Annotated in this window: 52 protein-coding genes and 1 pseudogene (1 of these 53 cut by a window edge); 25 read left to right on the top strand and 28 right to left on the bottom strand. The window is 59.1% G+C overall.

Going from position 1 to position 57,151, the window contains the following annotated elements; all coding sequences use genetic code 11:
• The 6 genes from BKX96_RS26760 to cysG all read left to right on the top strand — a co-directional run.
• A protein-coding gene (locus tag BKX96_RS26760) for a DNA translocase FtsK (RefSeq protein WP_046817201.1) crosses the window boundary here: on the top strand, positions 1-44 show its end. 2,365 nt of this gene lie to the left of the window's left edge; only the last 44 of its 2,409 coding nucleotides appear in the window; the start codon falls outside the window, past its left edge; the stop codon is at positions 42-44.
• A gap of 68 nt (positions 45-112) precedes the next feature.
• Entirely contained in the window at positions 113-736 is a 624-nt protein-coding gene (gene lolA / locus BKX96_RS26755) for an outer membrane lipoprotein periplasmic chaperone LolA (RefSeq protein ID WP_077185916.1), read from the top strand.
• Between the two features lie 142 nt (positions 737-878).
• Entirely contained in the window at positions 879-2,201 is a 1,323-nt protein-coding gene (locus BKX96_RS26745) for a replication-associated recombination protein A (protein WP_046817177.1), read from the top strand.
• The gene (gene crcB / locus BKX96_RS26740; protein ID WP_046817178.1) at positions 2,201-2,575 is read left to right on the top strand and encodes a fluoride efflux transporter CrcB; all 375 of its coding nucleotides are present in this window, start codon (positions 2,201-2,203) and stop codon (positions 2,573-2,575) included. Before BKX96_RS26745 ends, crcB begins: the two co-directional genes overlap by 1 nt.
• A gap of 15 nt (positions 2,576-2,590) precedes the next feature.
• Complete coding sequence (gene serS, locus BKX96_RS26735) at positions 2,591-3,871, top strand: serine--tRNA ligase (RefSeq protein ID WP_046817179.1); 1,281 nt, start codon at positions 2,591-2,593, stop codon at positions 3,869-3,871.
• A complete protein-coding gene (gene cysG, locus BKX96_RS26730; protein ID WP_077185915.1) occupies positions 3,872-5,266 on the top strand; it encodes a siroheme synthase CysG in 1,395 nt (464 codons plus the stop codon). It begins immediately after the preceding gene.
• 123 nt (positions 5,267-5,389) lie between these two features.
• Here the strand turns inward: cysG and BKX96_RS26725 are convergent, their stop codons facing one another.
• From BKX96_RS26725 to BKX96_RS26715, 3 genes are all read right to left on the bottom strand, one after another.
• Positions 5,390-6,391 carry a glutathione S-transferase family protein gene (locus tag BKX96_RS26725; RefSeq protein WP_077185914.1) on the bottom strand — a complete coding sequence of 334 codons (1,002 nt, stop codon included), beginning with the start codon at positions 6,389-6,391 and terminating at the stop codon, positions 5,390-5,392.
• 90 nt (positions 6,392-6,481) lie between these two features.
• Complete coding sequence (locus BKX96_RS26720; RefSeq protein ID WP_077185913.1) at positions 6,482-7,483, bottom strand: glycosyl transferase family protein; 1,002 nt, start codon at positions 7,481-7,483, stop codon at positions 6,482-6,484.
• A 769-nt stretch (positions 7,484-8,252) separates the two neighbouring features.
• Positions 8,253-8,459, bottom strand: coding sequence for a helix-turn-helix domain-containing protein (locus BKX96_RS26715; RefSeq protein WP_077185912.1), 207 nt, complete (start codon positions 8,457-8,459; stop codon positions 8,253-8,255).
• 102 nt (positions 8,460-8,561) lie between these two features.
• Between BKX96_RS26715 and BKX96_RS26710 the strand changes: the two genes are divergently transcribed.
• Positions 8,562-9,149 carry a VspR family transcription factor gene (locus BKX96_RS26710; RefSeq protein WP_077185911.1) on the top strand — a complete coding sequence of 196 codons (588 nt, stop codon included), beginning with the start codon at positions 8,562-8,564 and terminating at the stop codon, positions 9,147-9,149.
• Positions 9,146-10,546 (top strand): DEAD/DEAH box helicase, encoded by a 1,401-nt coding sequence (locus BKX96_RS26705; protein ID WP_077185910.1) that lies wholly within the window; start codon positions 9,146-9,148, stop codon positions 10,544-10,546. The genes BKX96_RS26710 and BKX96_RS26705 overlap by 4 nt, the downstream gene beginning before the upstream one ends.
• Positions 10,547-10,893: 347 nt before the next feature.
• Here BKX96_RS26705 and BKX96_RS26700 read toward each other — a convergent pair whose 3' ends face one another.
• The 4 genes from BKX96_RS26700 to BKX96_RS26685 form a co-directional block, all read right to left on the bottom strand.
• Positions 10,894-11,904: a YeiH family protein gene (locus tag BKX96_RS26700; protein WP_077185909.1), complete on the bottom strand. Its 1,011-nt coding sequence runs from the start codon at positions 11,902-11,904 to the stop codon at positions 10,894-10,896.
• A 58-nt stretch (positions 11,905-11,962) separates the two neighbouring features.
• On the bottom strand, positions 11,963-13,279 hold the full coding sequence (locus BKX96_RS26695) for an MFS transporter (protein ID WP_077185908.1): 1,317 nt from the start codon (positions 13,277-13,279) through the stop codon (positions 11,963-11,965).
• A gap of 141 nt (positions 13,280-13,420) precedes the next feature.
• Positions 13,421-15,076: a 3-(methylthio)propionyl-CoA ligase gene (locus tag BKX96_RS26690; RefSeq protein ID WP_316252132.1), complete on the bottom strand. Its 1,656-nt coding sequence runs from the start codon at positions 15,074-15,076 to the stop codon at positions 13,421-13,423.
• Positions 15,069-16,136, bottom strand: a complete 1,068-nt coding sequence (locus BKX96_RS26685; RefSeq protein ID WP_256721657.1) for an alpha/beta fold hydrolase — start codon at positions 16,134-16,136, stop codon at positions 15,069-15,071. Before BKX96_RS26685 ends, BKX96_RS26690 begins: the two co-directional genes overlap by 8 nt.
• A gap of 108 nt (positions 16,137-16,244) precedes the next feature.
• On the opposite strand from BKX96_RS26685, the gene BKX96_RS26680 reads away from it, so the two are divergent.
• The 12 genes from BKX96_RS26680 (at position 16,245) to BKX96_RS26620 (ending at position 34,731) form a co-directional block, all read left to right on the top strand.
• Complete coding sequence (locus BKX96_RS26680; protein ID WP_077185907.1) at positions 16,245-17,294, top strand: AraC family transcriptional regulator; 1,050 nt, start codon at positions 16,245-16,247, stop codon at positions 17,292-17,294.
• A gap of 270 nt (positions 17,295-17,564) precedes the next feature.
• Positions 17,565-18,434, top strand: coding sequence for a TauD/TfdA dioxygenase family protein (locus tag BKX96_RS26675; protein WP_218639289.1), 870 nt, complete (start codon positions 17,565-17,567; stop codon positions 18,432-18,434).
• Positions 18,435-18,549: 115 nt separating this feature from the next.
• On the top strand, positions 18,550-19,026 hold the full coding sequence (locus BKX96_RS26670; protein ID WP_077185905.1) for a 2,4'-dihydroxyacetophenone dioxygenase family protein: 477 nt from the start codon (positions 18,550-18,552) through the stop codon (positions 19,024-19,026).
• A 243-nt stretch (positions 19,027-19,269) separates the two neighbouring features.
• Entirely contained in the window at positions 19,270-21,273 is a 2,004-nt protein-coding gene (locus tag BKX96_RS26665; protein WP_077185904.1) for a DUF1302 domain-containing protein, read from the top strand.
• 39 nt (positions 21,274-21,312) lie between these two features.
• The gene (locus tag BKX96_RS26660; protein WP_077185903.1) at positions 21,313-22,671 is read left to right on the top strand and encodes a DUF1329 domain-containing protein; all 1,359 of its coding nucleotides are present in this window, start codon (positions 21,313-21,315) and stop codon (positions 22,669-22,671) included.
• Between the two features lie 153 nt (positions 22,672-22,824).
• Positions 22,825-23,898 (top strand): WD40/YVTN/BNR-like repeat-containing protein, encoded by a 1,074-nt coding sequence (locus BKX96_RS26655; RefSeq protein WP_077185902.1) that lies wholly within the window; start codon positions 22,825-22,827, stop codon positions 23,896-23,898.
• 31 nt (positions 23,899-23,929) lie between these two features.
• On the top strand, positions 23,930-26,422 hold the full coding sequence (locus BKX96_RS26650; RefSeq protein ID WP_077185901.1) for an efflux RND transporter permease subunit: 2,493 nt from the start codon (positions 23,930-23,932) through the stop codon (positions 26,420-26,422).
• A 7-nt stretch (positions 26,423-26,429) separates the two neighbouring features.
• Complete coding sequence (locus tag BKX96_RS26645; protein WP_077185900.1) at positions 26,430-28,208, top strand: acyl-CoA dehydrogenase C-terminal domain-containing protein; 1,779 nt, start codon at positions 26,430-26,432, stop codon at positions 28,206-28,208.
• A 72-nt stretch (positions 28,209-28,280) separates the two neighbouring features.
• Complete coding sequence (locus BKX96_RS26640; RefSeq protein ID WP_077185899.1) at positions 28,281-30,401, top strand: 3-hydroxyacyl-CoA dehydrogenase NAD-binding domain-containing protein; 2,121 nt, start codon at positions 28,281-28,283, stop codon at positions 30,399-30,401.
• Positions 30,402-31,385: 984 nt separating this feature from the next.
• Positions 31,386-32,654 carry an LssY C-terminal domain-containing protein gene (locus BKX96_RS26635; RefSeq protein WP_218639287.1) on the top strand — a complete coding sequence of 423 codons (1,269 nt, stop codon included), beginning with the start codon at positions 31,386-31,388 and terminating at the stop codon, positions 32,652-32,654.
• A 68-nt stretch (positions 32,655-32,722) separates the two neighbouring features.
• The gene (locus BKX96_RS26630) at positions 32,723-33,919 is read left to right on the top strand and encodes an LssY C-terminal domain-containing protein (protein ID WP_218639286.1); all 1,197 of its coding nucleotides are present in this window, start codon (positions 32,723-32,725) and stop codon (positions 33,917-33,919) included.
• 452 nt (positions 33,920-34,371) lie between these two features.
• Positions 34,372-34,731, top strand: coding sequence for a transcriptional regulator (locus BKX96_RS26620; RefSeq protein ID WP_077185895.1), 360 nt, complete (start codon positions 34,372-34,374; stop codon positions 34,729-34,731).
• 37 nt (positions 34,732-34,768) lie between these two features.
• Here BKX96_RS26620 and BKX96_RS26615 read toward each other — a convergent pair whose 3' ends face one another.
• The 14 genes from BKX96_RS26615 to BKX96_RS26550 all read right to left on the bottom strand — a co-directional run bounded on the left by BKX96_RS26615 (position 34,769) and on the right by BKX96_RS26550 (position 46,802).
• A complete protein-coding gene (locus tag BKX96_RS26615) occupies positions 34,769-35,218 on the bottom strand; it encodes an antitoxin Xre/MbcA/ParS toxin-binding domain-containing protein (protein WP_077185894.1) in 450 nt (149 codons plus the stop codon).
• A gap of 21 nt (positions 35,219-35,239) precedes the next feature.
• Positions 35,240-37,501, bottom strand: a complete 2,262-nt coding sequence (locus BKX96_RS26610; protein WP_077185893.1) for a KAP family P-loop NTPase fold protein — start codon at positions 37,499-37,501, stop codon at positions 35,240-35,242.
• A gap of 76 nt (positions 37,502-37,577) precedes the next feature.
• Positions 37,578-38,330 (bottom strand): DUF2971 domain-containing protein, encoded by a 753-nt coding sequence (locus BKX96_RS26605; RefSeq protein WP_077185892.1) that lies wholly within the window; start codon positions 38,328-38,330, stop codon positions 37,578-37,580.
• 318 nt (positions 38,331-38,648) lie between these two features.
• Positions 38,649-39,077 carry a TetR family transcriptional regulator gene (locus tag BKX96_RS26600; RefSeq protein WP_077185891.1) on the bottom strand — a complete coding sequence of 143 codons (429 nt, stop codon included), beginning with the start codon at positions 39,075-39,077 and terminating at the stop codon, positions 38,649-38,651.
• Complete coding sequence (locus BKX96_RS26595; protein ID WP_077185890.1) at positions 39,074-40,951, bottom strand: site-specific integrase; 1,878 nt, start codon at positions 40,949-40,951, stop codon at positions 39,074-39,076. The genes BKX96_RS26600 and BKX96_RS26595 overlap by 4 nt, the downstream gene beginning before the upstream one ends.
• A complete protein-coding gene (locus BKX96_RS26590) occupies positions 40,948-42,627 on the bottom strand; it encodes a hypothetical protein (RefSeq protein ID WP_077185889.1) in 1,680 nt (559 codons plus the stop codon). The genes BKX96_RS26595 and BKX96_RS26590 overlap by 4 nt, the downstream gene beginning before the upstream one ends.
• Positions 42,627-43,772 (bottom strand): tyrosine-type recombinase/integrase, encoded by a 1,146-nt coding sequence (locus tag BKX96_RS26585; RefSeq protein WP_077185888.1) that lies wholly within the window; start codon positions 43,770-43,772, stop codon positions 42,627-42,629. The genes BKX96_RS26590 and BKX96_RS26585 overlap by 1 nt, the downstream gene beginning before the upstream one ends.
• Positions 43,773-43,913: 141 nt before the next feature.
• Positions 43,914-44,249 (bottom strand): TusE/DsrC/DsvC family sulfur relay protein, encoded by a 336-nt coding sequence (locus BKX96_RS26580; protein WP_077185887.1) that lies wholly within the window; start codon positions 44,247-44,249, stop codon positions 43,914-43,916.
• On the bottom strand, positions 44,246-44,539 hold the full coding sequence (gene tusB / locus BKX96_RS26575) for a sulfurtransferase complex subunit TusB (protein WP_077185886.1): 294 nt from the start codon (positions 44,537-44,539) through the stop codon (positions 44,246-44,248). Before tusB ends, BKX96_RS26580 begins: the two co-directional genes overlap by 4 nt.
• Entirely contained in the window at positions 44,539-44,901 is a 363-nt protein-coding gene (gene tusC / locus BKX96_RS26570) for a sulfurtransferase complex subunit TusC (RefSeq protein ID WP_077185885.1), read from the bottom strand. Before tusC ends, tusB begins: the two co-directional genes overlap by 1 nt.
• Before the next feature lies 1 nt (position 44,902).
• Entirely contained in the window at positions 44,903-45,295 is a 393-nt protein-coding gene (gene tusD / locus BKX96_RS26565; protein WP_046817202.1) for a sulfurtransferase complex subunit TusD, read from the bottom strand.
• 181 nt (positions 45,296-45,476) lie between these two features.
• Complete coding sequence (locus tag BKX96_RS26560) at positions 45,477-46,181, bottom strand: YoaK family protein (RefSeq protein ID WP_046817186.1); 705 nt, start codon at positions 46,179-46,181, stop codon at positions 45,477-45,479.
• A gap of 22 nt (positions 46,182-46,203) precedes the next feature.
• Positions 46,204-46,533 carry a DUF6388 family protein gene (locus BKX96_RS26555; RefSeq protein WP_077185884.1) on the bottom strand — a complete coding sequence of 110 codons (330 nt, stop codon included), beginning with the start codon at positions 46,531-46,533 and terminating at the stop codon, positions 46,204-46,206.
• Between the two features lie 20 nt (positions 46,534-46,553).
• Positions 46,554-46,802 carry a hypothetical protein gene (locus BKX96_RS26550; RefSeq protein ID WP_046817188.1) on the bottom strand — a complete coding sequence of 83 codons (249 nt, stop codon included), beginning with the start codon at positions 46,800-46,802 and terminating at the stop codon, positions 46,554-46,556.
• A gap of 148 nt (positions 46,803-46,950) precedes the next feature.
• Between BKX96_RS26550 and BKX96_RS26540 the strand changes: the two genes are divergently transcribed.
• Positions 46,951-47,301, top strand: coding sequence for a hypothetical protein (locus tag BKX96_RS26540; protein ID WP_046817189.1), 351 nt, complete (start codon positions 46,951-46,953; stop codon positions 47,299-47,301).
• A gap of 141 nt (positions 47,302-47,442) precedes the next feature.
• Here BKX96_RS26540 and BKX96_RS26535 read toward each other — a convergent pair whose 3' ends face one another.
• Positions 47,443-47,868 carry a GNAT family N-acetyltransferase gene (locus BKX96_RS26535; RefSeq protein ID WP_077185883.1) on the bottom strand — a complete coding sequence of 142 codons (426 nt, stop codon included), beginning with the start codon at positions 47,866-47,868 and terminating at the stop codon, positions 47,443-47,445.
• A 145-nt stretch (positions 47,869-48,013) separates the two neighbouring features.
• Here BKX96_RS26535 and BKX96_RS26530 point away from each other — a divergent pair, with 145 nt between their 5' ends.
• Positions 48,014-48,451: a hemerythrin domain-containing protein gene (locus BKX96_RS26530; RefSeq protein WP_046817191.1), complete on the top strand. Its 438-nt coding sequence runs from the start codon at positions 48,014-48,016 to the stop codon at positions 48,449-48,451.
• 15 nt (positions 48,452-48,466) lie between these two features.
• Here the strand turns inward: BKX96_RS26530 and BKX96_RS26525 are convergent, their stop codons facing one another.
• On the bottom strand, positions 48,467-48,967 hold the full coding sequence (locus tag BKX96_RS26525; protein WP_046817192.1) for a methylated-DNA--[protein]-cysteine S-methyltransferase: 501 nt from the start codon (positions 48,965-48,967) through the stop codon (positions 48,467-48,469).
• Positions 48,968-49,105: 138 nt separating this feature from the next.
• Here BKX96_RS26525 and ggt point away from each other — a divergent pair, with 138 nt between their 5' ends.
• From ggt to BKX96_RS26510, 3 genes are all read left to right on the top strand, one after another.
• The gene (ggt, locus tag BKX96_RS26520) at positions 49,106-50,833 is read left to right on the top strand and encodes a gamma-glutamyltransferase (protein WP_077185882.1); all 1,728 of its coding nucleotides are present in this window, start codon (positions 49,106-49,108) and stop codon (positions 50,831-50,833) included.
• 68 nt (positions 50,834-50,901) lie between these two features.
• The gene (locus BKX96_RS26515) at positions 50,902-51,435 is read left to right on the top strand and encodes a cysteine hydrolase family protein (protein ID WP_077185881.1); all 534 of its coding nucleotides are present in this window, start codon (positions 50,902-50,904) and stop codon (positions 51,433-51,435) included.
• 178 nt (positions 51,436-51,613) lie between these two features.
• A complete protein-coding gene (locus BKX96_RS26510) occupies positions 51,614-52,717 on the top strand; it encodes a sterol desaturase family protein (RefSeq protein ID WP_077185880.1) in 1,104 nt (367 codons plus the stop codon).
• Here the strand turns inward: BKX96_RS26510 and BKX96_RS26505 are convergent.
• From BKX96_RS26505 to BKX96_RS26485, 5 genes and pseudogenes are all read right to left on the bottom strand, one after another.
• Positions 52,620-53,339, bottom strand: a complete 720-nt coding sequence (locus tag BKX96_RS26505) for a L,D-transpeptidase family protein (RefSeq protein ID WP_077185879.1) — start codon at positions 53,337-53,339, stop codon at positions 52,620-52,622. The genes BKX96_RS26510 and BKX96_RS26505 overlap by 98 nt on opposite strands.
• Complete coding sequence (locus BKX96_RS26500; protein ID WP_077185878.1) at positions 53,336-54,097, bottom strand: M15 family metallopeptidase; 762 nt, start codon at positions 54,095-54,097, stop codon at positions 53,336-53,338. The genes BKX96_RS26505 and BKX96_RS26500 overlap by 4 nt, the downstream gene beginning before the upstream one ends.
• A 38-nt stretch (positions 54,098-54,135) precedes the next feature.
• A complete protein-coding gene (lipA, locus tag BKX96_RS26495; protein ID WP_077185877.1) occupies positions 54,136-55,092 on the bottom strand; it encodes a lipoyl synthase in 957 nt (318 codons plus the stop codon).
• 139 nt (positions 55,093-55,231) lie between these two features.
• Positions 55,232-56,488 (bottom strand): serine hydroxymethyltransferase, encoded by a 1,257-nt coding sequence (gene glyA / locus BKX96_RS26490; RefSeq protein WP_046817199.1) that lies wholly within the window; start codon positions 56,486-56,488, stop codon positions 55,232-55,234.
• A gap of 132 nt (positions 56,489-56,620) precedes the next feature.
• Positions 56,621-57,151, bottom strand: a pseudogene (locus BKX96_RS26485) (glycine dehydrogenase (aminomethyl-transferring)); the annotation flags it as partial.

The following is a 57,151-nucleotide window of genomic DNA, read 5'->3' as shown; positions in this document are numbered from 1 at the left end:
ACGGTTCGCGTGAAGTCCTGGCCCCTGGCCCGGTGCGCGACTGACCCGATACTGAAAAGGGGCGGCGTCCTTTGGCGTCGCTCGCACTCCCACGAATATCAAGAGGACTCCCATGCGTCTGATCCGCATGCTGTTGCTGCCGGTACTGGCTTTGAGCACGCTCACCGCCCACGCCGATGACAAGGACGTGGCACGCCTGACCCAATTGCTGGAAAAATCCCAGACCCTGACAGCGCGCTTCTCCCAGCTGACCCTCGATGGCACGGGTACGCAGTTGCAGGAAACCGCCGGCGAGATGTCGCTGCAGCGCCCGGGCCTGTTCTATTGGCACACCAATGCGCCTGCCGAGCAGACCATGGTCTCCGATGGTAAAAAGGTCACACTGTGGGACCCGGACCTGGAACAGGCTACCATCAAGAATCTCGATCAGCGCCTGACCCAGACGCCAGCACTGCTGCTGTCCGGTGACGTGTCGAAGATCAGCCAGAGCTTCGATATCAGCGCCAAGGAAGCCGGGGGCGTGATCGACTTCACCTTGAAGCCGAAAACCAAGGACACCCTGTTCGACAGCCTGCGCCTGTCGTTCCGCAATGGCCTGGTCAACGACATGCAGCTGATCGACAGTGTCGGCCAGCGCACCAATATCCTGTTCACCGGGGTGAAGGCCAACGAGCCGATCCCGGCATCCAAGTTCAAGTTCGACATCCCCAAGGGTGCCGATGTAATCCAGGAATAAAACGCAACTCCTGTGGGAGCGAGCCTGCTCGCGAAGAGGGCGTGTCAGTCGCCATCCATGTTGACTGGCATACCGCATTCGCGAGCAGGCTCGCTCCCACAGGGGGTAAAGTGTTAAGCCCAGTGAGGTTTCACAAGTAGTCATGGACCTGTTTCGCAGCGCCCCCATCGCCCAGCCCCTGGCCGCCCGCCTGCGCGCGACCAACCTGGACGAGTATGTCGGTCAGGAACACGTGCTCGCTCGCGGCAAGCCCTTGCGCGAAGCCCTGGAGCAGGGTGCCCTGCATTCGATGATTTTCTGGGGACCGCCGGGGGTGGGCAAAACCACCCTGGCGCGGTTGCTGGCGGAAGTGTCCGAGGCGCATTTCGAAACGGTGTCGGCGGTATTGGCTGGCGTGAAGGAAATTCGCCAGGCGGTGGAAATTGCCAAGCAGCAGGCCGCGCAGTATGGCCGGCGCACGATTCTGTTCGTCGATGAAGTGCACCGCTTCAACAAGTCCCAGCAGGATGCGTTCCTGCCGTATGTCGAAGACGGCACGCTGATTTTTATCGGCGCGACCACGGAGAACCCTTCGTTCGAGCTCAACAACGCCTTGCTCTCCCGCGCGCGGGTCTATGTGCTCAAGAGCCTCGACGAAGCGGCACTGCGTAAACTGGTGCACCGCGCGCTGACCGAAGAGCGTGGCCTGGGCAAGCGCAACCTGACCCTCAGCGATGAAGGCTTCCAGATGTTGCTGTCGGCCGCTGATGGCGATGGCCGGCGCTTGCTCAACCTGCTGGAAAACGCCTCGGACCTGGCCGAAGACAACAGCGAGATCGGCACCGACCTGCTGCAAAGCCTGCTCGGCGATACCCGCCGGCGCTTCGACAAGGGTGGCGAAGCCTTCTACGACCAGATTTCCGCGCTGCACAAATCGGTTCGCGGCTCCAACCCTGACGGCGCGTTGTACTGGTTCGCGCGCATGATCGATGGCGGCTGCGATCCGCTGTACCTGGCCCGGCGCGTGGTGCGCATGGCCAGTGAAGACATCGGCAATGCCGACCCGCGGGCGCTGAGCCTGTGCCTGGCGGCGTGGGAAGTGCAGGAGCGCCTCGGCAGCCCCGAAGGCGAACTGGCGGTGGCCCAGGCCATCACCTATCTGGCCTGCGCGCCGAAAAGCAACGCGGTGTACATGGGCTTCAAGACTGCGCTGCGTGCTGCCGCCGAACACGGCTCGCTGGAAGTGCCGCTGCATTTGCGCAACGCGCCGACCAAGCTGATGAAGCAGCTCGGTTATGGCGACGAATACCGTTATGCCCACGACGAACCGGATGCCTACGCCGCCGGAGAAGACTACTTTCCGGAAGAACTCGAGCCCATCGCGTTCTACCAGCCGGTGCCCCGTGGCCTGGAGTTGAAGATTGGCGAGAAGCTCAATCACCTGGCCAAACTCGACCGTCTAAGCCCCCGGCAGCGGAGAAAATAGTGCTTGGCTTGATCGCTGCAGTATCTGCCGGCGGAGTGGCCGGCACCTTGCTACGCTTTGCCACGGCTAACTGGATCAATGCTAATTGGCCGCGGCACTTCTATACCGCGACGCTGGCCGTTAATATCGTCGGCTGTTTGCTGATCGGCGTTTTATACGGTCTGTTTTTGCTACGCCCGGAGGTGCCGATCGAGGTGCGCGCCGGGTTGATCGTCGGCTTCCTCGGAGGGCTGACGACTTTTTCATCCTTTTCACTGGATACGGTGCGCCTGCTGGAAAGCGGGCAAGTGCCGCTGGCCCTGGGCTATGCTGCCATCAGCGTATTCGGCGGGCTGCTCGCCACCTGGGCTGGCCTGTCCTTGACCAAACTTTGATAACGAGAGACCGACATGCTCGATTCCAAACTGTTACGTAGCAACCTTCAGGACGTAGCGGACCGCCTGGCATCCCGTGGCTTCGCCTTGGATGTCGCGCGCATCGAAGCGCTGGAAGAACAGCGCAAGACCGTCCAGACCCGCACCGAAGCACTGCAGGCTGAACGTAACGCGCGCTCCAAATCCATCGGTCAGGCCAAGCAGCGCGGCGAAGACATCGCGCCGTTGATGGCGGATGTCGAGCGCATGGCGGGCGAGTTGAGTGCCGGTAAAGTCGAGCTGGACGCGATCCAGACCGAGCTGGACTCGATCGTCCTCGGCATTCCCAACTTGCCGCATGAGTCGGTGCCGATCGGCGAAGACGAAGACGGCAACGTCGAAGTGCGCCGCTGGGGTACACCGACCGCATTCGATTTCCCGGTTCAGGACCACGTCGCCCTGGGCGAAAAATTCGGCTGGCTCGACTTCGAGACCGCCGCCAAGCTGTCCGGCGCGCGCTTTGCGTTGCTGCGCGGCCCGATCGCCCGTCTGCACCGGGCCCTGGCGCAGTTCATGATCAACCTGCACGTCACCGAGCACGGCTACGAAGAGGCCTACACGCCTTATCTGGTCCAGGCCCCGGCGCTGCAAGGCACCGGCCAGCTGCCGAAATTCGAAGAAGACCTGTTCAAGATCGCGCGCGAAGGCGAAGCCGATCTGTACCTGATCCCGACCGCCGAAGTGTCGCTGACCAACATCGTCGCCGGCGAAATCGTCGATTCGAAACTGCTGCCGATCAAGTTCGTCGCGCACACGCCGTGCTTCCGCAGTGAAGCCGGTGCGTCGGGTCGCGACACCCGCGGCATGATCCGCCAGCACCAGTTCGACAAGGTCGAGATGGTGCAGATCGTCGAGCCGTCGACTTCGATGGAAGCGCTGGAAGGCCTGACCGCCAACGCCGAGAAAGTCCTGCAGTTGCTGGAATTGCCTTATCGCACGATTGCCCTGTGCACCGGCGACATGGGCTTCAGCGCGGTCAAGACCTACGACCTGGAAGTGTGGATTCCAAGCCAGGACAAATACCGCGAAATCTCGTCGTGCTCCAACTGCGGCGACTTCCAGGCCCGCCGCATGCAAGCGCGTTTCCGCAACCCGGAAACCGGCAAGCCGGAACTGGTACATACGCTGAACGGTTCCGGCCTGGCGGTCGGTCGTACCCTGGTGGCAGTGCTGGAGAACTACCAGCAGGCCGACGGTTCGATCCGTGTGCCGGAAGTACTCAAGCCGTACATGGGTGGCCTTGAGGTCATCGGCTAAATGAACTATCTGCCGCTGTTCCATAACCTTCGCGGCAGTCGTGTGTTGGTCGTCGGTGGGGGGGAAATTGCCTTGCGCAAGTCCCGCCTGCTGGCCGATGCCGGTGCGCTGCTGCGGGTGGTCGCACCTGAAATCGAATCGCAGCTGCGTGAGCTGGTCAGCGCCCACGCTGGCGAGTGCCTGACGCGCGGTTACGTCGAGACGGACCTGGACGGTTGCGCGCTGATCATTGCCGCCACCGACGACGAAGCGTTGAACGCACAAGTCTCCAAGGATGCCCATCGGCGGTGCGTGCCGGTTAACGTGGTGGACGCGCCGGCCCTGTGCAGCGTGATCTTCCCGGCGATCGTCGACCGTTCGCCGCTGATCATTGCCGTGTCCAGCGGTGGCGATGCGCCGGTGCTGGCGCGGTTGATCCGCGCCAAGATCGAGACCTGGATTCCTTCCACCTACGGGCAGCTGGCTGGCCTGGCGGCGCGTTTCCGTCATCAGGTGAAAAAGCTGTTCCCGGATGTGCAGCAGCGCCGGGCGTTCTGGGAAGACGTCTTCCAGGGCGCGATTGCCGACCGGCAACTGGCCGGGCAGGGCGGTGAAGCCGAGCGTTTGCTGCAGGCAAAAATCGAGGGCGAAGCGCCGGTGGCGACCGGTGAGGTGTATCTGGTCGGTGCCGGGCCGGGTGATCCGGACCTGCTGACCTTCCGCGCCTTGCGCCTGATGCAGCAAGCCGACGTGGTGCTGTACGACCGCCTGGTGGCACCGGCGATTCTCGAGTTGTGCCGTCGCGATGCAGAGCGCGTCTACGTCGGCAAGCGCCGCGCCGATCACGCCGTGCCCCAGGACCAGATCAACCAGCAATTGGTCGACCTGGCCAAACAGGGCAAGCGTGTGGTGCGGTTGAAGGGCGGCGATCCGTTCATCTTCGGCCGTGGCGGTGAAGAGATCGAAGAACTGGCGGCCCATGGCATCCCGTTCCAGGTCGTACCGGGCATCACGGCGGCCAGCGGTTGCGCGGCCTATGCCGGGATACCGCTGACCCACCGTGATTACGCGCAATCGGTGCGGTTCATTACCGGTCACCTGAAGGACGGTTCCACTGATCTGCCTTGGGCCGACCTGGTCGCGCCCGCGCAAACCCTGGTGTTCTACATGGGCTTGGTGGGCTTGCCGAGCATTTGCGAGCAGTTGATCAAGCACGGACGCGGAGCGGATACCCCGGCGGCGTTGATCCAGCAGGGCACCACGGTCAATCAGCGCGTCTTCACGGGCACCCTGGCGGACCTGCCGCGGCTGGTGGCGGAGCATGAAGTGCATGCGCCGACCTTGGTGATCGTGGGGGAAGTGGTGCAACTGCGCGAAAAACTGGCTTGGTTTGAAGGGGCTCAGTCACAAGTCTGAGCACCGAGTCGCCTCCATTCGCGAGCAAGCCCGCTCCCACATTCAATCGCATTCTTCAGTTAGAACTCGGTTAAATGTGGGAGCGGGCTTGCTCGCGAAGAGGCCCTCAAACCTTTATCAAACTCAAGCCTTGCGCCAAACCCCTTTCCCGCTCAACCGCTCCCGGTCATGTCCCGCGGTGAAATCCTGTTGCGGTCCTTTCGGCACAATCCCCGTCGGATTGATGGTCTTGTGGCTGCCGTAGTAGTGGTTCTTGATGTGCTCAAAACTCACCGTCTCGGCAATCCCGGGCCACTGGTAAATCTCCCTTAGCCAGTTCGACAGGTTCGGATAATCGGCAATGCGCCGCAGGTTGCACTTGAAGTGCCCGTAATACACGGCGTCGAAACGAATCAGCGTGGTGAACAGGCGGATGTCCGCTTCGGTCAGGTACTCACCGGCCAGATAACGATTGGCATCCAGCAATTGTTCCAGTCGCTCCAGTTCTGCAAACAATTCGTCGAAGGCTTGTTCATAAGCGTTCTGCGAAGTGGCAAACCCGGCGCGATACACGCCGTTGTTCACCGCCGGATAGATCCGCTCGTTCAGCGCGTCGATCTCGCTGCGCAGCGCCGGCGGATAGAAATCCAGGTCATTGCCGGTCAATTCATCGAAGGCGCCGTTGAACATGCGGATGATTTCCGCCGATTCATTGTTGACGATGCGTTTCTGCTGGTTGTCCCACAGCACCGGCACGGTGACGCGGCCGGTGTAGTCGGCGGTGTCGGCGGTGTAGCGCTGGTGCATGAAGTCGAAATGATCGAGCTTGTCGCCAGTGGAGCCGTGAGACTTGTCGAAGGTCCAGCCGTTCTCCAGCATCAAGTAGCTGACCACCGACACCTCGATGAGGTTTTCCAGGCCCTTGAGTTTACGCAGGATCAGCGTGCGGTGGGCCCAGGGACAGGCCAGTGAGACGTAGAGGTGATAGCGACCGGCCTCGGCAGCAAAACCACCGACACCATTGGGGCCGGGTTGACCGTCAGCGGTGACCCAGTTGCGACGTTGCGCCTGTTCACGCTGGAACGCGCCGTCCTTGCTGCTTTCGTACCATTTGTCCTGCCAGCGACCTTCAACTAACAAACCCATGTCCGAGACTCCTCAACCGATAAGCGTTGGAGAGGAGTCTAGGCTGATAGGTTCGATAAAAAAGCGCAAAGCTTGACGCGTTATGATCGATTAAATCGATCTATCCCGCGCATCCCAATACTGTTGGGCTGTTTCGAACGCCTGCTCGCGGCTCTGGCCGAGGCCACGCAACGCCAGGGCCATGGTCGAGACCAGGGCCATTTGCGGGTAGCTGTCCACCACGTCGCCGCGCCATACGGCTTTCAGATGCTCGGGTTCCAGGCTGGCGGGTTTGACGTGACGCTGGCTCGACAGTTGCGGCCATTCCTCATCCCAACTCTCGCCGCCGCTGGTGCCGTACAGGTGGCTGTCGGCGTCGGGGTTTATCTCGATCTCGCCGCCATCGCCCTTGACCACGATCGCGCTGTCGCCGAGCAAGCCGCTGGCATCGCGGTGCACCGCCTGGTAGCCGGGGTGGAAGATGCTTTGCAGGCCGCAACGGGCGCCCAGCGGGTTGAGAATGCGTGCCAGCGAATGGATCGGCGAGCGCAGGCCCAGGGTGTTGCGCAGGTTGATCATGCGTTGCAGCTGCGGTGCCCAGTCCACCAGCGGCATGAAGGCCAGGCCGCCGTTGTCCAGCGCCGTGCCCACCTGCTGCCAGTCGCGGCACAGCGGGATGTTCAGCTCATCCAGCAATTGTTCGCTGTAGAGCCGTCCCGCGGTGTGCGCACCGCCGCCATGCATGAAGATCCGCACGCCGTTCTGCGCCAGGCACTTGGCCGCCAGCAGGTACCACGGCAGGTGACGCTTCTTGCCGGCATAGGTCGGCCAGTCCAGATCCACCGCCAGGGCAGGCGCCTGCAAGCGTTCGCGCAGGGCCTCGGTGAAGCCGGCCATTTCCTGCGCGCTTTCTTCCTTGTGGCGCAACAGCATCAGGAAGGCGCCGAGCTGGGTGTCCTCGACCTTGTCGTCGAGCACCATGCCCATGGCGGCGCGGGCTTCTTCGCGCGTCAGGTCGCGGGCGCCACGCTTGCCTTTGCCGAGGATCCGCACGAATTGGGCGAACGGGTGCTCGGCAGGCGTTTCGAGGGTCAGCGCTGGGTAGTCGGTCATATGTTCCGGAGCCTTGCTAACAGTTACATGTGTTTTATCTTCCATAAATCAGTCACTTACCTAAATTAACTCTTTTCAATTATTTTCCAACGCGTGGAACAAATGAGCGATCCATCTGATGAGTACGTTTCAACTTCTTATGAAGTAGCGGCAACCGGTGTGGCGTAGGCCATTGCGGTTCACGCTATAGGGGCGTGGACACCCTGTCCAGTGAGAAGACAAGCAGCGACGTCGGCCTTGTGGAGGCAGAGTAGGTGGGTCCCCCTTCAGCACACGCAGCTGGCATAGACAAATAGTCCTGAGCTTGGGTCTTGGGCTTTTCAGCAGTGCCAGCGATCGCATCGCAGCATCAATGAAGATGCTCTTCGGAATCTCGTTGGGCTACGCCGATCATGGCCGTATGGGCATGGTATTCACATGGGCAAATGCCCCATCGATGCCCATATCCTGTCCGGGGGTGCGAGCGAAGTGCTGCCTTCAAATGGTCGCCAGACCTAACGCAACCTTCCTCCAGGTTGACGCTCGGTACGCCAGCTGTATTTTAAGTTCGTTCTTGCTAAGCGAATTTGTAACTTGGGGTATCAATCTCCAAAGACCAGTCGTCTTTTTCGAGATCTGGTGAGGCACCGTAAGCGTAACTCGTACTTAGCTGTCAGCGGTTTAAAGCGTTGCTTAGCAAATTGGGAAAGTGTCTAGAGAGTCCGTGCCGATTCAGTTGCCAGGCAGTTACGTGCAGATTGTTTAAACGGTTATTAATTTAAGTATTTTTCTACGGTAACAACTCCGCAGGGTCACAGCCCAGGTTTTCGGCAATTTGGTACAGCTTTTCGACCGTAATATTGACTTCGCCCCGTTCAATTCGGCCCATGTAGCTTCGGTCTACTTGGCAAATCAGAGCGAAGACGTCCTGCGATAGACCTTTTGCTTTCCTCGCTTGCCTGATCTTTTTCCCCAATCCTTTCGCCAGATTCCCCATAGCCGCCTCGACATATATGAGGAAGGACTATCGAGTGTTTGCGGACGATTCGGCCACGGACTATAATCCGCATTTTTGTTTAAAGATCATTGAGGCGCCTGCATGAAACAGGATTTATTCGAATTTGACAGGCAGCTCCATTCTCTGCTGTGCGAGCACTTTTCTAGGGAATTCACGACCCGTCAGTTGAGAGACGCGTATGCGGCACTCCTTCCTCCCTCAAGCTTTCGGCTCGCGGATGTGCGCGTTTATGTTTATGAACAGATCCGAAGATTAATTCGCGTTGGCTGGGCGGAGATGTCGGTGCAGCGCCAGAAGCGGGGCCAGGTGTTTCGTATGTTGGAGATGCCGCAACGGCTGCAGCTTGTACTGGTCGATGGAAACTTCTCCATGACCGTCGACCCTCTGGACGCTTCAGCAGATGGGGGAAGAGAAACACCCTGCTCTGTGCCTAGCTCAAAGGAAGGGCAAGAAGACCAGGCCCGCCTTCAAATGATGCTTAAGGAGACCCGGCTTGATCTGCTCTCATCCTTGGGGGAGACCGAGCGGTACAAGCAGTTATTTGAGGAAATTCCTCATCTGAAGGGACGTTTTGAAGGGGTATATCTGGAAGCCCGCGACAGGAGCTCAAAGCTCCTTGGTCACGTTCGTGCAATCGAGAATACACTTAAGGCGATTTCTGCCGCATGAACTCTACTCTTAGGGCATGGCAACACGACTGCATCACGATGGCTCTGCAGCACTACACCCAGCAACCTCATTTTTTTTGCCAAGCAACTCCCGGTGCGGGGAAGACGAAAATGGCAGCAGAGCTGGCCAAGCAATTGCTGCTGCAAGACAAGATAGATCTGATTCTTTGCTTTGCTCCGTCAAGGCAGACCATGGATGGTTTTCAAAAAACGTTCTCCGCCGTTATCGGGAGGCGCCTGGATGGCTTGATCGGTGCCGTCGGCGTTGCTTGCACGTATCAAGGAATGGAATATCGAGACGCAGCGTTCTGGAGGCTGTTCGACGATTACAGGGTGTTCGCAGTTTTCGATGAAATCCATCACTGCGCAGGCCATGACTTGCTGTTAAGCAATGCATGGGGGCAGCAGATTGTTCAAAGGATACAAGATCGAGCCACCTTTACTCTTGCCCTCTCGGGGACACCCTGGAGGTCTGACCAGAAAGCCATCGCGCTTGCTCGATATTCTCAGCCAGATGGGGTGTTGATCTGTGATTACCGATATGGCTTGCAGGAGGCAATCGCTGACGGCGTATGTCGGTCGCCGCGCATCGTCGTATTGGATAACAACATGGTGAGGGTAACTGAAACGCTCTCCACAGAAGGTACCGTCACGACGTTTCCGAGTATCGCCAGGCTACTTTCCGAGTCACCCGTATCCTATGAAGATTTGCTGTTTCACAACGATATCTTGCGGCGGATTCTGTTATTAGGGTGTGCAAAGCTTCGGGATATCCGTGAGCGACACCCGGAAGCCGGGGGCCTGGTAGTTGCGACAAACATTGAGCACGCTCATCGCATAGCTGACCTTATGCGTGCCCAAGGGGAGGTTTGTCAGGTCGTGACCAATAAGACGCCAAACGCGCAGCAGGTCATCAATGATTTTCGACATGGTGGCTGCACCTGGATTATTGCGGTTGGCATGATCAGCGAGGGGACGGACATACCAAGGCTGCAGGTTTGTTGTCATCTAAGTCGTATACGTACCGAACTGCACTATCGCCAGGTGTTGGGCAGAATCCTCAGGCGCTCAAGTGATGCGGATGAAAAAGCTTGGTTATATGTTCTCGCGGAACCAGCTCTTCAGCAATACTCGGAGCGCTTGGCCGATGATCTGCCCGGTGATCATGCCGTATTGAGTGTCATGCGAGCTTCGGAGTTTGAGTGCGACGACAAGAACGACGACAGTCCTGAAGATCCTAGCGGCATTGCAATCGCCATCTTAGGAGGTTCAATGGGCGGCGCCTTTTCTCGAATGGGCAGCGATCACGCAGTTTCGAATTTCGGCTCATCTGAGCCCGCATTGTATGAACTCAACTTTTCACAGCACTACCGGACGCAGCTTCTGAGCGTGTATTGAACGCATGGGTGTACCAACGTAGTTGTGTTTGGAAAAGCTCATTTTCGGCTTGGCTGATCACTGACCTAGCGGGCGCAAACGTCGGTTTCCAAAAGCACGATTGATGAGCAGCAAAACATCGCCTAGCTACCAATCCGGGAAGCCTGTCCGTGCGAAAACAGAAAAACAAGCGTAAAAGCGCTAACCGAGCCGACTCAAGTGTTCATAACAATTTCTCAGGGCAGGAAAGTCGGAGCAAGCAAATTTCGATTAAAAAAATGCCGCGTAACGGAGCAGCTGGTACACAACTCCGACGCGGCAAAAAGCTCTGTTTGACGAGAGCGTCGATAACCCCGCAGGGGTTCGGTCTACATGGCCCAGTGCAGCATCGCCAGCACCAGTGCACCAAGGAATACGGTCTCTCCTACCATCAACAGAATGGGTTTGATCCCCACCGAGGCCAGCTCCTTGAGCTGTGTCTTCATGCCCAGTGCGCTGATGGCGATCACCAGGCACCAACGTGACAGGCTATTGCCGGCATCCTGAACCACCTGTGGAATGAACCCGGTGCTGTTAACTGCGGCAAGGATTACGAACCCCACCGCGAACCACGGCAGTAGCGGTGGCCGCTTGCTTCCAGGTTCGGCACCTCGGGCGCGGGTGATCATGGCCGCGCACAGAATCACCGGTAGCAGCATCGCCACGCGCATCAGTTTCACAACCGTGGCGCTGTCGCCAGTCTCGTGTGACATGCCGTAGCCGGCGCCAACCACCTGGGCCACATCGTGAATGGTTCCACCAAGGAAAAAACCGGCATGCAAGGGCGTTAGATTAAAAAACTGGGCAATCATCGGGTATAGGATCATTGCCAAGGTGGATAGCGCTGAAACGCCGATGACCGTGAACAGTGTCGCCCGTTCCTTCTTCTCATGGCTTGGCAGTGCTGCCGCCAGGGCAAGGGCCGCCGAAGCGCCACAAATGGCGGTGGCGCCGCCCGTGAGCAGGCCGAACAAGGTGCTGAAGCCCATGGCGCGGGCCGCGACGATGGACACCAAGATAGTCACCACCACCAGCGTCACCACCATCACAACCGGCTGCCAGCCAAGGGCAACGATCTGCTCCAGGGTGATGCGGATGCCGAGCAGCGCAACACCGACCCGGAGGATCTCGCGGGCCGTGAACTCGATGCCTGGCTTGCACACCCCGTCACCGGAAAGAAAATTCATTGCCATGCCCAGTAGCAGGGCGAATAGCATCACCGGCGCGCCGTAGTGCTCGGAGAGGAACGTGGCCGCAGCTGCGACCATGGCGCTGACGATAAAGCCGGGCATCAGCATTTGGCTGCGTACCCCCAGCGAGGCAATGGTTGCGGAGCTCATGCAAGTCTCTCCTGGATGCAAGGCAGTGGTTGTGCCACCGGCGACTTGGTGTGGGTGCTCATGAAGTTCTTCCGGGTGACGTGGTAAGAGCGACTGTCGGAACCAGTTTCTGGATATCGCGTTGGTAGTGGCGCTTGCCGTAGCAGAACACGAGGGCCGCAGCGATGCCGATCAGCGGGATCAACTGGAAGGCGCGATCGAGGCCAAAGGCGTCAGCCAGCAGGCCCGTGACATAGGGGCCGGGTGCCTGGCCAAGCAGGTTATTGGCCAGCGCCAGAATGGCAAAGGCCGTGCCGTGCACCGAGGGGTGGGTCAAGTTGGCAATCACGGCGCCGGCGGGGCCAAACGTGCCAGTGACCACCAGCATGGCCAGAGCGATGAAGACCAGTTGCGCCACTCCGGGGGGCAACAGCATGGCCACTGAAAGCAATAGGCTGGTGATCAGGCAATAGGCGATGGACAGGGTAATCTTGCGCTCGGGCGCTTTGCGGCACAGGCGATCGCTGAGGATGCCGCAGAGGATCATGCCGGCGCCACCCGCCAGGATCAGGATGGCGGAGATCATGCCAGCCCGATCGGTGCCCATGTGGTAGTAACGGTTCAGGTAGCTGGGCAACCAGGCGATCAACGAGCCGCCGATGAACATCTGCAGGCCGCTGCCGATATAGGCACTGATGACCGAACGACTGGCAAACAGCGAACGTAGCGGACTCTTGCCGTTTGCTTCGGCGTGTTGGCTTGCGGTCTGATTGCAGTTGCCAAGGCGCCGCTCTTTTACTACCAGTGGATAGATGATGGCGAGCGTCAGGCCGAATGCCGCCATGACGATGAAAGCAGAGCGCCAGCCCAGGTGCTCGGCGATGATGCCACCCAGCGCCATGCCCAGTACGGAGCCAAACATGGCGCCAGCCATGAAGGTGCTGATGAGGGTCGCACGCATCTGCTTGGGAAAGACGGAAAGCACCACAGCGACGCCGACGCTGGCATAGGCTGCCTCGCCGATGCCGACCAACGACCTGGCGAGGAGCATGTGTTCGTAATTTTGTGCAAAGCCGGAGCCAAGTGTAGCCAGGCTCCAGATCGCGGCCATCAGCACCAGGCTGCGAACCCTTCCCCAGCGGTCGGCCATTATTGACATGGGTACGGTCAACAGGCCAACCATCAGACCGACGATGCCGCTCAGCAAGCCCAGTTGGGCGTCGCTCAGTGCCCACTCGGATTTGAGCAGCGGAAAGATTGCATTGAGCACTTGTCGCGACATGTAGTCTGAAATCAGCAAACCGAAACTGAGTGCAAATACGCACCAGGCATACAGTCGGGGCGTGCTGGCGGTTGAAGTTTCGATAGTGTCAGCAAGGGCGTGGTGAACATTCATGGCGATTCCTTGTATCTGCGCTTCTTGTTGTTATTGGACGGTCTTGATCGAACTCGTGAACCGAGCCTTGAGTACCGCGCGGCTCGGGCAAGCATGGGAACATGTTATTACCCGCCCGAGTGCGTTGAGGGAGTCCGGTCCTCAGGCGGTGGGCAGTCGGTATTCCCGGAACATCTCGCGAAGCTTGTTCTTCAACATCTTGCCGGTCGCGCCGAGTGGGATGCTGTCGACGAATACCACATCATCCGGGGTCCACCATCTGGCGATCTTGCCTTCATAGAAGCCAAGCAATTCGTCGCGCGAAAGTTCGCTGCCGGGTTTGCGGGTCACGACCAGGAGCGGGCGCTCATCCCATTTCGGGTGGTGGGCCGCAATACAGGCAGCCATCGCAACCGCCGGGTGGGCCATGGCGATGTTTTCTAGGTCAATGGAACCGATCCACTCACCTCCGGACTTGATGACATCCTTGCTGCGGTCGGTGATCTGCATGAAACCCTCGGCATCGATGGTCGAGACATCGCCTGTCGGGAACCAGCCATCCACCAGCGCATCGCCAGCGTCGCTCTTGTAGTAAGAGGAGATGATCCAGGGGCCGCGCACCATCAACTCGCCTGAAGCTTTGCCGTCGCGGGGGAGTTCCTTGCCATCATCGCCGACGATCTTCATGTCGACGCCGTATACGACCCGACCCTGTTTGCCCTGCAGGACGCGACGTTGGGCGCTGTCCATGGCGAGGTGGCTGGCCTTTGGGGTGCAAACAGTCCCGAGCGGACTTAGCTCGGTCATGCCCCAGACGTGCAACACCTGTACGTCATAGCGGTCCTCGAAGGCCGCCATCATGGCCGAAGGGCAGGCCGAACCACCGATTATCGTCCGGCGCATGGTGGAGAATATCTTGCCCTTCGCCTCGACATGGGCGAGCAGACCTTGCCAGACGGTGGGTACACCGGCGGACAGGGTGACTTTCTCCGCCTCGAACAACTCGTAGAGCGATTCGCCGTCGAGCATTGGCCCGGGAAAAACCAGCTTGGCGCCGACCATGCAGGCCAAGTACGGCAAACCCCAGGCATTGACATGGAACATCGGCACCACCGGCAGGATGGTGTCACGCGCCGAGCAGTTCAAGGCATCGGGGAGAGCTGCGGCGTAGGTGTGCAGAACCGTCGAGCGGTGGCTGTAGAGCACGCCTTTGGGATTGCCAGTGGTACCTGAGGTGTAGCACAGCGACGATGCGCTGTTCTCATCGAAGGTGGGCCATACGAAGTCATCAGCATGGGTTTCGATCAAATCTTCATAGCACAGCAGATCCGGGATCGAGGTGACCGCCGGCATATGCGCCCGATCGGTCATGAGCACGAAACGGGTGATGGTCGAGACCTTGTCGGCGATGGATTCGACCAGCGGCAGGAAGGTCAGGTCGAAGAAGAGGACGCGGTCCTCGGCATGGTCGGCAATCCACTTCACCTGGTCGGCATGCAAGCGAGGGTTCAACGTGTGCAGCACGGCACCCGAGCCGGATACGGCGTAGTACAGCTCCATGTGGCGATAGCCGTTCCAGGCGAGCGTGCCGACGCGGTCACCAAAGCTGACGCCGAGCGTGGCGAGCGCATTGGCCAGGCAACGTGCGCGCTGCCCAAGGGCACGGTAGGTTTGCCGATGGATATCGCCTTCGACGCGGCGGGAGACGACCTCCTGGTCACCATGGTGGCGCTCGGCATGGGTGAGGAGCGTCGAGATCAGCAGCGGCTGATGCTGCATCAATCCATTCATGTTGGACACCGTCTTATTGTTATTCATGTGAAATACCTTGGCGCATAGCCGACGAGGGAGCGACCTGGTTGTCCTCCAGTTGTTCGAGGAATCCGAGAAGCAGCGCGTTGATCTGCTCTGGCGCTTCTTCTGCCGCGGCGTGGCCAACACCGGGCAGCAGTACCTTCTTGCGCAGCCCGACCAGGTAGGTTTCGAGCTGGTCATACAGCCCGCGAATCTGTGGCGGCTCGATGGATGGGTCGTTGGCACCGCCGATGAACATACTGGGCTGCTTTATCACTGCGCCATCGAGAAACGCGGAGATCTCCCAGTTGCGGTCGCGGCAACGGTAGTAGTTCAGGGGGCCGGTGAAGCCGGCACGGGTGTACTCATCCACGTAGTAGTCAATCGCTTGCGGGCTCAACCAGGCGGGGAACACTACCGGATCGGTGAAAGCATTGAGGATGGGCTCGTCCGGCTCGATGAACAGGCGCCAGCGCTCGGCACCGACCGCATCGCCCGAGACCGAGTAGAAGATACTGCGCAAGGTCTTGCGCGTGTCGGCGGCCAGTTCACGATCGGGCTTTTCCAGCTGCTGGAAGTACAGGTGGTGGTAGCCCTTGCCCTTGGCCATCGCCCGTAGCCCATCCGTGGGCCTGATCCGGCCGCGCGCAGGTACTGGTGTGTTAAGCATGACCAATGCGCGAAACAGCTCGGGGCGCAGCATGGCGCAGGCTTGGGCTACCCAGGCACCGAGGTCGTGGCCGACGACGATCGCAGAAGTCTCACCCAGGGCCTCCATCAGGCAGACGATGTCACCCACCGCTTGGCTCATGTCGTAGGCCTCGACCGCCGCTGGGCTGTCGGACATGCCGAAACCTCGCAGGTCTGGAGCGACCACCCGATAACCGGCAGATGCCAGGGCTGGGATCTGGCGTCGCCACATGTACCAGAGGTAGGGGAATCCATGCAGGAGGATGATCAGGGGGCCCTGGCCTTCCTCGACGTAGTGCATCCGGATGCCGTTGATAACAACGAAGTTGTGGGCGAACGCGTCTGGAGCGTCAACGTCCCGCAGGGGCTGGTCCTGGAAATGTTCCAAATTCATCGCAGTACTCGTCATCTTGTTTTTGTATGAGAAGAGCTTGACGAGATAGGGGTGGTTGAGTTTGGCTATTCAGGACACCAACTTATCAAAACGGGACGGGGTGACCGCATGTCCAGCCTGATTCGCAGTGCCTGTTTGACCGGCTATGCGTCCATCGCCCACTCAGTCGGGCTGGACCCGTTCCGGATGTTGCGGCTGGCTAAATTGCCACCCCGCGTGCTTGACGATCCGAATCTTCTGATCAACGGCTATTCGGTCTGCTGGCTGTTGGAAGAGTCGGCACAGCTTTCCGGCCAGGAAGCCTTCGGCCTGCTGATGGCGGAGCGCCGAGACTTGGCCGACTTTGGCATGCTTGCCCTTATGATGCGCGAGGAACCCACCCTGCGCGCTGCGATGGAGTCGTCGGCGCGCTATATGCGGCTGCATAACGCCGGTGTGCAATTGCGCCTTGAAGACGCCGGAGACCTGGTGCTTCTACATGTGGATATACAGCAGAAGTACCCGGGGCTTTTGCGCCAGGTGGTCGAAATCTCGACAGGTATTATTTTTCGGTCCTATCGGGCGCTGGCGCACGATGCTTTCAAACCGGTGAACATCTGTTTCAGCCACGAGCGTCCAGCCAGGTTGGACGTTCATCGCCGCGTGCTCGGAACGGCAATCGACTTTGGGCAGGAGTTCAACGGCATTGTCTGCCGGGCTCGCGATGTGGACTTGCCCATTGTCGCAGCCACACCCAAGCTCAATCGAGAAGTGAAGCGCTGGCTGGACATGCAGTTGACGGACCTGGGCGATGAGCCTCTGGATCAGGCGCGCCAGGTCATAAGGGTGTTGCTGCCGACCGGAACCTGTTCGATTGATCGTGTCGCCGAGCACTTGGGGTTGCATCGCCGCACACTCAATCGGCGCTTGGCGGAAGTCGGCGAGACTGGGCTTTCTGTGGTCAATGCGGTGCGCGTCGAACTCGCCGAAGAGTACCTGTTGTCCAGCAAGCGCAAACTCTACGAAATCGCGGGCTTAGTAGGTTTCTCATCAGGCGCTGACTTCTCTCGCTGGTTCCGTCACCAGTTCGGCATGTCCCCTTCGGAGTGGGCCATACAGCATCGTTCGAGCGCAGTAGTTGGGGCATCCCAACTGACGCTTCCTCTCGGGAAGCATTGAGGAAGCCGGATACCCAGCCGCCCCTCGTTGTCCGAAATTGCCAATATGTTGTCCTGTCTTGCAAAAGCTGTGGCGACGGCAATCCCTAGCATTTCTCCAAGGGTTCGAAGTGGTCATTGGCTCGCTTTGATCCCGTCTGATTAGCCGGGTATGCGATTGCATGCCGGCGTACACCAGAGACTGGAGATTTCAATGATAAAAACAACAGCTTCTCAAAACAGTTCATCGCAATCACCGGCGATCATCCGTCCTTCGGCTCTTCAACATTCGATCAAGGTTGAGCTTTGCACGCCGAACATCGGCGCCGAGATCAGCAACATCAGCCTGGCCGACGCTGCCCAGGACCCTGAAATGATCGCGCAGATCCGGGCTCTGTGGCTCAAGCACAAAGTGCTGTTCTTCCGTGACCAGGACATCACTCCGATGGATCAGCAGAACTTCGCCGCGCAATTCGCCGAGTTGGAACCCCATCCCGTTGCGCCTAGCCATCCGGAGGCGGACAAGTTGCTGATGCTGTACCGCAATCTCGACCCAAACAAGCAGAACATGGTCGAAAAGATCAGCCGCGAAAACCTTTGGCATGCCGATGTCACCTTCAAGAAGGCACCGCCCCGCGGCGCAGTGTTGCGCTGCGAACTGGGTCCTGAGTCCGGCGGCGACACCATTTGGTCCAACATGGTGATGGCGTATGAAAGCTTGCCCGACACCATCAAGCAACGAATCGATGGCTTGTACGCCAAGCACGATGCCGAGCACGCCTTTTTCGCCCAGATGCCGATCGCCGATCGTCACGCGATGGCCGCGAAGAACCCCGTCGCCGAACATCCGGTTGTACTTATCCATCCTGAGACGGGCGAAAAGGTGTTGTTCGTCAACTCGGCTTTCACCACCCATTTCTCGAACTTCTACACCTTCAAGGACGTCCGTTGCGGCCAGGACTTCAAGCCGGAAGCCAATAATCTGTTGAATTATTTGATTTCCCAGGCTGCGATTCCGGAATACCAAGTGCGCCTGAAGTGGCGACCCAACACCGTCGCGATGTGGGACAACCTGTTGTGCCAGCACTACGCAGTGGCCGATTACGGCAATGCGCCGCGCAAGATGCTTCGCGCGACATTGACCGGTACCCCTCTTAACTGATCCACCCCAATTCCCAGAGGTCTTCGCCTCGTGCTGGATCAGGCGAGCGCGTACATCGTCGTCGGTCAAACCGAGCGGCCAGCTTCTGGCAAAAACAAAAGAAACGGAGATAGTCATGCTTTTTCAACAAGTTGAAACTGCCGTCATGCACGGCGAGTCGTTGCCTTGGGTTCCCTTCACCCCTTTTGCAGACAACGTCCTGCTCAAGTACTTCAAGCTGGACCCGATTCGCGGCGAGATCATCGTCATGATGAAGGCGCCCATCGACATGGTACTGCCCAAGCACCATCACTCCGGCACTGTCATCGTCTACACCATGGAAGGCCACTGGAAATACAAGGAGCACGACTGGGTCGCCGGGCCGGGCAGCATTGTCTACGAGACCGCGGCATCCACTCACCAGCCGGAAGTCGTCAGCACTGAAGGTGGTGAATACATGGTGACACTGGTGATCGTGAGCGGAGACCTCATCTTCGTCGACGAAAACGACAAGGTCATGGCCATCGAGAACTGGAAAACCTCGCTTCAGCGCTACCTCGACTACTGCGAGGCAAACGATATCGAGCCACAGGATCTCACAGCCTTCCACTAAGGGTGAACGGGCCCTCGACACCGATAGCTATCCACGAAGCGGGTGTCGGGGCGCCAATCTTGACCGAGCGGTTCAACCAACCGTTCAGGTTATTACGTCCTTTCCCTCGCTTGCCGGTAACAGTTGTCAAGGCCGACGACAGCGATCGCTGGTGTCGCCCCGTCAGTTCCTGTTTGTCAGGCCGAGGGCGGGATTCTGTCGATCCAGGCATCCCCAACAATAATAAGAAATGGAGCTAGCCATATGAAACACAGTCAGCCCTTCACCCTGCGTCGCAGTCCGCTGGCCATCGCTATTCTCGCTGCATTCGTGCCGGTTGCCCATGCGGCCGAGATCGAAACGGGTAATCCGGACTGGACAGTGCGTCTGGATAACACCGTCAAGTACAACTACGGTGTGCGCACCGAAAGTGCCGACAAGCGCATGTTGGCTTCACCGAACAACAACGACGGCGATTACGACTTTCGCAAGTCCGGCACAAACATCACCAACCGTGTCGACCTGCTGACCGAGATGGACGTGGTCTACCAGAACCACATGGGCTTTCGCGTCAGCGCCGCCAGCTGGTACGACAAGGCCTACGAAAACACCGGCTCGAACTCCAACCCGTTCGTCAACGGCAACGGTTCGACCTCGGGCCTGATCGCCAACGACCCGCGCCTGGCCGGGGTCACCAATGACAACGTCGGCAATGGCAGTCCGCACCTGAGCAACTATGCCCAGCGCTACTACACCGGCCCGTCCGGCGAAATTCTCGATGCCTTCGTGTTCTACAGCACCGAAGTGGGCGAGGAGTCGATGCTCAGCGTCAAGGCCGGCCAGCACAACGTATTTTGGGGCGAGACCATTCTTAACCCGGTGCACTCGGTAAGCTACGGTCAGTCCGGCCTGGATTTGGCCAAGCTCGCCGCGTCGCCGGGTACTGAAGCCAAGGAGCTGTTCGTCCCGCGTAACCAGCTGTCGATGTCGTTCACCGTCAATCCTGAATTGACCGTGGGTGCCCAGTACTTCCTGGATTGGAACGAAGCGCGTCTGCCAGAGGCCGGTACCTACTATGGCGGTTCCGATCTGGTAGGCTTTGGCGCCCAGTCGTTCCTGCTGGGCAACACCAACTCGATCACGCCAGGCAGCCCGCTTGGCTGCGGTGTCGCCCCCTGCAACGCACTGACCAACGTGCGTCGTGGCGATGACCTGACCCCAAGCAATCATGGCGACTGGGGCATCATGGCCAAGTGGTCACCGGAGTGGCTGGACGGCACCCTCGGCGTTTACTACCGCAAGACCTCGGACATCCTGCCGCAGGCTTGGCTCGACACTCGCGGAGTTACCTCGGCCAACCCCAATGGCACGCGTCCAGCGGGCCAGGTGCCGGCTGTTGTCAACACGCTGAATTCGTTGAGCACCGCCACCTATCAACTGGCGTACTCCGACGACGTCGATATCTACGGTTTGAGCCTGTCCAAGGATTTCGGCGGCATCAGTGTCGGCAGCGACCTGAACATTCGCGAAAACATGCCGCTGGCCAGTATCCCGGCCGTCGTCAGCAGCACCAGCCCACTGGGCTTCGGGCAAGGTCTTGGCCTGTTGCCGGCACGCACCGCGGCCACCGGCGTCATCTACGACGTCCCGCACAACGGCGACAGCATGAGCGCCACCGGCGAAACGCTGCACTGGACGCTCAACGGCCTGATGACCCTGCCCAAGACGCCGGTGTTCGACCAGGCCGTACTGCTCGCGGAACTGTATTACAGCAACCTGCTCAAGCTCGATGACAAGAACTCGGCACTCTACAAGGGCAAGAGCACTTACCGTGGTATCGATGCGCCGACCCGCGACAACTGGGGTATCGCCGTTAACTTCACACCGACCTGGTACCAGGTGTTTCCGGGCGTGGACTTGAACGCGCCGATGTCCGTCAACGTCGGCCTCGATGGTGTTTCCCCTGTGGTCGCCGGTGGCGCCAAGGACACCGGCAACTATTCCGCTGGCATCGGCGCCATCGTTTACAACAAATACTTTGTCGATCTCAAGTACGTGGATTCCTTTGGCAAGACTGACAAGTGCAACGTCAGCGGCAACAGCACCGGTGCAGCCAACGCCGGAAGTGGCGATGGATCGACTCCGAACGCCTTCAGTGGCAACGAAAACTATGCCTGCTACGCCGGTGGTTATTCGGCCTTCTCGGGCGGCGGCGCAACTACAGAAGACCGTGGTGCCGTGTACCTGACGCTGAAAACCACCTTTTGATACACCCATTGCTTAGATACTAGGCAGGAGAACACCAAAATGAAATTCGTCAAAACCCTGTTGGCCGCTTCCATGGCCATGACATTGGGCGCACATGCGCAGGCGGCCGTAACCGCGGCAGAAGCTGCCAAGCTCGGCAGCAGCCTGACCCTGGTGGGCGCTGAAAAGGCCGCCAATGCCGATGGATCGATTCCTGCCTATGCCGGTGGCCTGACCACCGCGCCGGCCAGCTTCAAATCGGGCGACACCATGCGTCCGGACCCCTTTGCCGGCGAAAAACCGCTGCTGGTGATCGATGGCAAGAACGTCGACAAATACAAGGGCATGCTCACCGCCACCACGGCTGAGCTGGCCAAGCGTTTTCCCACGTTTCGCGTTGATGTCTACCCGACTCACCGCACCGTTGCGTTGCCTCAGGCTGTGCTGGACAACAGCGTGAAGAACGCCAGCGGCGCCAAGTCCCTGCAAGGTGGCCTGGCGATCGACAACGTTCTGCCTGGTGTGCCATTCCCGGTCCCGCACAACGGTGCCGAGGCGATGTGGAACTTCCTGCTGCGTTACCAGGGCGTCAACATCAGCACCAAATATGATTCCTGGAACGTTGATTCGGCGGGCGTGCCAAGCCTGGCCACTGCCGGACAGACATTCATCAGCTACCCAATCTACGAGAACATGTCGCAGCCGATCAGCAGCGCCGACGTGTACTACCAGATCAAGGTGGCTTACACCGGCCCTGCACGCCGTGCCGGCGAGGCGCTGATGATCAAGGACGCCGCCGACCCGTTGCAACAACCACGCCGCGCCTGGCAGTACCTGCCGGGTCAGCGCCGAGTCAAGTTGGCTCCCAGCCTGGCCTATGACACGCCTAACCCGGGTACCGCCGGCGCCGGGACCTTCGACGACGGGTTTGTGTTCAACGGCGCGCTGGACCGCTACGACTGGACGCTGGTGGGCAAGCAGGAAATGATCCTCCCTTACAACACCTACAAGCTGACCTACGTTGCGGACCCCAAGTCGCTGACCACCCCTAACCACCTGTCACCCGACTTCGTGCGGTGGGAGAAACACCGTGTGTGGGTCGTTGAAGGCAACCTCAAATCAGGTGCTCGTCACATCTACCAGAAGCGTCGCTTCTACCTGGATGAAGACAGCTGGACAGCTTTGGCTTCCGATCAGTACGACGCACATGGTCAGCTCTATCGTGGCTCCTTCGCCTTCCTCAGCCAGAGCTATGACAAACAGGTGCCGGATTCTACGCCGTTCATGATCTACGACCTGGTGGGCGGCTCCTACAACATCAATGGTGTGGTAGGCCCGTACGGCGGTATCAAGTACATCGAGCCGCTCTCAAAGGCGCAGTGGTCAGCCGAGTCCTTGGCCGGTGCAGGCATCCGCTAAGCCAACAGCACGATCCACTGTAGGAGCGAGCCTGCTCTCGATGGACCAGAGGGCGACGCGGGCATCCAGACGGCACGCGTTATCGTTCACGACCATCGCGAGCAAGCTCGCTCCTACAACGGCATGGACGCGGTTTTCCGATGAGGACGCAGTATGTGTTCGTATAAGAATAATATCTTCCAGCTGGCGTTCGGTGTTGTGCTCTGCCTGTCGCAGGGCATCACCCATGCGGCCGATTACGTCGACGTACTTGACCAGCCAGCCAAGCTCAGTGCCCTGGCCGTGCGCAGCCCTTTGCTGGCCACGGCCCGTGCGGGTGATCGCCTGGTCACTGTTGGGCAACGTGGTCACATTCTCTACTCCGATGACTCCGGCAAGAACTGGCTTCAGGCCAGCGTACCGGTCAGTGCTGACCTCAATGCCGTCTCGTTTCCTACGCCGCAACAAGGTTGGGCCGTAGGTAGCGATGGCGTCGTGCTGCACAGCAGCGATGCCGGCGCAACCTGGACCAAACAACTCGATGGCCGCCAGATCGGCGACTTGCAGGTCTTGCACTACGGCGCCCTGGCCCAGGCAGAACCAGGCAACGAACAATGGCCGCAGCTCGTCGAAGATGGCCAGCGGTTGACGAAAGAGGGCGCCGACAAGCCGCTGCTCGACGTCTGGTTCGCCAATGACCAACTCGGTTACGTGGTGGGTGTATTCAATCTGATCTTGCGCACTGAAGACGGCGGCAAGCACTGGACCCCGTTCCAGGACCGTATCGATAACCCGCAGGGGCTGCACCTCAATGCGATCGCGTCTGCCGGCGATTCGCTGTACATCGCCGGCGAACAGGGCTTGCTGCTCAAGTTCGATGACGCGCAGCAGCGTTTCCTGGCGCTGCCAACACCTTATCAAGGCAGCTTTTTCGGTGTGGTCGGCAAGCCTGGCGAAGTCCTTGTCTACGGCCTGCGCGGTCATGTGTTTCGCAGTACCGATGACGGCGCCAGCTGGACTCCAATCAACACGGGTCTGCAAGTGAACATCACCGCCGCCACCCTGGACACCGACGGCCATTACCAGCTGTTTACCCAGGCCGGGCAACGGTTGGTGAGCCAGGATGGCGGGCAAGGCTTGAAGTTGATGGCGCAGCAGAACCCGTCACCGGTCGCCGGCGCCGTTCAGGCAGCCGATGGCGCATTGGTGTTGGTCGGCAATCGTGGTGCACGCGTGCTTTCACAATAATAAGAACTGTATCAATTCGAGGTACCCAGACATGGGCAATATCCAACAAGACACGATGCCGGTGATTTGCAACTTGCAAGACTTCGATCGAAGTTCCGGAAACCGGCTGGAAAGGTGGGTCTTCAATCATCGCCCCCTGTTCATGTTGCTCATGGCCGTGATCACCCTGGTACTGGGTTACATGATGGCGACCCGTCTCGAGCTGCGTCCCAGCTTCGAGAAAATGATTCCGCAGAGTCAGCCGTACATCAAGAACTTCCTGGAAAACCGCCAGTCCTTGCGCGGCCTGGGCAGCTCGGTGCGGGTGGTGGTCGAAAACACCGAGGGCGACATCTTCGACCCCGACTACCTGAACGTGCTCAAACAGGTCAACGACGAACTGTTCCTCACCGAAGGCGTCGACCGCGCCTGGATGAAGTCGCTGTGGAGTCCGGCGGTACGCTGGACCGAAGTCACCGAGGAAGGTTTCCAGGGTGGACCGGTGATGCCCGATACCTATCAGGGCACGCCTGCGGATATCGAACAGCTGCGCCAGAACATCAACCGCTCCGGCATTGTTGGCAGCCTGGTGGCCAGCGACTTCAAGTCCACGATGTTGATCGTGCCGTTGCTCGACACTACTTCGGCAACCGGACACAGCATCGACTACCACACGTTCGCCAAGAAACTTGAAAGGCTGATGCATGACAAGGAGGGCTCCGGCAAGTACAAGGTCCATGTGATCGGCTTCGCCAAGTTGGTTGGCGACCTGATCGACGGCCTGATCCAGGTAATGATGTTCTTCGGCCTGGCCGTGGTCACTTCACTGATCATCATCTACGCCTACACCCGCTGCGTGCGCAGCACTCTGCTTGTGGTTGGCTGCTCGCTGATCGCGGTGGTTTGGCAGCTGGGCATTGTCGCCTGGCTGGGCTATGCGATTGACCCATACTCGGTGCTGGTGCCATTCCTGATTTTCGCCATCGGCGTGTCCCACGCGGCGCAGAAGATGAACGGCATCATGCAGGACATCGCCCGTGGCACCCACAAGCTGATCGCCGCGCGCTACACCTTCCGCCGTCTGTTCATCGCTGGCGTCACCGCGTTGCTGGCCGATGCAGTGGGGTTCGCCGTGCTGATGCTGATCGACATCCCGGTGATCCAGGACCTGGCCATTACCGCCAGTATCGGTGTGGCTGTGTTGATCTTCACCTCACTGTTGCTGATGCCGGTCGCGCTGTCGTACGTCGGCGTTGGCGAGAAGGCCGCCGAGCGCGCCTTGAAGATCGACAGCCGCGCTGCCGAGCATCGTGGCTTCGGCAAGTTGTGGGACCTGCTCGACCGCTTCACCACCCGCAACTGGGCTATTGGCACTGTGCTCGGTGCCCTGGTGCTGGGTGTTGCCGGTTTCGCGGTCAGTACGCATCTGAAGATCGGCGACCTTGACAGTGGAGCCCCGGAGCTGCGTGCCGATTCGCGCTACAACCGCGACAACGCCTACATCACCAGCCACTACGCGCTGTCCAGCGACCTGTTCGCGGTAATGATCAAGACCCCGCCCGAGGGCTGCCTGAATTATCGGACACTGGTACAGGCCGACCGCCTGGCCTGGGAATTGCAGCAGTATCCGGGGGTGCAAGCGACCTCATCGCTGGTCAATGCGGTGCGCCAGATCACTGCCGGATCTTTCGAGGGCAACCCCAAGCTCAACAACATCCAGCGTAACCAGGACGTGTTGAACTACGGCGCGCAACAGGCCTCGGTCAATGCGCCGGAGCTGTTCAACAACAACTGTTCGCTCATGCCAGTCATTGCCTACCTAAAGGACCACAAGGCCGAAACCCTGGATGCCGTGGTGGCGATCGCCGACAAGTTCGCCAGGGAAAATAGCACTCCGGATCGCCAGTTCTTGCTGGCCGCCGGTACTGCGGGTATCGAGGCGGCAACCAATATCGTGGTGCGCGAAGCCAACCACACCATGCTGCTGTACGTGTACCTGGCGGTGACCCTGTTCTGCCTGATCACCTTTCGCAGCTGGCGGGCCACGCTGGTAGCACTCTTGCCGCTGGTACTGACGTCGATCCTCTGCGAAGCGCTGATGGTGGCCATGGGCATTGGCGTGAAGGTCGCGACCTTGCCGGTGATCGCCCTGGGCGTGGGGATCGGCGTCGACTACGCCTTGTACCTGCTCAGTGTGCAATTGCACTTCCAGCGCCAGGGCCTGCCGCTGTCCCAGGCCTACCGCAACGCGGTGTCGTTCACCGGCCGGGTGGTTGGCCTGGTCGGCATCACCCTCGCTGTCGGTGTGGTGAGCTGGGCCTGGTCACCGATCAAGTTCCAGGCCGACATGGGCATCCTGCTGACGTTCATGTTCCTGTGGAACATGCTCGGTGCACTGATCCTGATTCCGGCCCTGTCCTACTTCCTGCTACGTGGGCCCTCGCTGAATCGTCGTGCTGCGCCGGCTGAGCCGGGGGGGCAGAACAGCGATAGCGACAATTCCAACAAATCGGGCATTCCACATGCCCTCACAATGTCCGAGTAAGCCAATCATGTCTGTTTACAAAGCCCCCCTGCGCGACATGCGCTTCATTCTCAATGAAGTCTTCAAGGTGTCCAAACTCTGGGCTCAATTGCCTGGTTTGGCCGAAGTTATCGACGAGGAGACTGCTGCCGCGATCCTTGAAGAAGCCGGCAATATCAGCGCCGATATCATCGCACCGCTGCTACGCAGCGGCGACGAGCAAGGCTGCACCTGGAGCGACGGTGCAGTGACCACGCCGGACGGTTTTCCGGCAGCCTATCGGGCTTTTGCCGAAGGTGGCTGGGGCGGTGTCGGTGGCGATCCTGAGTTTGGCGGCATGGGCATGCCCAAGGCTATCTCCGCCCAGATTGAAGAAATGGTCAACTCGGCCAATCTGTCGTTCGGCCTGTACCCGATGCTGACGGCGGGTGCCTGCCTGGCACTCAAGGCCCACGCCAGCCAGGAACTCAAGGAACGCTATCTGCCGAACATGTACGCCGGCACCTGGAGCGGTTCGATGTGCCTGACCGAGGCCCACGCCGGCACTGATCTGGGGTTGATCCGTACCAAGGCCGAGCCTCAGGCTGATGGCAGCTACACAATCCGCGGCAGCAAGATTTTCATCAGCGGTGGCGACCACGACCTGACCGAAAACATCATCCACCTGGTACTGGCGCGACTGCCGGATGCACCGGCGGGGCCGAAGGGCATCTCGCTGTTCCTGGTGCCGAAAGTGCTGGTCAACGCCGACGGTTCCCTGGGCGAGCGTAATTCGTTGTCCTGCGGCTCCATCGAACACAAGATGGGCATCAAGGCGTCCGCCACCTGCGTGATGAACTTCGATGGCGCCGCTGGCTGGATCGTCGACGCGCCGAACAAGGGCCTGGCGGCGATGTTCACCATGATGAACTACGAGCGCCTGGGCGTGGGCATCCAGGGTCTGGCACAGGGCGAGCGCTCGTACCAGAACGCCGTTGACTATGCCCGTGACCGTCTGCAAAGCCGTGCTCCAACCGGTGCCCAAGACAAAGACAAGGCCGCCGACCCGATCATTGTCCACCCGGACGTGCGGCGCATGTTGCTGACCATGAAAGCCTTGAACGAAGGCGGTCGCGCGTTCTCCAGCTACGTGGCTCTGCAACTGGACACCGCCAAGTACAGCGAAGATGAAGTCATCCGCAATCGCGCCCAGGACCTGGTGGCGCTGCTGACTCCGGTGGCCAAGGCGTTTCTCACCGATATGGGCCTGGAAACCACGCTGCACGGTCAGATGATCTTCGGCGGCCACGGCTACATCCGCGAATGGGGCCAGGAACAACTGGTGCGCGACGTGCGAATCACGCAGATCTACGAAGGCACCAATGGCATCCAGTCGCTGGACCTGGCGGGGCGCAAGATCGTCGGCAGCGCAGGGGCGCTCTATCGCCTGTTCGCCTCGGAAATCCGTCACTTCACCGCCAATGCCTGTGCTGATCTTGGTGAGTTCACCAAGCCGCTGAACGCCGCCGTCGACACCCTCGACGAACTGACCGCATGGCTACTGGACCGCGCACAAAGCAACCCGAACGAAATCGGCGCCGCATCGGTCGAGTACCTGCACGTGTTCGGCTACACCGCTTACGCCTATATGTGGGCGCGAATGGCCAAGGCCGCCATGAGCACGCATTCGGACGACGAGTTCTACGCCGGCAAACTGGCCACGGCACGGTTCTTCTTCGCCCGGTTGCTGCCGCGTATCCACTCGTTGAGCGCATCGGCCAAGGCCGGCAGCGACTGCCTCTATTCGCTGGATGCCGCACAGTTCTGAACATGTTCAGTTTCAGGAAGAACCCACTGGATGAAGACAACTTGTCTGCTTCATCCATCAGAGAAATCACATATGAATAGCTTGATCAATTATCGCTGCGAAGGTCCGCTGGCCTTGATCGGCCTCGCCAGTGCTCCCATCAACGCGCTCGGCCAGGCCCTGCGCGAACAATTGCTTGAGGCCTGTGAACGCGCCGCCGCGGACGCCAGCGTCAAAGCGATTATTCTCCACGGAGAAGGTTCTGTGTTTAGCGCCGGCGCCGACATTTCCGAGTTTGGTAGCCCGGCGTCCTTTGCCAAGCCGGACCTGCCAAGCCTGCTGACCCGTCTGACCGAGCTGGACAAACCGCTTATCGCCGCCATCGGTGGGCTGGCATTGGGCGGTGGGCTTGAGCTCGCCATGGCTTGCGGCTACCGGGTGGCTGAAGCCGGCGCGCGCCTGGGCCTGCCGGAAATCAAGCTTGGCTTGCTGCCCGGCGCTGGTGGCACGCAGCGTTTGCCGCGTCTGATTGGCGCCGCTGCGGCGCTGAAATATATTGCGTCCGGCGAGCTGATCGGCACCCATCGAGCACAGGTACTGGGGTTGCTGGATTGGGTGGCACCCACCGCGGATAGTTTGCTCGAAACGGCAAAGGCATTGGCCGTAGCACTGATTCCAAGAATGGCGCCGGGCCGCCCGTGCCGCCCGAATTGGCCGCATCCAAACCCGGGCGCAGCCTTGCTGCCGGGCTATTTCGCCGAATATCGCGCGGCGAATCAGTCGCGCTGGAAAGGCCAGAGTGCGCCGCAGCGGGTGGTGGCGGCGATTGAAGCAGCCTGTAATCTGCCACTGGCCGAGGGCCTGGCCCGCGAGGGTGAGTTGTTCAAAGAGGCCGAGGCCTCCACCGAGTCCGAGACCCTGCGCCATGTGTTCTTCGCCGAGCGTGAAGTCGGCAAGTTGCCGGGGTTGGACGCCGTCACGTCGATTCGTCCGGTCAACCGGGTCGCGGTCATCGGTGCCGGCACCATGGGCGGCGGGATTGCCATGAACTTCGCCAACGCGGGCATGGCGGTGACGCTGCTGGAGCTCAGGGCCGATGCCCTTGAGCGCGGCCTCGCACTCATCCGCCAAAACTACGACACCGGTGTCCAGCGCGGCAAACTTGCAGCCGAGCAAGTAAATGAGCGACTGGCGCTGATCCACGGCACTCTGGACTACGCCGATATCGCCGACGCAGACCTGGTGGTCGAGGCGGTGTTCGAGAGCCTGTCCATCAAGCAGCAGGTGTTTCGTACCCTGGACGAGGTGTGCAAGGCAGGCGCGATTCTCGCCAGCAATACCTCTACATTGGATCTCGACGCCATCGCCGCTGTCACCCGCCGGCCACAGGACGTGGTCGGCCTGCATTTCTTCAGTCCGGCCAACGTCATGCGTCTGCTTGAAGTGGTGCGCGGCACCGCCACGGCAGCCGATGTCCTGGCCACGACGCTGCAAATCGCAAAGCGCATCGGCAAGATCCCGGTGGTTTCCGGGGTATGTTTCGGTTTCATCGGCAACCGCATGCTCGAACCGTACTCCCGCGAAGCGCACCGCCTGCTGCTGGAAGGCGCCACGCCTGCGCAGGTTGATAATGTGCTCACCGGTCTTGGCATGGCGATGGGCGTCTTTGCCATGCACGATCTGGCGGGCATCGATGTTAGCTTCCTGGTTCGCGAGTCGCGCCGCGAGGTCATTTCCCTAGATCCCGGCTACTGCAAGCTCGCCGATGCGCTCTACGCCCTCGGCCGTTTCGGTCAGAAAACCAGTCGAGGCTATTACCTCTACGAAGGCCGCGAGCGCAAGGATGACCCGCAAGTGGTGACACTGGCCGAGCAGATTGCGGGCGAACTGGGCATACAGCGCCGCGTCATCAGCGATCAGGAAGTCCACGACCGCTGCCTGTTGATGCTGGTCAACGAGGGTATCCAGTTGCTCGACGAAGGCATCGCCCAGCGCAGCAGCGACATCGATGTGGTCTGGATCAACGGCTACGGCTTCCCGGCCTGGCGCGGTGGTCCGATGCATTACGGCGAAGGGCTGGGGCTTGCTCAAGTGCTGGAGCGAATCGGTCATTACCGAGAGGTACTTGGTGACTATGGAGCCACGTGGTTCCAGCCCGCACATTTGCTGGAGCGCTTGGTCGCCTCTGGCAAGACCGGCGTCGAACGTCTCTGATGTTTGCGGCTATTGGCGGCCATCACTAACTGGCAGCCCAAAGCTGATCGCCAGTGCCCTGCAACCCGTAGGGGTTCAGCCAGTCCCCACCGCCAGCGTCTGATTAAATGTCACCCTCGGGCCTTTCTCGGCGCGCTCGCTGTATTAGCCGACTTGACGCTTGCTTATGGCCGATTCTGTTGAAAAAGTCGGCCCAGATTTCCGCGGTAGAAAAGTACGCGCTTGAGATTGAAATCTTTACATTTGAGCAGAGGATTCCGGGCTCAGATTTCGCGTAGCGGCGCGCAAAATACGCATCTTCAGCGGTCAGTATGTGGGCAGTCTGGAAGAACCGACTTTTTCAACAGAATCGGCCGATTGCTGCTTGTCGCGAAGGGCAGCAGTCGACCGATTCTGTTGAAAAAGTCGCTCCTTCCAGGCTGCACGGATTTTGATAGGTGAAAACGCTTTTTCTGCACGCTGCTACGTTCAGGCGTGTACTTTTCTGCCGTGGAAACCACGTCCGACCTTTTCAACAGAATCGACCCATAGCGGTCGGTGAGTTATCGGTAGATCGCAGCCTGTCGCGATGGACTGCCACACGAGCATCACCAGCGCGTCGCATGCGTGGTACTCCCTCCCTGGACGTGTGCCTAAAGGCTGGCGCATTCCCTCAGCGGCGCCTGGCCGTGGCGACTATAGTCGAGTGTGTCATCTCGGCCCCGAGTCATGTGGTGGCATGTCGGGAGGTTTCTTGCACTGGAACCGGGAGGGCTCAACGGTGCCCGGCAGCAGCGTGAGAGGCCCGAGCGGCCTGCTATCAATAGTTCGACTATTCTGCCATAGCGGTACCAAAAAGCCTCCGCAGTTTCCGGGGCGGTTCATAACGAAAGGCTGCGACGTAGAAACTGCTGTTCGCAGTCGCCACGGATTACCCAGGCAGGGCAGCGAAGATTGGTAAAGTTCAGTTGATGAGGTTACGCGATGCATCGCATGGTGAGACACGTGCTCTCAGCAACGGCCATCGCAGCGGCGCTCGCCGGCTGCGCCTCCCAGCCTCCGCCAACGGCGAGCCTTGACTACAAAAGCCGCGCCGTGACGCGCAGCGATGGCGGCTTGCGCGTGTCGACCGCGGTACTGTCGGCCGCCGAAAGCGAGGCGGTCTACGGCGTGCCCCTGGCGAATAGATCGATACAGCCAGTCTGGGTCGAAGTCGAAAATCAGGAAGACCGCGCCTACTATCTGCTTTCGCCGGGCCTCGATCCAAATTTCTTCCCCGCATCCGAGGCCGCCGAAGCATTTTTCCCAGGGACCCCGCAGGACGAGCGACCGGCGCTCGACCGGCACTTTCGTCGGCTGGCCTTCCGCAACCCCATCGCACCTGGTGCGACAACCTCGGGCTTCGTGCTGACCAATCTCGACGAGGGGTTCAAGTTCGTTAACCTCGATCTGGTGGCAGACGGGCGGTCGAGGCATTTCTCTGTCCTGGCCCTCGTGCCGGGGCTGCGCGCCGATTACCACATCAGCGAAGTGTTCAGGCAGGGCATCCCGCCCGAAGACATTGTGAACTACACGGATGACGCCAGTTTCCAGGCGGCGCTGGAGGCGCTGCCGTGCTGCGTCACCAACGAGGAGGGTTCCAGCAACGGCGATCCGCTGAACCTGGTGGTCGTCGGCGGGCTCGATGATGCCTTCCCTGCATTCGCACGTCGCGGCTGGCGTGGGACCGAGGAGAAGTGGTCGGGGTCGATCATGAAAGTGGTCAATTCGGCGCTTTCCGGCGAGCGTTATCCCTATGCACCAGTGAGCGATCTCTATCTGTTCGGGCGAGCGCAGGACCTTGCCTTGCAAAAGGCGCGTGACAACGTCCACCAGCGCAATCACCTGAGGCTGTGGCTGAGTCCGATGCAATATCACGGCAAGCAGGTGTGGGTCGGACAGATCAGCCGTGATATCGGCAGCCGGATGACCCTGCATACCGCGACACTGACGACACACAAGATCGACCCTGACGTCGACGAAGCGCGCAGTGCGCTGACCCAGGACATGGCGTATTCGGTGACTCTGGCAAAGTTCGGTTTTGTGAAGGGTGTGGGGGCCGCGCCTCAGAGCGCGCCGCGCGAGAACCTGACAACCGATCCTTACTACACGGATGGGCTGCGCTGTGTCCTAGTATTCGATCACACGCACACCTCCCTGGCGGAAATAGAATTCTTTCTATCACAGGGCATCTACGAAAATGGCGGACAATCACCAGGGCGGGTCAAGCCATGAGCCGCTTGGCGTCGGGGAATAATCTGCGATGTGCAATGCGCGGCTTATACACCCTGGGTTGTGCAGCGATGCTTGCGCTCGCCGTTGCTTGTTCGACCTGGCAGGCGCCTGCCGATTTCAGTACCGTCGGATTGCGTGAACGTGCGCAGACGGCCACCAAGCACGAGGTGCGCGTCAGCGCCGCCGTGCTCAGTGCCGACGACCGGCGGCGCATGCTGGGTGTGGAGCTGGACAAGACCCGCGTGCAGCCCGTGTGGGTCGAAGTCCAGAACCGCACTGCCGATCCGCTCATGTTGCTGCGGCCGGGAACCGATCCCGACTATTTTTCGCCACTCGAAGTCGCCTGGTCCATGCACGGGATATTCGCCCCGGCAGCGAACGCGCGCATCAATGAACACTTGGACCAACTGGGGTTCAAGAATCCCGTCCTGCCAGGCGAAACGAAAGCGGGCGTGCTGTTCATCAACCCGGAGCGCGTTACGCGGTTGCTGAATATCGATCTGCTGCAGAGAAGGACGCTGATCCCGTTCTCCCTCTTCTTGCAGGTGCCGGACGATGCCGGGGAAAAATGGTTTGCCGAAGGCTTGTTCCAACATCAGGGTTCCGAGATCAAGGACTATGACGATCTGGCCGCGTTGCGTTCCGCGTTGGAGCGCCTTCCCTGTTGCGCCGCTGACGCGAACGGCAGTGCGCCCGGCGATCCAATCAATGCGATTCTCGTCGGCGAGTTCGCCGATGTCGCCGCCGCATTTGTACGTCGCGGCTACCGGCGTGCCGCGCTTCCCGCGGATGCGGCCGAACGTGTGTTCGGCCGCATGCCCGATGGCGTGGTTCGCAAGCAATCGCAAGCCGGAGCGCCGGCGACTTGGGTGCGTGTGTGGCTCACCTCAATGCGCTTCGAAGGTCGCTCCGTGTATCTCGCGCAGGTCGCAAGACCGATCGGCGGACGCTTTGCACCGCGCGAGGCGCAAGACCTCGTCTTGCATGAGGATGTCGATGAGGCGAGGAATTTGCTGATCCAGGACATGATGTATTCGGCCGGCCTGGACAAGCTCGGGTTCGTTACTGGCGTCGGTCCCGTGTCCCAGGCACAATCGCGAACGACCTTCAGCGGCGCCCATTACTTCAGCGATGGTCTGCGTGCGGTCATGTTCTTTGCGCCGCGGCCGCTCAGCCTGTCGGAGGTGGAGCTGCTCGATTGGGAACCGTATCTGGACCGGCGCGAATCGCCTGTACGCAAGGAGGTCGACGATGCCCGCAAGTGACCTGTTGGGCAGGCCCGATACTTAAGAGATCAGTTATGAAAGGAAGGCGAAAAGTCAAAACGTGCAAGTGGTTCTTGAAAGCTCAGTTCGTGGTCGAGGTTCAGCATATGAACGCATGCAGATCAAAGAAAGTAGCACACAGATTTCTTGATGCTGCATTGCAATTCGGAGCAGAGCACGAGCCGATAGGACGACTTGCGGGCGGTGCTGGAAAAGCTTTCAGGCAACCTTGAATGCTACCTGGAGTGTTGCATGATGGGAAGGTTCATAGACCCGACGAGATATAGCAAACCCTCTGAAGGGGCGGCCATGCTGGCCTACTCATAAAATCTATGACTTCATTTTATTTTTGAATGACCGTCGAAGGCAAAGTTTCGGGTTTATCGTATAGTGTCTAGAATTCATGACGTAAAGTGCATAAATAAAGGTTTGTGTCTAGTAAGGTGGACGCTATGCGGCTTCGAGCTCAAACAGATCAAGTCCTCGCCGCTACTGTAGGGGCACGTATTCAAACCCTACGCTTGAGGAACAACATCAGCCTGGAAACGGTGGCCCAAAATGCCGCGATCAGCCGTCAGACGTTGCATCTGTTACTTAGCCAGGGCAAAGGCACCTTGATCAACCTGATCGCTGTTTTGCGGGCCATCGGCGAAATGGAGCGTCTGAGTTCATTGGTGGAAGAGGTCCTGCCCAGTCCAATACAAGTCTTGCGCATGGAAGGCAAAAAACGACAACGCGCATCCGGTCGACGCAGCGCCCCCGACGAAGCTGCAGTTGCTCAATCAAGAAAGAGCAACAGCAGCGACTGGTGAGCGTAGGGCTATGCGCATTTTCATGTTTCTCCTCGCGTCAAAACGCGGACGTCTCAGCCACTTTGACCAATATCATCTCAACCTGTCTCATACCAGGGAAGGTGGAGAGCATGTCTAACGGTTTACTACCTGCAAGCCTGTCGTTGGACTTCGATAGCCATCGCCTGGCTTTGATTTCGTCTCCAAAAAGCACCTGGGCCATGGCGGTGATGTGTACATATCTGAACAACTGATCACTCTCTCGCAAATTGAGCCGCTCGCTGTGGGCCACTTTGACCGTCAAAGTTTGAGGCTTGGTGATTTGATCGCGCGTTGACGGAGTTATCGTTCCGAGGTCGCAGAGTTCCTTTAGCTTGGCAGACGGGAAGCCGGCCTCGATCAACTCATGAATGTCCTGATCCGACGCGCTGCTGGGGATACCAAGTAAACGTTCCAGTCGATTTCGGTACGAGTGATAAATCTCTACGCCCATTACATTAGTAAGCATGGCACCACCTTTGGCTCGGACTCAATAATGGTTCGACTTCTCGCCCCGCTCGTAGCTTCCCATTGTGTCATCGATGAGCTCAATGGCTTGTTTTTCAGGTCCGCTCAGCGTGGTTCGGTTGACTTGAGCAAGCCATACTTTGCATGCTTCGATTCCCAACAAGTCGTCAAGCATCGAGCTACGCACAAAATAAGTGATGGACGAAACCCCGCCGCTGGATGACATACTCTTTTCTACGACTGAGCGAGCCAGCAGCAGAAATCGCTCCAATGTCGTGACATGATGGTTGACCCACTTTTTCCCCGCTCCGTCTGCAAACTGATTTAACCGATACACATAGGAAACAAAGTTCCAGTGCGTGATGAAGTCATTGGGGGCCTGGTCTGCGTGCGTCAATAGCGCCTTAGCAAATGCCTGTTTTAGCGCTTCGAAGCCCGCATCATCTAGATCGGTGATATCCGACTTTCCCCGGGCAGAGGACTCCGACATCAGGAGATGTTCGAGAACGGCAAAACCTTTGATTTGTTCGAAGGCGTGTAACAGATGTTCACTGCGAACAGTGGGTTCGCTGTGACGCCGTAGGAAGAACAATAGCAAGCGGAACGTCTGGACTTGTGCAGACAGGAACGTCATGGATGACTCGCCTCCTCTCACGGTTTCGCCAGCCTTCAGAAGCGTTTCGATAACGGCTTCAGATTGGTCGAGCGGAAACTCCTCAATCCGGGACTCCAGTCGGTCCAAAATTGACTTCTGTCGTGCATCGTCACAATCAAGCAACGCGTCGCAAAATTGCTGCGCATCGGTCAACCGTTGGAATAAGAAGTGTAACAACGAGTTGGACACTTCCTCGGTTGGCAGCCCTAACTCAAAGTAACGGTCAAAGAAGTCGCCGCAGCACACCCTGGATTCGCGTATCCACCGCATCTGCGTGGATCCGCTGTATGTGGTGTTCTTGAATACCCAGTCTAGATTCGGAAACAGAAGTTGGAGCGTCTGCTCAACGCCTGCTCGACTTTCAAGCGGCGACTTCTCCACGATCCGCTGAATCAGCCCTGCGATACGTTCCTTTTCGCTTGGTTTTTGGGACATGGCCGACAGGTTACCGGTTAGCAACTCTTTACTTTGCGCTATTGCTCCGTAGCTAGACGGTGCGAAGACCCGCAAGCACTCCAAGGCAAACAGATCCACGGAATTGATCTCCGCCACGTCTCCACCGCGTAACAATCTGCAGTGGAACGCGAGCGTGGATGTGTAGCGGTAAACATCCCGTAAGTTATGGAAAAACGGTTTCATTCCGTGTCGGTATACACCTGCCCAGTAGTTTGAGTCGAAACTTGCGCCCAATTGCGGTTCAGCGGCAAGGACCGAATCCAAGCGTTGAAAAAGCACAGTTTCCAGGCTCGGGGCGGGAAAAGCCGGGACGCTGAATGGCACCTGGATGATTTTTTTAAGGTACTCGGCTCCGTTGAATCCGGCTCGCTGGAGCCCTTCCTCAACGACATCGCGTTGAAATAACAAGAGAAACACTACGTTGGGAAATTGCATGTTGCCCTTGACCAGCTGGAACAGGGCCTTCATTTGATCCGATGCCAAGCGATCAATGTCATCCATCACGATCAGTAACGGATGAGCTCGCTTGGCTAGCAAAGTGGATATTTCACCGCGAATTTCACTCAGGGTAAGCTCCTCATCCTTGGCCGTCTTGTCCGTGCTGTCGGCCAGCTCCTGCAGAAACTTGGAAACTTTCTTGAGCAATGCCGGGACTGCCGCTAACGCCGAGAGGCCGCTGATGTAATGCAGTACTGTCTCCGCCATTGGGTTTGCGACCCAACTGCTGACATAGCTTGTGACCAGTGCTGACCCGAGAAGGACAGGTAAATATTTGGTCATGCCATCGACCACTGCCGCGCCGGTGTTGATCCGCCGTCCATATCGTCGCAGAGCTTTGGCCAGTTGCTTGCCTGCTTTGCTCTTGTCCTTTCGCTGAATGGTTAGCGAGACCTCGTCGAAAAAAGTCGCGCTGAGTTTCTCTTGGCCGGCCCACTCCCAGGGATTGAATTCGATGACTTCATGTCCGGGAACATTTTTGAAGTCCTCAATGACCAGATTCTTGATCGAACTTTTGCCACTGCCCCAAGCCCCCATTAGCGCAATTACCAGACTTTCCTGGTCTTTCCAGCTAGTAATGGTTTCAGATAGGCTCTTGGCAAACCCAGATCGGCCGAGGAGATCCTGTTGGTGCTTGGCGATTGGCCGATCATCGGCAAACCGTAAATCTTCCATGTTGATTTCCTTACCATGGACTTCGGGGCGAATTTGATGGTGTTCTGAACGGCATTGGCGGCCAAGTCTCCGGTTCTTAGAAAACCGTGCGCGCGTCTGGCACGACTTTGAACGATTGGAATGCCAGCCTGGCTTTAAATACAACTGCGTTGGGAAAGTGCAGTTTAACTTTCTGCCTTACGGATTCGAGGGGCTCCTCGCATAGTGGTCCGAGGATCACCTCCGCCAGTTGGATATCGTCACTGATTGGCCAGAAATGAAACGGACCTTCCAAGGGGGCATCATTCAAGCTCACGAATCGACGGAACTCTTCCTCATACCGCCATCCTCCGGACTTGGTGCACAGCAACTGTTGTTGCAGTTCTTCGCTCAGATTGTCTGGGGTTGATGTTGGGTGAAGTGCATCAAGGACTCGATCGTCTTGGTAGCTGACCTGCTGAACCGTGCTGCGGTTGACGTCAAAGCCCAAACAGATTCCTGTGTGCTTTTCGGCGTAGTGACTCCACATCACCGGCTCTGACCAGTCTCCAGCGAAACACAGTAAGCCCATTAGCGAATGGCTTTTATCTTTCCAGTTTCTCACGACCTGGCGCGTCTTGTGTTCTTTGAAGTTCGCAGCAAGCAGCTCGAAGGGGTCATTCAGATCAGCAAAGCGAGAGACTTTGATGCGCCGATTTTCTATGTTGCTGATAGCGTGTTTGACGCTGGTGAGGTTGTACAGGCGAATCGTCGAGCGATTAGCTGGTGGACGGCAGGCTATCGCGCTTCCCATGTCTGATTTATAGCCTGCTGAGATCCATTCACTTCTGAGCATTTCGTTGGTCGGCATGCCAAGCTCCTATGCATTTGGAGTGGTGCTGAAATCTTTGCTACAAGCGACCGCTTGCGCTTTTTCAGTGCGTCACCGTCGTTCATCGGGGCTTCCTACTTATAACTCACGCTCGATGCACAGGCTCTGGTACAAGAGCTTTGCACACCATGCAAACCCGACCTATCCATGAGGCTTCTTTGAACCAAATCGATCATTTGGTGCCTTTTTTAACTGTTAGAAACGATTTGTTTTCAATGAATCAAGCACTTACCTGATTTAACATTTTTGGTTTTTTTGGGGGCTGCAGATGAATGGCGGTCGTCGAAGATAAGAGACCTATCTAGGCGACTTTGAGGAAGTCAGTTCAACAACGTTTCGTTCTTTCAGTTTAGCCTTGAGACCCTGGTTCTCATCCAGCAGCACCTCATTGATGGATGCAATGCTAGCGAGCTTTCTACGAAGCTCCTCAATCTCCTGACGGTAGCCTGCAGACTTTTGGCGTTCAGCGATCAAATCTTGATGTTTGACATCTCGCATGGCGCGGCTGGATCGACCCTGCTTCTCCCGTATGGCCTCTGCAATTACCGGGTAGTGATTGTGGATCAACGCCGGCGACACGCAGGCCTCGCGAGCAACGGCAGCGATGCTCAATTTGGTTGCTTTAGTACGAGCGCGTCCGCTCTCGATACGGTAGATGGCCAGCTTGAGATCCTTTTCTCGATCCACGGCAGGCTTGTAGTTGGCTGATTTCTCCTTAGTATTCATGCAGTCAGAGTCTCCGGAGGCATGCCCAGTTGTAGCAATACGTCTCGGCAGCGGTTGAGGTCGCGCTCAACGCGTTGGCGACCTCCCTCACCAATGTCTTTGCAGTGAAGCAGCTCTTTAAGCTCATCGTAGAGTCGCTGATAGAAGGGTGCATGGGCACGTCCGATCACTGAGTGGTCACAGCCAGTGCAGCGAGAGCGCTCAAGGGTATTACCGACGCAGCCGTCATTGTCTGCCGTACACCAAGCATGTCCATTGCTGCGGATAGCTGTGCTCTCAGAGATGGACTTCAGCATAGAGGAGTGATCCTTGTAGATCAGCAGATTTTCTGGCTCTCGCTGCCATCCCTTGATTGCGCGCCCGTAGCCTCCGGCTAAAGATTCATCTCCCATCCAGTTGTCGACGACGCCGAGCTTGATATCTTCCAGCTCCCCTTGGATTTCCATGTACAGGTCAAGATCCAGATGTTGACCCCAGCCGTCATCCATGGCGTAACCCAGGGTCATGTCCAGCGACCAGTGAGCATAATGTTCCTTGAGGTAGCGCAGGTCGCCAAAGCGACTGTGCGCCGCGTAGTTTGCGAATTTGCGTCGAAATTGATGGCTGCCGAGTTTCCAGGTCAACCCACAATCCTTTCTAAATTCATTGAGTTTGGTGTGCCAAGAATCGAGGGAAAGCGTGCGGACTTTGTTATTCTCACGTGGATTCACGCCCAGAAAGAGGGCGTGGCGATGTTGGTAAGCCTCTGCGATTTTTGGGTCGTGCGGGTTGATGCGTCGTCGCTGGATGATTTCGCCGGCGATCATCGCTTGGTAGGGGGCAGACCAGCGCTCAATGATGCGCAGAGCACGCACTGCGGCCTCCGGGATCATCCAGTCGTGGATTCCTTCATCGGTCTTTTCAGACTCAGAACGCATCCAGTGATAAATGGTGCCATTGTCGTCCTCACTGCGGTGGTGTGTTCCCGACTGTAGGTTGGCTAACTCGTGATTACGACAGCCTGAGGTACTTGCTAACACTATGTAGCAGGCCGTGCGAAGGGTTATCAGCGACTTGCTGAATGTTTTCAGGCCTCCCTCCCAGCCCACGTTATCCAAAAAACGATTTTTTTTCCAATCTATACCGCTGGCAGTTAGGCGTTTACGCCCCGATTCGATTGCGTCCAAATCATCACGGAGGTCGAGCAATAGATTGCCGCGTTCCACCTGTCGATGGGCATGCTCGAACAAGGTGCAGAACGTGTCATCGGGGATCAGAGGCGTTTTGCCCCCAGTGACCATACCCATAGTTCCCGCCATTGCCTGTGCAGATGTGTCGGGCCATGGATGCTGCATCTGTTCGCCGGTGTACTGGCTTAGTTCATATATCGCCTCTACCGCAAGGTAACGCGCACGCAACGTTCCTATCGTGAGCGGCTTACCAGATCTGGCGTGTCTATGAGCCTTGCAGGTCGCCACATAGGTTGCGGCGATCATAGGCGTTACTGCACCTAAACGCTCAATTTTAAGCTTCTCTAAGTGTCGCAAGAATGGTAACGCAACTCTAAAGAGCTGACGAATCGTCGCTCCCCTGGGTCGTTCCGCACCGCTACGACCTCGTCTTATATAGCGATATAAAATCGCCTTCATCACCGCTCGAAATGGCGGCGGCATAGTTCCGAAATTCACCTGTCTCTTATTTAGCGGAACGTTACTAGGCAAGCTGTCGAGTTGCCAAATGTCATCGCCATAGCAGCTCAGGATCACCCATTGTCGATCGACCTGGATTGCGGCGATGATCAACTTGTTGCGCTCTAAGTCGGAAAGCTCACGTACATCGTCAGGCTGAGTGGTGATGAGCGTCCAGGGCAGTTCTTCAGAAATGCTCTCACTCATGATAAGACCTCCAGGCTGGCGATAAGATCAACTGACCAGAACGGGTGTGGTTCAGTACGAGCGCGCTCACGAGCAGCGTCAACAGCCGCAGCCTTGAAGGCGCCACGGCGCAGCCCCTCTGCAATGATGTAATGGTCGATGAGGCGAGGGATATGTGCGTACTCCCTTGCCCAGCGGCGCTTATCCATACGGTTGCGTTCAGCCAGCACTCGGAAATAGAAGCTGAAGAGCTTGTGAAGGTCCTCGGCGGTTATTGCGTAGTGCTTACAGCGCAGGCAGTTCACGAAGTTCATGCAGATTACGCCCTCGCGTTTTGGGGCGAACTGACCATTTACTGGGTCGCTACAACGACCCAAAGGAGTGTCCTTATATGATGCGCCGATGGTCTCTGTTAGCAGTTCCTGCACCAGCGTTTCTCCCATGAACCGCCAATTTCGACGGGCATCCTCGCTGGGCGCTAAGTAGTTTTGGTCAGCTACCCGTGGAGTGTTACCCAGAGCGGCAGCGGTGGTTGCAAGATCTCCATCTGTTAGATCAAAGATGCGGTTTGCAAAGGTTTTACGCAAACGGGAAATGTTGATACGTAGTGGTTTTCCATCGCTATCCTTCAGGCTGTATTCAGTGACAAGACGACTTATCCCTACATCCAATTGTCGAACTTGGAGCGCTGAGACTTGGCCTTCTGAGCTTGTGGCGCGGCGGCGGTACAGCCAGATACGGTCTTTGATGTCGTCCGGGGCTTCGGAAGCCAAAGGTTCAGTTAAGACCATCACCCGACGGATCAGACGTTCCACGTTAATTCTGACGCTGGGAATGGACTCCAGAATACGCTCGGCTTTCGACTCAGCCCGTAAAGCCACTTTGCTGGTGTTGTAGCCACGCCGCTTCCACAACACCAGAAAAACCGTGTCGTCTTTTGGATGGGGGCGCAAGCAACCGCGGCCCATTTCCAGCAAGGGAATGGTATTACGTCCGGTGTGGAGAGCTATGATCAACAGGGCATACACCAATAAGTAGTTGGGCATATGCGTACCATCGATCCATATCGGCTTGATGGCTTGCCGCAACGCCGCTGCAAATTCTTGCCGCTCGCGCTTTGATAACGCTGTCTCGCCTTTAATCTTGCGGTTGATGTTTGGAAATGGATTACGAGGGAAGGTGGAAGTATCGCCAGAGGTTACCAAAGGGAACAGTCCGCGTTGCCCAAGGGCAACAAGCACCGACTTGGTTTTTGCGTAGCAGTTTCTCTGGTTGATCGTCGCTGTACCCAGTCGAGATAGGTGGTTGAGATAACCATCAATCAGCTCTCGGTTCACATCCTTCAGTGTTAAGTCACGCTCAAAAGCCGTCGCCTGGAGCATGCAGTAGTCGAGAAAATACCGTAGCCCAGAGTTACAAAAGCCCACCACGGTAGTAACCGAAATGTTGCCATCTTGCCCCGCTAGAAAGCGCTCAATTTGACGCTGACAGGCGTAAGTAATGGCATCAATCCCAGCTCCATACCATCGTGCGAGATCATAGTTTCGGTGGCAAGTCGAGTTGCGCCCGAAATTGACCACAGTGCTCTTTGGAGGGACGGCCTCAGGCAAGATGACCACGTTGCCTGCCGTGTCTAGGTCGTGCTCGACCTGTGGAACGCTGAGGTCAGTCTTGGTAAATACCTTGCGCTTCCCCATCAGGCTGCTCCTGCCATCTCATTCAACTCGTCGTCATAGGCAAGCACGGCCTCATCGGCCATTTCATTGATCAGGTGAAGGTACACCATAGTGGTCTGAACTGAACTGTGGCCAAGTTGACGCTGCAGAAACACCAGGGGATCAAGCCCGTTCTGTGGGTTGCGCTGAAGGTTGACCAGAGTGTGAGTTGCGTAGGTGTGACGCAGCATGTGGGTATGGACTTCGATTCCTGTAGCCTTTCCGGTCTCGCTGATAATCCGGTTCAGGCTCTTGCCGGCGCTGCCATAAGTCTCTCCGAGATGGTTGATGAGGAGTGCCTTCTGATCCTTACCCAGAGACGTCCGCTCGCCGCGCACCTTGGACACGTAACGGTAGAGTTCGGCCATGAACTTGCGACTGACCCAGATATCTCGCGCCTTACTACCCTTGGTCTCCATCCCGCTGCCGTCGAAAGGATCCAGTCGGATGCAAAGATTGCGTTCGGTTCGTCCAGCCTTGTCCGGGTCGAAAATGTACGCCACTGGGAAAGTCGCCAGTTCGTTACGACGCAGGCCTGTGCGCAGCGCCAGCTGAATCATGATCCGATGATGTGGATTCTCCGCTGCTGCCAGAAATGACTTGGCCTGGGCCATGCTCAGGAACTTAGGTAGGGGCTTGTGACGACGCGGCATCACGTCGTTCACTAGCGCTTTGCCTCCGCTGGCGTCCACATGCTCAAGGAAGCCTGTTTTGCGCTTCACGGTGCGCTCTTCGGCACCGAACGGTAAGCGCTTCACCCAGCCCTTATTTAAGGCGAATTTGTAGAACTTACAGATGTACGTCAGACGCTGGCGAGTAGTGTTGCGAGCCAGTCCGCACGTCACCAAGCAGTAGTCTCGGTAGGCAGCCACAAGGCTCTTGGCCTCTCCGCGATCTACGTCCCGCCAATCAAGATCATGGGCTTGCAGGAAGCTGAAAAAGTCGTAAAGCGCCCGTCCAGTGCTAGGCCAGGATTGCTTTGAGCCGATGTCCCCGCGAAGGAGGTAGTAGCGGAAGAACTGATTGGCCTGGCTGCAGCTCTCCATCGAGTCCCACAGCAGAATTGGAAACCCTTGGTAAGGTTGTCCAGCGATTACGAAATCCTTAGTGCCCCACACAATCTCCATCAATCACCCTGTCATCGACCATTCACTCAGTGTCCCTGTCTGCATGGATTGGTTGAAGGCTACTGCTGCTTCCTTCCACTCCCCGTCAGATAGATCTATGATTTTGATATCACATAGATCTAACTACCGCAACGCGCCGGATCATAGGCAATTCGTCGGTTTGGGCAGGCCCGCCAGTTTCGCGGCGAGTTTGGCAGGGGTGCCTTTGAAGAGTCGGTTCAGGTGCAGGCTGTTGCCTTTGTCCGGGCCGAGTTTCAATGCGGTGTACTTGATCAGCGGCCGGGTGGCCGGCGACAGCTGGAATTCGGCGTAGAAGCTGCGCAGCAGTTCGAGGATTTCCCAGTGCTCGGGGCTCAACTCGATGTCTTCGGCAGCGGCCAAGGCACTGGCGACGTCCGCCGACCAGTCGCTGAGCTCGACCAGGAAACCGTCTTTGTCCAACTCGATGGCGCGCGCGCCGACGGTCAATACATTCATAACCAGCTGTTGACCTTGTCGTGGTGGATCGACAGTTCGACGAAGACCGGGTAATCGACAGCCGTTGCCCAATCCGGAACATCGATGGCCCGGGCCTGGGCATCTTCGGCCAGGACATAGAGGGTCAAGCCGCGAGCATGGAGCGCCATGAAAGGTGCGGTGCCCGGCTGCAGGGCATAGGCCGCGTCGCCGGACAGCAGCAGCGCGTCGCTGGCACCGATCAACCGCAGGCAGCTGTTCAGGCGGTCGTCGCCGAACGGGGAATGAGACAATACATGCAAAGTCGACATCAGAGGGTGATCACCTGGTCGTAACGGTCAATGAGCGCAGTGATTTCGTCGGCGGCCAACACGCGGGCTTGCGCAAGCGCCAGGGCGCCAGGTTCCAGGCCACGCTCGGCAGCGCTGTCGGCACAGACGAACAGTTCTTCGACGCCGAACATCGGCAGGGCCTGCAGGTTGGCGCTCAGGTCTTTCTGTTGCAGGGTCTTGGCGTCCTGTTTCGCGGCGAGCTGAAACACGCCGTCGTCGAGAAACAGCAGGCCGATCGGCAGATCGAAAGCGCCGCCCGCCAGCACGATGTCCAGCGCTTCCCGCGCGCCGGGACCGGACCAGGGCGATTGACGGCTGATGATCAGCAAGGATTTGGACATCTCACACACCTCCGAAGCAGATCAGGCGGTCGGCGTCCTGCACCGCATCGTGCAACTGACCGAGGCCGGACAACGCCCACGGCGCGCCGACGGCGACAGCCTCGCGCTGATAGCGCCTGGCTTCTTCCTCGTTCAACACCCCACGGCGCAAGGCGGCGGCGATGCACACCACGCCATCGAGTTGGTGTTCGCTGACGAAGGTGCGCCATTGCTTGGGCAGATCCAGCTCGTCCTGGGGCGTGACCACACTGGCGGACGCGTTGTAAACGCCATCCTGGTAGAAAAACAGCCGGACAATCTCATGCCCACCGGCCAGCGCGGCCTGGGCGAACAGCAAGGCGCGGCGCGAGGAGGGCGCATGGGCGGCGGAAAATACGGCGATGGCGAACTTCATGGCGGACTCGATCAGCGAAACTGCGGCCATGATAAAGCTTTATCGGCGCAGGGGCTAAATCGATGTCGCCTGTGCGGGCCTCTTCGCTGGCAAGCCAGCGCCTACAGGAAATGCGTCGGTCACAAAAGATCTACTGTAGGAGCTGGCTTGCCAGCGAAGGGGCCCGCACAGGCAACAACAATCAACGGGGCATATACCCCAACTGCCAACGCCGCGGGATCTTCAGCGACAAAATCCCCAGCGCCGCCGCCAGCAAGCCGCTGGCAAACAGCGCCTTGAGCCCGAAATGATGTTCCAGCACTGCACCGAGTACCGCGCCAGCGAACATGCCGGTCCAGGGGATCAGTTGCACGCGCCAGCCGTTACGGCGCTCACCAAGCAGCCAGCGCCCCAGGCCACGGCCGAAGCGCGACAGGGCGCCGGTGACGTAGGTCAGGCCGACCGGCAGGCCGTTGACCTCTTCCACGGCGGCATTGAGCATGCCCATGGCGATGATCGCCGCCAGCAGGGCGGGCAGTTGCGAGTCGTAGGGCCAGGCCGCGGCGGTGCACAGCAAGGCGGCGATGCACAACAGCAAGGGCAGTGGCCGACGCCCGGTCAGGCGGCCGACGATAACGCCCAGCGCGTTGCCGATAATGAAGGTGGCGACGAGGATCACCAGGCGCAGGGTCAATCCCAGGTCGCCGTCACCGATGGCGACGGCCATCCGCGTGGTGTTGCCGCTCATGAACGAGACGAAATCGCCGCTGGCCATGAAACCGATTGCATCGGTCATGCCGGCCAGCACCGAGAGCATGGCTACCAGACTCAGGCCGATGCGCCCGCGCCATTTCTGCGTGTGCAAGTGTCCGGGGCTGGCGTGGGTCCTTGAGGCGGAAGGCAGCATGGGTGACATCCTTGAGCGGTGGTCAGGGTGTTATCCCATATAGATCGCAATACTCCAACCAGTCCATGCCGGCCATTTCCGCAACTTCCCGGTGTACTTCCAGGCGCTGGACCTCGTATTCCTCATCTGACGCAGCGGTCAGTTGCAGCGTCAGCTCCCAGGCAAACAAACCCTGGCGCTCGGCTTCGGCTTCAAAGGCCTCATGCAAACGCTCATCGCGAAACTGCGCGAGGGTTTCGCCCTTGGCCTGGGCCAGCAGCGGGTTGAGGTTGTCGAGCTCGACCCGCAGTTCGGGGCGCTCGTCGAGAAACTTCTTCAGGGCCTGTTCGTGTTGTTGCTCGGATGCCGCCATGGTCGCTCCTTAGGAACGGATTACGAAGACTGTTTTTTGCTGGCCTTGGCCGCTGCCGCCAGACACTCGAGGGCAAACTGCTCGGTATAGGTCATCTGGATCGGCGTGGTGTCGCCCTTGACGGTTCTTTCACCGTCGAGAATGTATCGAATCCGCTTGTCGGTGACGCCGATTCGCTTGGCGATCCAGGAAGGTGTCTGACCGATCTGGCTGATCAGCTTGTCGGCATATTCAGTGGTCGGTTTGTAGAATTCGGCGTTGGGTGTCATGGGGTGTCCAGGGAAAGGTGCAATACAGCGCTATTGGCGCGACAGGGTGCGCGAATCGTCGCCCGGTGTCGCGTTATAAATGAAGTAAAGCAGAACGTCAGGCGCTGCCACGGTGATACAGTCCGCTTTTTCCTCATGAGTGAATGCAATGCGAATTCTGATGGTGGCGCTGGCCGTTACCTTGCTGGCGGGATGCGCGAGCTCGGCGATGAACGATGCTCGGACCAAGGCCCCGTACAAGACCCTGAACTCGGACAAACCGGCCAAGGACGTCGCCCAGTGCGTGCAGTTCTCCTGGCAGGACGAAGCGGTGTTCGGTGTCGATGCCGCCGCGTACCTGGAGCCGGGTGAGAAGGGCAGCACCACCGTGTACACCCGCTCGGCGGAGTCTTTTGTCGACGTGACCACCGATGCCTCGGGCACCGTGTTGAGTTACTACGCGCAGCAGGATGACTTTGTCGCCAAACGGCGGTTGGCGGCGCTGGCTACCTGTCTTTAAGGTCGATGCAGTACCCAATGTGGGAGCGGGCTTGCTCGCGAAAGCGGTATTGCATTCAACATTGATGTTGACTGTGCCACCGTCTTCGCGAGCAAGCCCGCTCCCACACTGGTTCGGTGTAAATCAGGAGGATGGGGGGGATCAGTAGCTCAGGCGTTTCTGGAAGAAGAAATGCTTGTACCCCGGCGGGTAATCGGCAATGTGCCCGATCTCGCTATAGCCGCATTTTTTGTAGAACTCCGGCGCCTGGAATTCAAAGGTGTCGAGCCACAGCCCGATGCACTTTCTCTCCCGCGCCAGTTCTTCGGCCATCCGCATCAGTTTCGTGCCCATACCCTGTCCCCGGGCCTGTTCCGGTACCGACAGCAGGTCGATGAACATCCACTGGTAAAACAACCGGGCATAAAGGCCGCCGAGGATCGCATCGTTTTCGTCGCGCACCAGCAGGGCGATGTGCTCGGGTACCGCGCCGTCGGCCTTCGAGGCGTTGTAGGCGCGCAGCGGCAGCAGGATGGCCTGGCGCTCTTCTTCCGTGGGGGTGGGCGAAAACTCTATTCGAAGGTTCATGGCTATATCCTTATGGCAGTGAGTCGGCAGCCTATCGTGGTCACCGCCATTGTTCCATCACCCGCAACGAGTGGAACCCTCGCCAGCGCGCAGATGTCATTTGTTGTGACGCGCCATTCCAGAGTGCGACCGATGAGGACATTCCGTGAATATTTTCGAAGCCTTGCGCGAAAGCCACGAGCGCCAGCGTACCTACGCCAAAGCCCTGATCCGCACCAGCGGCGACACCCCTGAGCGTGTCGAGGCGTACAAGCAGCTCAAGTCAGAACTGCAGGCACACGAAACCGCTGAAGAGCGGCATTTCTACATCCCGTTGATGGAGTTCGACAACGGCGTTGATCTCAGCCGCCACGCGATCGCCGAGCACCACGAGATGGATGAAATGATGGAAGAACTGGACGGCACCGAGATGTCCAGTCCGTCCTGGCTGGCGACCGCGAAGAAGCTGTCGGAGAAGGTCCATCACCATCTTGAGGAAGAAGAGCAGAAGTTCTTCCAGATGGCCGGCAAGTTGCTTGACGAGAAGCAGAAAGAGTCGCTGGCGGGGCAGTACGAGAAGGAATACCAGGCGCAGCTTGCGTGAGGTTACCCCTGCAAATCAAAAGCCGGGCAGGCGTGGTGTTTGGCTTTCCAGGCTGAGCAACGTCTGCTTCGCTTCAAGTCCCCCGGCAAAACCGGTCAATTGCCCCGACGCGCCAATCACACGATGACAGGGCGCGACGATCGAAATCGGGTTCCTGCCATTCGCCGCACCCACCGCCCGCACCGCGCTCGGGTTGCCGATCTGCGCGGCGATCTGGCTGTAGCTGCGGGTTTCGCCGAAGGGAATGGTCAGCAAGGCCATCCAGACCTTCTTCTGAAATTCCGTCCCGGCAAAATCAAGCTCGAGTTCGAAAGTCTGGCGGGTGCCAGCGAAGTATTCGCCCAGCTGTTGCGCGGTGCGTTGCAGGACCTCGTTGTCCGGTGCTTCGCTCATCGGCCCCAGGCGCACTCGGCCCGGTTTGTCGTTTTCCCAGAGGATGGCCGCCAGGCGTGAACCTTTCGCCACCAGCTTCAACTCGCCGACCGGTGATGCCAGGGTGATACAGGTGTAGGTCATGCTGCACGCATCGCCGAATTGTTGAACAGGCGTTAAGGATACTGCCTTGCCGGGGAGGCGCAATACGCAATCGCGACCATACTTGCCTACGGCTTTTGAAGCGTTTCCCCCTGTTTAATAACAAAAAGAGACCGACTCATGAAGTACGAACCTTTTGCCAAATCGCTGATTGCGACCTCATTGGCGCTCAGCTGCCTGATGGCCCATGCGGCCTCTGTCGCTCCGGTTGCCGCCGAAAACGGCATGGTGGTCACCGCCCAGCACCTGGCCAGCCATGTGGGTGTGGATGTACTGAAGAACGGTGGCAACGCGGTCGACGCCGCTGTGGCGGTGGGTTATGCGCTGGCGGTGGTGTATCCCGCGGCGGGTAACCTGGGTGGCGGCGGTTTCATGACCATCCAGCTGGCCGATGGGCGCAAGACGTTCCTCGACTTCCGGGAAAAAGCCCCACTGGCCGCCACCGCCGACATGTACCTGGACAAGGCGGGCAACGTCGTCCCCGACTTGAGTACCCGCGGTCACCTGGCCGTTGGCGTGCCGGGCACTGTGTCCGGCATGGAACTGGCGCTTTCAAAATATGGCACCAAACCGCGCAAGGAAGTGATCGCCCCGGCCATCAAGCTCGCCGAGGACGGTTTCGTGCTGGAGCAGGGTGACGTCGAGTTGCTGGAGTACGCCACCGACGTGTTCAAGAAGGACATCAAGGATTCCGGCGCGATCTTCCTGAGTAATGGCGAGCCGATGCAGGTCGGGCAGAAACTGGTGCAGAAAGACCTCGGCAAGACCCTGCGGGAAATCTCCGAGAAAGGCGCCGACGGCTTCTACAAAGGCTGGGTGGCCGACGCCATCGTCACCTCCAGCCAGGCCAACAAGGGCATCATCACCCAGGCCGACCTCGACAAGTACAAGACCCGCGAACTGGCGCCCATCGAGTGCGATTATCGCGGCTACCACGTGGTCTCGGCACCGCCACCGAGCTCCGGCGGCGTGGTGATCTGCCAGATCATGAACATCCTCGAAGGCTATCCGATGAAGGACCTGGGCTACCACTCCGCCCAGGGCATGCATTACCAGATCGAAGCGATGCGCCACGCCTATGTGGACCGCAACAGCTACCTGGGCGACCCGGACTTCGTGAAAAATCCGATCGCGCATTTGCTCGACAAGAACTACGCGACCAAGCTGCGCGAAGCGATCAGTCCGCAGAAGGCCGGGGTGTCCAAGGACCTCAAGCCTGGCGTAGCGCCCCATGAAGGCAGCAACACTACCCATTACTCCATCGTCGACAAATGGGGCAACGCAGTGTCGGTGACCTACACCCTCAATGATTGGTTCGGCGCCGGGGTCATGGCGAGCAAGACGGGGGTCATCCTCAACGACGAAATGGACGACTTCACTTCGAAAATCGGCGTGCCCAATATGTACGGCCTGGTGCAGGGTGAGGCCAACGCCATCGCCCCTGGCAAGGCGCCGCTGTCGTCCATGAGCCCGACCATCGTCACCAAGGACGGCAAGGTAGTGATGGTGGTCGGCACGCCCGGCGGCAGCCGTATCATCACCGCGACCTTGCTGACCATGCTCAACGTCATCGACTACGGCATGAACATCCAGGAAGCGGTGGATGCGCCGCGTTTCCATCAGCAATGGCTGCCGGAGGAAACCAACCTGGAAGCCTTCACCACCAGCCCGGACACGGTGAAGATCCTCGAAAGCTGGGGCCACAAGTTTGCCGGTCCCCAGGATGCCAACCACCTGGCGGCGATCCTGGTGGGCGCGCCGTCGCTGGAGGGCAAGCCGGTGGGCAAGAACCGCTTCTACGGGGCCAATGATCCGCGGCGTAACACCGGGTTGTCGCTGGGTTACTGAGGCTTGTGTTTAGAGGGGGACGGACTTATGTTCGTCCCTGATCCACTGACTTCTTCAAGGACGGAACCATGACCACTGCACTGCTGATCATCGATGTACAGCAAGCCTTGTGCGCAGGCGAGTACGAGTGTTTTCAGATCTCGCGTGTCATCACCACCATCAACGATCTTTCGGCCCGGGCGCGAAAGGCCGGCGTGCCGGTGGTATTCATCCAGCACGAAGAAACGGGCAGCCCCTTTGCCCATGAAGCGGCGGGCTGGCAGCTGGCCGAAGGGCTGGAAACGTCACCAAAGGATGCGCGCGTACGCAAGACCACCCCGGATTCGTTCTACCAGACCAACCTGCAGAAGCTGTTGCCGATCGATGACTTCGAGCGCCTGGTCATCTGCGGGCTGCAAACCGATTATTGCGTCAACGCCACCGTGCGCCAGGCACTGAAACTGGGCTACGACGTGGTGCTGGCGGCGGACGCCCACTCCACGGTCGACAACGGCAACCTCAGCGCCGAAGACATCATTGCCGAGCACAACAAGGACCTGGCGCACCTGACCGGTTCCGTTGCCCGAATCGACGTGGTCCCGGCCAAGGCCATCCATTTCTGACCCACCGCATCTCCCCCCTGCGGACACGGACGTCGGCAGGCGTTATGCCGGTTGCCGAAATCCCAATACCTGAATAAGATACATCCGCAATAACGGGGGCCGGTCAAGCCGTGCTCCCGCGCAAAGCATTCTTTCCAACCGACACACAACGCTCTACTTCAGCAGGGGGCAGCCTTTCATGGATGTTCTCGCAGCGATCGACCTGTACCTCTACACGTGGCTGGTTGCGCCTGTCAGCAAGCGGTTCCTGGGACTCTTCGACCTCAATGGTCGTCTCTGCGTGGCCTTTCTTTTCACCTCCTACGCCGCGGCCTACGGGTTGTTCCGTTGGCGCAGATCCCGCGGCCTGACCGACGCACCCACCTTCTGGACGTTCATCGGCGGCAACCGCGTGCACTTTCATCCGTCGGCGCTGCTCGATTACCGCTACTACTTTGTGCGCGCGATTCTCAAAGTCCTGCTGGTGGTGCCCATCGTTGGCCTGGTCGATCCGTACGTGCTGCGTTCCGGTGACTACATCCGCTTCTTCACTCGATTGTGGGGCGCACGGGTGCAGGTCGAGGAGCACCTGGCGCTGTCCCTGCTGTATGGATTGGGCGTATTCCTGCTGCAGGACTTCATCCATTACTGGGCCCACCGTGCTTACCACTCGCGCTACCTGTGGGCGTTTCACAAAGTCCATCATTCGGCGACGGTGCTGGTGCCGGCGACGGCGAGCCGGGTGCATTTCCTCGAGAAGGTGGTCGAGCGGTTGATCGACCTGATATTCATCAGCGCCTTTGCCGGAGTCTTCTGGTACGCCTGCGGCGGGGAGATCAGCCGTTACACGCTGTTCGGCGTGACCTACATGGTGTTCATCCTCAACGCCCTGGCAGCCAATCTACGCCACAGCCATGTCTGGCTGTCCTTCGGGCCGCGGGTCGAACACGTGCTGAACAGCCCGGCGCAGCACCAGGTTCACCACAGCGACGCACCGCGGCACTTCAACAAGAACTTCGGAGTCAACCTGTCACTCTGGGACTGGATGTTCGGCACGCTCTACGTCACCCATGCGCAACCTGAGGCCATTCGCTTTGGCACCGGCGAAGCGGATCATGGCCGTTACCTGAGTCTCTACAGCCTGATCATCACCCCCTTTGTCGACACGCTGGGCAAGATCCGCCTGGCCAGGCGCCCGCTGCGGGTCAGCGCGATGGCAGGCCCCAGCGCTCGCGCAACTGCTCGTATTGCGCCTCGGGCAACTGCACCAGTAGCGGAGACTGGCGCGGGTCCAGCCAGCTGAACAGGCGAGCGATATCCGCCGGGTCCATGGCGGTGCAACCCCGGGTCGGTGCCGTGGGGCCACGCCAGATATGGAAGAAAATGCACGAGCCGGCGCCGGGGGATGCCGGGGTGTTGTGCTGGATAAAAATGCCCTGGCGATACAAGTCATCACTGCGGCGCATGCGTTCTGAGCTGTCCCAGTCTTTCGCCACCACGGAGCCGTCGACCAGTTCGTTGTAACGAGTGGACTGGCTGTCATCCACGCATTCGATGGTCGTGGTCAATGCGAGGTAGGGCAGGCGAGTGGCCGCTGAAGCGTCGTAGCCAAAAGCGCTGCCCAGTTTGAAGATGCCGGCTGGGGCCTTTCCATCGCCTTCCTGTTTCACCGGCCCTTGAAATTGCCGAGTGTCGAGCAGTCCCTTGCCCCAGCCCATGCCGTGTTTGCCGAGGACGACCGCAAACGGCGCTTCGACTTTTTCGAAGGTGCTGCCGTGCCGTTCATAGCGCTGGGCAATGCCCTTGATGTCGTCCCAGTTCTTGCTGGTGACCACAATCAATTGAGCACTGCCGTCGAGCCCTTGCGCCAGCGCGGCACAGGGCAGCAGGATTAACCCGACGCAGATCGTGCAAAGACGGTTCATGGTGCCAGCGGGGTGATGGGGAAGTTCATGACGGTCTTCAACGACGCATCGCGGGTATAAGTGAAGTGCCACCACTCGGCGGAGTAACCGCTGAACCCCTCCTGCTCCATGGCGCGGGTCAGCCGTTGGCGATTTTCCATGGCCGTTGTGTTGATCGACGTCGAATCGGTATGGGCGCGCTCATCGAAGCAATCAAAACCGGTGCCCATGTCGACCGCGCCGTCATGCCAACGCTGATCGTAAGGCGCCGTGCAATCGACAGGCGCGGCTGAGGGCGTCCAGGTGTCTGGGGGCAGGGCGCCCGGCCCCGTCATGCTGAGGTCGACGGTGCCGCCCCTGGAATGATTGGACACCCGTGCCACATAGCCCAGGCGCCAGAAGTCCTGTTTCTCCACCCGTGGATAGAATTCGGCCTTGCGCGGGTCGCCCGGTTCCGTGGCGAAGCGGCCCATGTCCGCGACCGCGCGGCTGGGGCGATAGCAATCGAACACCTTCAAGCCATAGCCTTGCGCTTGCAGCGCCGTTTGCACCCGGCCGAGGGCCTCCGCGGCCTCCCGGGACAACAGGCACTCGGCGGCTTCGTAACCGTCGAGCGGGTGCCCGGTGAAGTTGTGGGCGCTGGCGTAGCGGATGTCTTGTTCGATGCCCGGAGCGATGGTACGCAAATACACCATGTGTTCGGGCCTGGGCTCGGCGCTGGCGACCGCCGACAGGGCAAGACTGAGGAATGGGAGCAATGTTCGAACGGCAAATGTCATAGGGCCGGGCCTGCGCAAGTGCAAGAGAAGTCACTTCATCATGGCTTGAAACCGGCGGTACCTCCATGAAGTTGTTGATCGGCATGATAAGACGAGCGCACCAGCGGCCCTGACGCCACGTTCTTGAAGCCCATCCGGGCGCCTTCCTCGGCGAACCATGCAAACACATCCGGGTGGACAAAGCGCTGGACCGGCAAGTGGCTGCGCGACGGTTGCAGGTACTGGCCGAGGGTGAGCATGTCGACATCGTGCTCGCGCAGGCGCTGCATGACCTCGATCACTTCTTCGTCGGTTTCGCCCAGGCCCAGCATCAGCCCGGATTTGGTGGGGACGTGCGGTACCTGGCGCTTGAAGTTTTGCAGCAGGTCCAGCGACCACTCGAAATCTGAGCCCGGCCGCGCGGCCTTGTACAGGCGCGGCACGGTTTCCAGGTTGTGGTTGAACACATCGGGCGGCTCGAGGGCGGTAATCGCCAGGGCGACGTCCATCCGTCCGCGATAGTCCGGCACCAGCGTTTCCAGCTGAATGCCCGGCGACAGCTTGCGGATCTCGCGCAGGCAGTCGACGAAATGCTGGGCGCCACCGTCGCGCAAATCGTCGCGATCCACCGAGGTGATCACCACATACTTGAGGCGCAGCTCGGCGATGGCCACGGCGAGGTTGCTCGGTTCGTCGATGTCCAGCGGCTTCGGCCGCCCGTGGCCGACATCGCAGAACGGGCAGCGACGGGTGCAGATGTCACCCATGATCATGAAGGTCGCGGTGCCTGCGGAGAAACACTCGCCCAAGTTCGGGCACGAGGCCTCTTCGCAGACACTGTGCAGCTTGTGTTTGCGTAGCAATTGCTTGATCCGGTCGACCTCGGGGGAGGTCGGCATGCGCACCCGGATCCAGTCGGGTTTGCGCGGGAATTCGTCGGTGGGGATGATCTTGACCGGAATCCGCGCGACCTTTTCCGCACCGCGCAGTTTGGTGCCGACTTGCACTTTGTTCATAGGTTTTCCCAGGGACTGTCAGACAAAAACGGACCTGTAGGAGCTGGCTTGCCAGCGAAGGCGGCACATTCAACATAGATGTTGATCGTTCGACCGCTTTCGCTGGCAAGCCAGCTCCTACAGGGTTACTGCGGTGTGCTTAGTCGCGGTACACCGGGAAATCGCTGCACATCGCCGCCGCCTGCCGCGCGACCTGGGCCTCGACATCGGCATCGCCAAGATGATCGAGGATGTCGCAGATCCAGCCGGCCAGCTCGATGCTCTGGGCTTCCTTGAACCCGCGGCTGGTAATCGCCGGGGTGCCGATGCGCAGGCCCGAGGTCACGAAAGGCGACTGCGGATCGTTGGGCACGGCGTTTTTGTTCACGGTGATGCCGGCACGGCCGAGGGCGGCGTCGGCGTCCTTGCCGGTCAGGCCCTGGCGGATCAGGCTGACCAGGAACAGGTGGTTGTCGGTGCCACCGGACACCACGTCATAACCGCGTTCGATAAACACCTGCGCCATCGCCTGGGCGTTGCGGATCACCTGCGCCTGATACGTCTTGAACGCCGGCTCCAGCGCTTCCTTGAAGCACACGGCCTTGGCCGCGATCACGTGCATCAGCGGGCCGCCCTGGCCACCGGGGAACACGGCGGCGTTGAGCTTTTTCTCCAGCTCGGGATTAGCCTTGGCCAGGATCAGCCCACCGCGTGGGCCGCGCAGGGTCTTGTGGGTCGTGGTGGTGACCACGTCGGCGTAGGGCAGCGGGTTCGGGTACAAACCGGTGGCCACCAGCCCGGCGACGTGGGCCATGTCGACGAACAGGTAGGCGCCAACCTTGTCGGCGATCTCGCGAAAGCGCGGGAAGTCCAGGGTCTTCGAGTAAGCCGAGAAACCGGCGATGATCATCTTCGGCTGGTGTTCGACGGCGAGGCGTTCGACCTCGTCGTAGTCGATCAACCCGGTCGCGGTGTCGATGCCGTATTGCACGGCGTTGTAGAGCTTGCCGGAAAAACTCACCTTGGCGCCGTGGGTCAGGTGACCGCCGTGGGCCAGGCTCATGCCCAGCACGGTGTCGCCAGCCTGCAGCAACGCCAGGTAAACCGCGGCGTTGGCCTGGCTGCCGGAGTGTGGCTGGACGTTGGCGTAGTCGGCGCCGAACAATTGTTTGGCGCGGTCGATGGCCAGTTGTTCGACCACGTCGACGTGTTCGCAGCCGCCGTAATAGCGTTTGCCCGGATAGCCTTCGGCGTACTTGTTGGTCAGGCCGCTGCCTTGCGCCTCCATCACCCGTTGGCTGGTGTAGTTCTCCGAGGCGATCAGCTCGATGTGGTGTTCCTGCCGCGCATCCTCGGCGTTCATCGCCGCCAGCAGTTGGTCGTCGTAGCCTTTGATCTGGTCGTGCTTGCTGAACATGGTGAAGGTCCTTTGTTGTTCTCGAAATGGGGAACGCACACCTTGTAGGAGCTGGCTTGCCAGCGAAGGGGCCATCAAGGCCGCCAAAAGCTTCGCTGGCAAGCCAGCTCCTACAAGGGTTACGCGCAAGGGTTATGCGTCTTGGTAGTCGGCGATGGAGGGGCACGCGCAGATCAGGTTGCGGTCGCCAAACACGTTGTCGACGCGGCCGACGGGCGGCCAGTATTTGCTGTCGATCAAGGTGTCCAGCGGATACACCGCCTGCTCGCGGCTGTACGGATGCGACCACTCGCCAACCAATTCCGCCGCGGTGTGCGGGGCGTTTTTCAGCGGGTTGTCGTCCTTGTCCAGCGTGCCGTTTTCCACCGCGCGGATCTCTTCGCGGATGCGGATCATGGCGTCGCAGAAGCGGTCCAGTTCTTCCTTGGATTCGCTTTCGGTCGGCTCGATCATCAAGGTGCCGGCCACCGGGAAGGACATGGTCGGGGCGTGGAAGCCGAAGTCGATCAGGCGCTTGGCGACGTCATCGACGCTGATGCCGCTGCTGTCCTTGAGCGGGCGCAGGTCGAGGATGCATTCGTGCGCGACCAGGCCGTTGCTGCCGGTGTACAGCACCGGGTAGTGCTCTTCCAGGCGACGGGCGATGTAGTTGGCGTTGAGGAT

Source organism: Pseudomonas putida (assembly GCF_001976065.1).
GTDB lineage: Bacteria > Pseudomonadota > Gammaproteobacteria > Pseudomonadales > Pseudomonadaceae > Aquipseudomonas > Aquipseudomonas serbica.
Note: the sequence above shows the minus strand (reverse complement) of the source record. Positions and strands in the feature narration are given on the sequence as shown.

What these genes read in the sequence shown, in the direction of transcription:
- lolA (WP_077185916.1), top strand. Translation starts at nt 113, where the DNA reads ATGCGTCTGATCCGCATGCTGTTGCTGCCGGTACTGGCTTTGAGCACG.
- BKX96_RS26745 (WP_046817177.1), top strand. Translation starts at nt 879, where the DNA reads ATGGACCTGTTTCGCAGCGCCCCCATCGCCCAGCCCCTGGCCGCCCGC.
- serS (WP_046817179.1), top strand. Translation starts at nt 2,591, where the DNA reads ATGCTCGATTCCAAACTGTTACGTAGCAACCTTCAGGACGTAGCGGAC.
- cysG (WP_077185915.1), top strand. Translation starts at nt 3,872, where the DNA reads ATGAACTATCTGCCGCTGTTCCATAACCTTCGCGGCAGTCGTGTGTTG.
- BKX96_RS26725 (WP_077185914.1), bottom strand. Translation starts at nt 6,391, where the DNA reads ATGGGTTTGTTAGTTGAAGGTCGCTGGCAGGACAAATGGTACGAAAGC.
- BKX96_RS26720 (WP_077185913.1), bottom strand. Translation starts at nt 7,483, where the DNA reads ATGACCGACTACCCAGCGCTGACCCTCGAAACGCCTGCCGAGCACCCG.
- BKX96_RS26715 (WP_077185912.1), bottom strand. Translation starts at nt 8,459, where the DNA reads ATGGGGAATCTGGCGAAAGGATTGGGGAAAAAGATCAGGCAAGCGAGG.
- BKX96_RS26710 (WP_077185911.1), top strand. Translation starts at nt 8,562, where the DNA reads ATGAAACAGGATTTATTCGAATTTGACAGGCAGCTCCATTCTCTGCTG.
- BKX96_RS26705 (WP_077185910.1), top strand. Translation starts at nt 9,146, where the DNA reads ATGAACTCTACTCTTAGGGCATGGCAACACGACTGCATCACGATGGCT.
- BKX96_RS26700 (WP_077185909.1), bottom strand. Translation starts at nt 11,904, where the DNA reads ATGAGCTCCGCAACCATTGCCTCGCTGGGGGTACGCAGCCAAATGCTG.
- BKX96_RS26695 (WP_077185908.1), bottom strand. Translation starts at nt 13,279, where the DNA reads ATGAATGTTCACCACGCCCTTGCTGACACTATCGAAACTTCAACCGCC.
- BKX96_RS26690 (WP_316252132.1), bottom strand. Translation starts at nt 15,076, where the DNA reads ATGAATAACAATAAGACGGTGTCCAACATGAATGGATTGATGCAGCAT.
- BKX96_RS26685 (WP_256721657.1), bottom strand. Translation starts at nt 16,136, where the DNA reads ATGAATTTGGAACATTTCCAGGACCAGCCCCTGCGGGACGTTGACGCT.
- BKX96_RS26680 (WP_077185907.1), top strand. Translation starts at nt 16,245, where the DNA reads ATGTCCAGCCTGATTCGCAGTGCCTGTTTGACCGGCTATGCGTCCATC.
- BKX96_RS26670 (WP_077185905.1), top strand. Translation starts at nt 18,550, where the DNA reads ATGCTTTTTCAACAAGTTGAAACTGCCGTCATGCACGGCGAGTCGTTG.
- BKX96_RS26665 (WP_077185904.1), top strand. Translation starts at nt 19,270, where the DNA reads ATGAAACACAGTCAGCCCTTCACCCTGCGTCGCAGTCCGCTGGCCATC.
- BKX96_RS26660 (WP_077185903.1), top strand. Translation starts at nt 21,313, where the DNA reads ATGAAATTCGTCAAAACCCTGTTGGCCGCTTCCATGGCCATGACATTG.
- BKX96_RS26655 (WP_077185902.1), top strand. Translation starts at nt 22,825, where the DNA reads ATGTGTTCGTATAAGAATAATATCTTCCAGCTGGCGTTCGGTGTTGTG.
- BKX96_RS26650 (WP_077185901.1), top strand. Translation starts at nt 23,930, where the DNA reads ATGGGCAATATCCAACAAGACACGATGCCGGTGATTTGCAACTTGCAA.
- BKX96_RS26645 (WP_077185900.1), top strand. Translation starts at nt 26,430, where the DNA reads ATGTCTGTTTACAAAGCCCCCCTGCGCGACATGCGCTTCATTCTCAAT.
- BKX96_RS26640 (WP_077185899.1), top strand. Translation starts at nt 28,281, where the DNA reads ATGAATAGCTTGATCAATTATCGCTGCGAAGGTCCGCTGGCCTTGATC.
- BKX96_RS26630 (WP_218639286.1), top strand. Translation starts at nt 32,723, where the DNA reads ATGCTTGCGCTCGCCGTTGCTTGTTCGACCTGGCAGGCGCCTGCCGAT.
- BKX96_RS26620 (WP_077185895.1), top strand. Translation starts at nt 34,372, where the DNA reads ATGCGGCTTCGAGCTCAAACAGATCAAGTCCTCGCCGCTACTGTAGGG.
- BKX96_RS26615 (WP_077185894.1), bottom strand. Translation starts at nt 35,218, where the DNA reads ATGCTTACTAATGTAATGGGCGTAGAGATTTATCACTCGTACCGAAAT.
- BKX96_RS26610 (WP_077185893.1), bottom strand. Translation starts at nt 37,501, where the DNA reads ATGGAAGATTTACGGTTTGCCGATGATCGGCCAATCGCCAAGCACCAA.
- BKX96_RS26605 (WP_077185892.1), bottom strand. Translation starts at nt 38,330, where the DNA reads ATGCCGACCAACGAAATGCTCAGAAGTGAATGGATCTCAGCAGGCTAT.
- BKX96_RS26600 (WP_077185891.1), bottom strand. Translation starts at nt 39,077, where the DNA reads ATGAATACTAAGGAGAAATCAGCCAACTACAAGCCTGCCGTGGATCGA.
- BKX96_RS26595 (WP_077185890.1), bottom strand. Translation starts at nt 40,951, where the DNA reads ATGAGTGAGAGCATTTCTGAAGAACTGCCCTGGACGCTCATCACCACT.
- BKX96_RS26590 (WP_077185889.1), bottom strand. Translation starts at nt 42,627, where the DNA reads ATGGGGAAGCGCAAGGTATTTACCAAGACTGACCTCAGCGTTCCACAG.
- BKX96_RS26585 (WP_077185888.1), bottom strand. Translation starts at nt 43,772, where the DNA reads ATGGAGATTGTGTGGGGCACTAAGGATTTCGTAATCGCTGGACAACCT.
- BKX96_RS26580 (WP_077185887.1), bottom strand. Translation starts at nt 44,249, where the DNA reads ATGAATGTATTGACCGTCGGCGCGCGCGCCATCGAGTTGGACAAAGAC.
- tusB (WP_077185886.1), bottom strand. Translation starts at nt 44,539, where the DNA reads ATGTCGACTTTGCATGTATTGTCTCATTCCCCGTTCGGCGACGACCGC.
- tusC (WP_077185885.1), bottom strand. Translation starts at nt 44,901, where the DNA reads ATGTCCAAATCCTTGCTGATCATCAGCCGTCAATCGCCCTGGTCCGGT.
- tusD (WP_046817202.1), bottom strand. Translation starts at nt 45,295, where the DNA reads ATGAAGTTCGCCATCGCCGTATTTTCCGCCGCCCATGCGCCCTCCTCG.
- BKX96_RS26560 (WP_046817186.1), bottom strand. Translation starts at nt 46,181, where the DNA reads ATGCTGCCTTCCGCCTCAAGGACCCACGCCAGCCCCGGACACTTGCAC.
- BKX96_RS26555 (WP_077185884.1), bottom strand. Translation starts at nt 46,533, where the DNA reads ATGGCGGCATCCGAGCAACAACACGAACAGGCCCTGAAGAAGTTTCTC.
- BKX96_RS26550 (WP_046817188.1), bottom strand. Translation starts at nt 46,802, where the DNA reads ATGACACCCAACGCCGAATTCTACAAACCGACCACTGAATATGCCGAC.
- BKX96_RS26540 (WP_046817189.1), top strand. Translation starts at nt 46,951, where the DNA reads ATGCGAATTCTGATGGTGGCGCTGGCCGTTACCTTGCTGGCGGGATGC.
- BKX96_RS26535 (WP_077185883.1), bottom strand. Translation starts at nt 47,868, where the DNA reads ATGAACCTTCGAATAGAGTTTTCGCCCACCCCCACGGAAGAAGAGCGC.
- BKX96_RS26525 (WP_046817192.1), bottom strand. Translation starts at nt 48,967, where the DNA reads ATGACCTACACCTGTATCACCCTGGCATCACCGGTCGGCGAGTTGAAG.
- ggt (WP_077185882.1), top strand. Translation starts at nt 49,106, where the DNA reads ATGAAGTACGAACCTTTTGCCAAATCGCTGATTGCGACCTCATTGGCG.
- BKX96_RS26515 (WP_077185881.1), top strand. Translation starts at nt 50,902, where the DNA reads ATGACCACTGCACTGCTGATCATCGATGTACAGCAAGCCTTGTGCGCA.
- BKX96_RS26510 (WP_077185880.1), top strand. Translation starts at nt 51,614, where the DNA reads ATGGATGTTCTCGCAGCGATCGACCTGTACCTCTACACGTGGCTGGTT.
- BKX96_RS26505 (WP_077185879.1), bottom strand. Translation starts at nt 53,339, where the DNA reads ATGAACCGTCTTTGCACGATCTGCGTCGGGTTAATCCTGCTGCCCTGT.
- BKX96_RS26500 (WP_077185878.1), bottom strand. Translation starts at nt 54,097, where the DNA reads ATGACATTTGCCGTTCGAACATTGCTCCCATTCCTCAGTCTTGCCCTG.
- lipA (WP_077185877.1), bottom strand. Translation starts at nt 55,092, where the DNA reads ATGAACAAAGTGCAAGTCGGCACCAAACTGCGCGGTGCGGAAAAGGTC.
- glyA (WP_046817199.1), bottom strand. Translation starts at nt 56,488, where the DNA reads ATGTTCAGCAAGCACGACCAGATCAAAGGCTACGACGACCAACTGCTG.